Source organism: Streptomyces sp. NRRL S-340 (assembly GCF_000720185.1).
In the GTDB taxonomy this organism is placed as follows: Bacteria; Actinomycetota; Actinomycetes; order Streptomycetales; family Streptomycetaceae; genus Streptomyces.
The window spans coordinates 230687-287779 of record NZ_JOIY01000001.1 but is presented as its reverse complement, the minus strand read 5'-3'; the positions used below and the strand labels follow the sequence as shown (position 1 = coordinate 287779).

Sequence of the window (57093 nt, the reverse complement as noted above, 5' to 3'; positions counted from 1 at the left end):
GGGAGCGCCGAGCCGGCCGGCGCCGCTGGTGGTGGTGAGCAGCAGCGGGGCGGCCAGCGCGAAGGCGCGGCCCCGGTCGTCGAGGTTGTCGGCGTGGTTGTCGTGACTGACCAGGACCAGGTCGACGTCGGCGAGCCGGTCCTCGGTGAGAGCCGGCCCCTCGGTCTTGGTCAGGTAGCCGTACGGACCCGGGTCGTCGAACGTCGGGTCGGAGACGATGCGCAACCCTCCGAGGTCGAGGACGGTCGTGGGCCCGCCGACCACCAGGGCCGAGCCGTCGTGGCGGGGAAGAAGAGGGGAGGGCGACGCCATGCTGCTTCAGCTCCTTGGTCGGGGCAGGAAAGGGAGGGCGCTGGGGTGCCGGGTGACCCCGGGCCGCCCCGTCCCCCGCGATCAACGTTAGGGAGCCGGCCGGGCGCGGCAACCCCCCGGGGCCCCCCCGGCGGGGAGGGGGGGGGGGGGGGGGGGGGGGCTGAACGGCTCATGTGCTCGGCCTAAGAGGTGCGCTCGGCCGACCCTCGGCAACGGGAAAATGGGCGCATACATCGGTCTGGTACATGGACTACCCTTAGTACATGTCCATGAAGCGCACGAACGTCTACGCGGACCCCGAGGACCTGGCGATCATCAAGGAGGCCGCCAAGCGCCGAGGTATAAGCGAGGCCGAGATCATCCGCCAGGGCATCCACCTCGCGGCCATGGCGAACCGGGTCTGGGACGAGCCGCTGTTCTCCCGCACGTTCGAGGGGCCGGGGCGCACGCTGTCCAAGGCGGAGGTCCGCGACACGGTCGCCGAGGCCGCCCGGCGTGAGACCGGCTCGGACTCCGGATCCGCCGCGTGATCATCGTCATCGCCGATACGTCCGGCCTTCTGGCGGCCCTGGACTCGGCTCATCCGGAACACCAGGCGGCGAACGAGGCCATCATGGCGGCCGGCCTGCTGGTCATGTCCCCGCTCCTGCTGGCCGAACTGGATCACGTGGCGACGCGTGAGCTGGGCGGGGAGGCTGCCGTCAGCGCGGTCGACGACCTGCGGCGCTGGATGAGCCGGGGCCGTGTCGTCCTGCCGGAGATCACGGAGCAACACCTGGGCGCGGCCCAGTCCGTGCGCGTCCGCTACCGCGCGCTGGACCTCGACCTCGCCGACGCGGTGAACGTGGCGCTCGCCGCCGACTACGACACGGACGCGATCCTCACCCTCGACCGGCGAGACTTCCGGGCCGTACGCCCATTGGGCCGCTACAAGGCGTTTCGGGTACTCCCCGACGACCTCCCGCTCTGACGCGGGGACTCTGGCGGTCAAGTGCCCGCCACCACAAGGGCATTGTGCACTGCCCACGGCGAAGGCGTGCGGGCCGGTGTTCGCCATCACCCAGGACGCGAGGCTGCGAGCTCGCTTCCGGCTCAACTATGCGAAAACGCAGGTCAGCGCCACGCTGCGACGTGACAAGCGCGCCCCGTCAAGACGCGCGTGCCCTCTGCGTCCCCGATCTCGGGTCACCGAAGTACTCGCAAACGCAGCAACAGCGCTCCCATAAAACAAGCCCCAGGCCGCTGACCTGGGGCTTCAAGAAGAGCGGGTGACGAGAATCGAACTCGCGCTCTCAGCTTGGGAAGCGACGGCGCCTGTGCACCCCTATGGCTGCTGACCTGCGCTTTCATGCTTCTGCCCGCGTCTCGGAGGGGCGGCATCGCACCCCTGCTGACCGTGGTTGTCCGCTCTGAAGGGCACGCTTTGGGCACGGCGTCGCGAGAGGACGGAGTGTCGTGTCTACGGTGCCTTCTCTTCGTCCGGGAGCCGTCGACACGTAGTCCGACTGCGGCAACTCATTACGACTGCGCACGGATGCTGATCCGCTGCGCCTGGTTTGGTAGATCACAAAAAGCCTCTTTTGGGATGCAGCCTTCGATCTCCATGACGGGCAGCCTGGTAATCGGACTGGTGAACGCGGCACAGAGCCGTGACGAGGGATCTAGAGATTTACCCGCCCCTGGTAAAGACCTGATCCCTGATGGCAGGGAGCCTGGTGCCTAAAGGCGAGGAGGCAACCCGATGGGGTGGAGCGTCATGGGGTGGGGCACGGTCGTAGGGCTGTTCGTGATACGCCTGCTGCTGCGCCAGGTGCGAGGGCTCTTGGTGGACGTGGGCACTGTTATTCGTGCGTGGCGTGAGCTTCTCCATGTGGTGAGGGGCACAGGTCCTCCCACTGGTGGTGGTGTCAGATGCGGGACGCGGCGATCAGGCTGCGGACCGGCCCCCAAGGCCGAGCACCAGCGCAGGCTGGCCCAGTACATCGATGCCGAGGGGCGGCGGCAGATGAGCGCGTCGGGCGAGCGGAGGGTGCGCGAGGCGTGAACCGCCGCGCCATCGGAAGTGACGGGGCTGCGGCAAGGCGCGAGGCCCGGAAGCTCCGCACCCTGCTTGCCCGGGAAGGCGGGCATCACGTTCACCGCAATGCCAGACTCGCCGTGCTGGCGCCGGTGACGAGGCTTGCTCACCTTGCTGCTGCCGGGCGTTGCCCGTCCCTTTGAGGACGTCGTGGGCCCGGCTTCGGCACACTGCACGTGGCGCTGGCGCCCGCTTCCGCCGGTAAACAGTCCCGCTTCACCGCATGCTGGTAACTGAGGCCAGCCACGTCAGGATCGCTGCTTCGTCCGTCGCATCTGCGGACGGCCGTTGCCTTCTCGTCTCAACTCGTCCACAGCGCGTTCAGGTGGGAGAGAGTGGGGTTCTGGTCGGGCACCCTCGGCCGACCGTACCGAGACGGGAGACCTGTCATGCCTCGACGCCCCCTGAGTCGTCGTGAGTGGCTGACCCTGGTGGGGATCATCCTGGGTAGCCTCGTTTCAGCCATTGTCGGAGCGGCAGCCGATGAGAGCTTCAAAGCGTTGCTGTCCTGAAAAGACTGAATCGGATGCCCCTCCTACGCGGACATGCCTCCGGCTGTTCGGCGCAATGCCGCACACCGTTGCGAGTCTGCGAAGTTTTGGACAGCACGCGATCCCATAAGCAAGGATGCTTCGATGACCAGTCACAAGAGTGATTCGCGGCAAGGGAGCCAGCGACGAATTTCGCAACCCCTGGGCGTTACCCCAGCCCCGCTGCGGGACTTGAAGGGCTATGTCTACCAGTTGTACGTCGAGGCCGGGGCGCCGCAGACACACCGAATGGCGGCTGAAATCGGGATCGACGATAGTCTTCCCGGTAGTCCTTCGAGGACCATTGTCCATCGGATCATCGCCTCCAAGGAACTTCCGACAGGACAAGACGACGTCGTCTCAGTCGCCCTGCTGTTGGCCAGAAAAGCGGGTAGGGACCCGGGCGAAGTAGAAACCCGTGTACGGCGAATGTGGGTGGCCGCCCACCTTGCTCAGCCATTGGGCAGCCCTGTCAGGGAACTCGACCCCTTTGCGCTGGAGGTGCATCGCGCGATCAGTGTGTCGGGCGAGGAGCTCTCCATGCTGCCCGCCTATGTCTTGAGGGATCACGACATGACGCTAGGTACGCTTGTAGATCGGGCGGTTGGAGGCGAGAGCCTCATGGTCACGTTGGTTGGCGAATCCTCGACGGGTAAGACGCGTGCCTGTTGGGAGGCTTTGCGTCGGCTTCCCGGCGAATGGAGGGTTTGGCATCCATTCGATCCGACGCGCCCGGACGCCGCTCTACACCATCTCAGAGACGTTGGACCGCGGACGGTGATCTGGCTGAATGAGGCACAGCACTATCTTCTTGCCCCGGACGCCAGGACCGCTGAGGGCATCACTGCGGCGCTGCGCTCTGTGCTCACCGATCGGCACCGCAAACCGGTGTTGATCCTCGCCACCATCTGGCCGCGTTTTTGGGACCCCTTGACTACTCCCTCGGCCACAGGAGCCGAAGATCGCTTCGACCAACAGCGCAAGCTCCTCACCGAACTCGGCCAGTGCATCGTAGTACCCAAGGCGTTCACTGACAGTGACTTGCGCGAGGCACGCCGAAAGGCCCACGGTGATCCGCGGCTCGCTAGTGCCCTGGAAGGAGCGATCGACGGGGAGGTCACACAGTTCCTTGCCGGTGTTCCGGAACTCATGAGGCGCTATCAATGCGCGTCTCCTCCTGAGAAGGCGCTGATCCACGCTGCCATGGACTCTCGTCGGCTTGGGCATGGCCCCCTGCTCCCTCATTCGCTTCTGGTTGTAGCCGCCAAGGGCTATCTCCAGGACCAAGAGCTCGGCCTGCGAGGAGACAACTGGCTGGAGGAAGCCCTGGCGTACTGTGCCGCGCCGTGCCACGGAGTGCCTGGCCCGCTGACGCCGGTCCCTTTTGGTAGCGACGCACGGTTCGGAGGGACGTACCGACTTGCGGATTACCTGGAGCAACATGGTCGTATGGAGCGACGACTTATGTGTCCGCCAGCCTCCTTCTGGGAGGCGGCAATCCACCACTGCCTCGGCGCTGATGACAGCGTCGCGTTGGCGCGTGCGGCGCAGCGAAGGGGGCGACTTCGAGTCGCCGCGTCCTTGTACGGAAAGGCGTTGGCGGCCGGAAATACGGGAATTCGGAGAGAATTGGGTTGTCTCGCCGAAGGTGTTGGTGACGTCGCCAAGGCGAAAGAATTTTACGAGGCTGCATGGAGGGCTGATCAACGGGCGTACTGGGAGCTGGTACGGCTGCGTCAGCTCGCGGGCGAACCAGGCAAAGCCGAGGAGTTGGCCCACGTGGCCGCCAACCAAGGCGACAGTTCCGCACTGACCCGTCTGGCTCGGCTTCGTCAAGAGTTCGGTGACGAAGAGGGGGCACAGCGGCTGACGAGGAACGCCGCTGCGAGAGGAAACATCAGGTCGTATGCGGGTCTGGCCCGGTCCAGGGAAGAGGCGGGAGACAGCGGCGGCGCCGAGTCGCTCGCCTTTCTGGCCCTGGGCAGGACGGGCAGCACCTACGCACTGTCGGATCTGGTGGGGATGCGAGAGCAGGCCGGCGACGGCGAGGCTGCGGAGCGCCTGGTCCTGGCAGCGGCTTGTCGCGGCAAATTGCGTCCCGCTATCAGACTGGCCAATATGCGACGGCAATCCGGGGACAGAAAGGGCGCGGTACGTGTCTTCAGCCTGGCTGCCGATATGGGCAGCATTTTTGCCCGCACCGAGGTTGCTCGTCTGAAACGGAGATGGGGGGACAACGAAGGGGCGGAAGATGCTCTGCTTTCCGCTGTGCGACAGGGCAGTACGTTTGCCCTGACCGAGTTAGCCCGGCTGCGAGCGAAGGCCGGGGACAAGCAGGCCGCGCTTCGGCTGTATCGTACCGCGGCTGAGCAGGGTAGTACCGCTGCGCTGGCCCACCTCGCCCTGCTGAAGGAACAGGAGGGAGCCGGCGAGGAAGCCGAACGCATGGCATGCAGAGCTGCGGACGGGGGCAGCACCTTCGCGCTGCTGGAGTTGGCGTACAGGCGAGAGCAGACCAGTGACCGCCAAGGCGCTGAACGACTCGCACAGACCGCATATCATGCGGGAAATTCGGGTGCACTGGTCCTGTTGGCCCGCATACGTGAGAAGAGAGGCGATATGTCCGGGGCCGAAGTGCTGGTCCTCCAAGCGGCCGCCGCAGGTGACAGGCAGGTCCTCAATGAATTCGTGCTGCGTAGAGAAAGGAGCGGTGACAGTGAAGGAGCCGAACGTCTAGCGTGTACCGGAGATGGCCAGGTGTTGCTGCTGTTGGCTCGTTTGTGGGAGTCGGACGGTAGGAAGCCGGAGGCGGAGCGGCTCTATCGGCGCGCGGCCAATCTGGGGCGGACGGAGGCGCTGGGGGAGTTGGCTCGCCTGAAGCAGCAGGCCGGTGACCACGCGGCGGCGGAAGACCACGCCCGTGCTGCGGCTAGCGCAGGGCACGTGGAGGTGCTTGCGGACCTTGCGCGTATGTGTGCCGAGGAGGGACTTTCGGGCGACGCCGAGCGCTTGCTCAAAGTCGCAGTCGACTCGGGTTATGGCGGCGCCCTGGCTCACTGGGCAGAGCTGCGCAGTCAAGCGGATGCACAGTGGACGCGCCTTACGCGCTACGGTCTCACCGCGGGCGGAGATCTTTCGGAGCCCTGGAGCTTCGGGTCCTTGGGGGAAGCCTGACCCTGCCGTACGGACAAGACCTGAGCCGTGGCGTCTGCGGAACACCTGGCGCGAGTCGGAGCACATGGCCACGGCGATCGTCGCGGCCATGGCAGCTGCAGCGGGTGCCGTGCACGTACTGCCGTCGATCGGGGTGCCCGATGCTTCCGTCAGTGGTCGCTGGCGGCAGCGGTTCTCGCCGCGACGCTAGTGGCCGGCCGCGGGCGAGTCACACGGGTCATCGGACTGCCCCCTGCCTGGCGCAGTTCTCGCCCGATGTGGTCCACGTGGCTCTGGCGAATATCCACGGTGGTGGGCGCCAGGGCGAGTGGTAGGACCGGTGATCGTTGTGCTCGGGGGGGGCTCGCGTATCGTCCGTGGGGTGATTGATGCCACCGTGGCGGACCGGGGCGATATCGCCGAGAGCGTGCTCGGCGAATTGATCGATGTCTTCGGTCTCGGAGAGGTGCGGGAGCGCCGCTATCTCGCTGACGGGCTGATGAACGCGAACTGGAGGCTGGACACCCCAGCCGGGCAGTTCGCCTTGAAGCGGGTCACGGATGTCTCGCTGGAGCGGTTGCAGCGCAATCTGGGCGTGCTGGCCGCCCTCGGCGCCGACGGCGTCCCGGTGAGTGCTCCCGTTCCCACGGTCTCGGGGTCGCTGGTGGCGCAGGCCGGCGGTGGCGCCTGGTGCCTGTTTCCGTGGGTGGTCGGGGCCCATGTCCGGGGTGTTGATCTCGCCCTGCCCCAGGTGGGCGCACTGGGCGCGGAGCTGGGGCGTCTGCACCTGAGTCTGGGCAGGGCTTGCGGTCGAGGGCTGCTGCCCGGGGTTCCGGACACGATCACCGCGGACGTCACGTCGCCGGAGCGGGCGGTACGGAAGGCCGAGCGGCTTTCCGCAGCCGTACGCGACAAGGGCACGGACAGCGACTTCGACAAGGAAGTCACTGTCGCCTTGGAGCGCCGGCGGGCCCTCGTCTTCAAGCACGCCGATCAACGTCCGCGATCCGTGACGCCTGAGGGTGGTCACGAGTGGACGCACGGTGACGTGCAGTACCGCAATCTGCTCTGGGAAGGCGGGGAACTTGCCGCCGTCCTGGACTGGGACCGGGTCGCGGTGCGTCCGTACGCGGAAGAGGTTGCCCGGACGGCGCAGGTGCAGTTCGGGGTGGGCGGGGTGTTCGACCTCGCGCGGGTCTCGGCGTTCGTTGAGGGTTATCGGTCGGTGGTGCCGCTGGAGCCGTCTGCGCTGGTGGATGGTGTTCGTCGGCTGTGGTGGAAGCGGATGACGGACTTCTGGCAGCTGGAGTTCCACTACGACTGCGGTGACCTCTCCTTCGATGAGCTGTTCACCGCTGACGAGGCGCTTCTGCACTGGTGGACGGACCGGCTGGATCAGGTCGAGGACGCCTTCGCCGCGGGCTAGATGCCGAGGCGTTCGAGGTCCGGCAGGCGGGGGCGGGTGAAGGCGGTCGCACGTTGCCGGGCCTGTTCGCCCAGGGTGTGGTGGTCGGCGGTGCGGATGGCCTCCGCCCACCCTTCCGCGCCGGCCTCGGCGGGAAGCACGATGCCCGCGTTGCCTATGGCTTCGGGGATGCCGCCCCGGTCGGTGCCGATGCTCGGGGTCCCGTGCAGTGCGGCTTCGATGATCACGCGGGGGAAGGCGTCCTCCACCGTGGACGGCACGAGCAGGAGGCGGTGGCTGCGGTAGAGGGGGCTCATGTCGTAGACCCGCGGCACCCAGGTGACGTTGGGGTAGCCGGCGAACTCCTCCGCGGTGTTCCACCAGCCTTCCACCAGGGTGAAGCGCTGTTCGGGCATGCGGCGGATGAGCTGGTGCAGCAGCTCGGAGCCTTTCGCCGGGATGGGGTTGACCATGAGCACGGCCCTGGTCCGCTCGCTGCGGTGTTGCTCCGGCTTCGGTGGGGTGAAGGACGGATACAGGACGGACAGCCGGGTGCCATCGGTCCGGGGCGCCCGTCGGATGACGAACTCGGACACGGCCAGTCCATGGTGCGGACGACCGTCGAGGACGCCCAGTCCCGTCCTGGACACCGAGTGCAGAATGCCTGCGACGAGAGAGGTGGGCCGGGCTCGGGCGGCAATGTCGGCCGCACCTTCCTGGGAAGTGAACACCACGTCCGGCCGCACGTGGGACAGCATGCTCCGCAGGGCTGAGGTGATCCGCTGCTGCGGTACGGCTATGCAGTCCACTCCGTTCCACCTGTAGCGCAGACCCTCCTCGGTCTCCTCGTACTCGGTGTCGTTTGCGCCGAGGTAGGTCCGCATCTGGGTGACCTGTGGGGACTGGTCCCAGGGTGCTTGGTGGGAGCCGAGGTAGACGGTGTGCCATCCGATTGCCGAGAGTTCTTCGGCGAGGAGTTGCTGGGTGACCTCCGCTCCGCCGATGAGGAACGGAGGCGGGGTACGCCGCCAGACGAAGAGGGCTGTGGGCATCGGCCGGTCACCTGGTCCAGTACGTGACGAGGGCCTCCACCGCGTGCGCGACCGCGTCCGGGCCGGTGTCGGCGGGGATGACGGTCACCTCCCGTGACACGGGTGGCTGTGCTGCGGAGACGAAATAGTCCCGCGCGTGTGCCAGGAACGTCGGCTCGTGGAGGAAGTACCCGGACTCGGCCGCCGTGTGCCCGGCCGCCTTGCGGCGCAGGGCCAGCTCCTCGGCCGGCACGTCCAGGTAGAGGGTGTGGTGGGGGCGGAGGAACGGCAGCTCCTGGAGGCGGTCGCACAGGCGGTGGTGGACGGCGTAGCCGAACAGGGCGTCGAGCGCGTGGGCGTGGGCCAGGAGGGTGTCCACCGAGCGGTCCAGGAGGACGACGGGCTTGGCGCTGGCGAGCGCCCGGCGCACGCGAGTGCCTTCGATGCCCATGAACGTTTCGAACGCGGCGAGCTGTTCGGCGGCGGACGCGGTCCGGACGGGCGGGATGTCGGCGCGATGAGCGATGTGCTGGACGTAGCAGTCCGAGACGAAGGCCCGGTTCTCGATGCCGCGCGTGCGCAGGTGGTGAATCACGGTGGACTTGCCGGCGTACGAGGGCCTTCGAGCGCGATGATCTTCACGGCGACTCCGTCCGGTAGAAGCGCTCGGCAAAGGCTCCGGTGCGGCTCAGGAGGCTGGCCGCTGTCGTCCACGCGTGCCGGATCGGCCGGTACATCTTGCGGACCGGGTGCATCTGCGAGCCGTGCATGTGCAGCACCGTGACCTTGTCGAGCACGACGTCAGTGATGTCGGTCGCCTCGGCTACCAGGGCGTGGCCGATGCGTGCTTGGAAGAGGTGTTGGTCGCAGTTGGCCAGGGCGTAGGTGGGCCAGAAGGCGAGGTCTTCCCAGAACCAGCGGCATCCGAGTCGTACTGCTGCCGTGTGTACGAGGAGGTGGTCGGGGTGGCGGGTGACGGCTGCAGGGGCGAGGAGTTCGGCATCGGGGTGGGCTTCGTTGATCTCTCGGAGCTCGTCCGTGATCCGGTCCAGGCGTTGTGGATCGAAGGGTCGGTACGGGGGTGCTGCGTCCTGGTGGCCGAGGGCGATCCGATGGGCGGCGAAAGGGGCCAGCGCGGCGGCGCCTTCCCGGCTGCGCAGGTCGGATACGGCGGCTTCGGTGACGTAGGTGTCCTCCAGGGCCGGGTGGACGCTGGTGGAGCGGGTGAACACCGTGGCCACGGTGAGCGGCCGGGGATGGGCCAGGAAGGTGCCGGAGGCGGACAGGACGAAGTCGTCGTGGTGGGGTTCGATGGCGAGCACCGGGCGGCCGGTCGGGCGCCGTTTCTCGATGAAGTAGCGATCTCCGCTGTGTGGGGACCTGAGTGCGATCACCCGGTGGTCGTGAGCCCGGTGGCGCTCGGCCAGGTGCTCGGTCCACCGCTGGTGGGCGTGCATGAGGTCGTTGGGGAAGGTGTAGATCCCTTCCGCGTCCGGCACGGGCAGCGTCGTGGTCATGGTGGGCTCCGGGGTCATCGGACGGTGCTCTGGTACCAGTGGCGCCACATGCGAGGGGAGCTGAGCCGCAACCGTGCGGTGACGGGGTTCTGCCACCACAGCATCCGGAGGCTGGACCACTGGTCGTAGCGGCGGGTGGAGGGGCGTACGCGCAGCTCGTCGAGGATCACGACCGGGGCGTTCACGCTACGGCCGTGGGCCGCCAGCCGGTGGAAGAACTCCACGTCCTCGCTCATGAAAAGGTCGTCGCGGTATCCGCCGATCTCCTGGAAGGCGACCGCGGTGGCGAACTGGGCGACGCCTTGGGCGCCGCCGCGCGTGTCTCGGTAGTGGTCCCAGTACGCGCAGAGCAGCCGTGTGCCGAGCCGCTTGGGGGTGTACAGGGGCGGGATGGCGCCGCCGACAGCGCCGCCGTCCATGGCGGTGGCCGCGGCAGTGATCGCCTCCATGGGCAGGGCGACGTCGGCGTCCGTGAAGAACAGCCTGCGGCCGTGGGCGGCAGCCGCGCCAGCAAAGAGGAGGCCGACGAGCGCCCCACCGCGACCGTGGAGCAGGTCTTCGACCTCGCCGACGCCATGGGTCCCCGCTGGAGGCTCATGGTCCTGCTCGGCGCCTTCGCCTCCCTCCGCCCCGAGGAACTGGCCGAACTGCGCCGGCATAGCGTCGATCTCGACGAGTGCTCCCTGCGGATCACGCAAGCGGCACCGGAGTTGACGAACGGCAGGCGGGTCACCGGCGCCCCCAAGACCCGCGCGGGCAAGCGCACCGTGTACCTGCCCGACTTCCTGCTGCCGGAGCTGCGCCGGCACCTTCGGTGGTTCGCGGAGAAGGAGCCGGACGGCCTCCTTTTCGTAGGCGAGAAGGGCGCCCCGTTCCGCCGCTCGACCTTCGGCCGCAAGTGGCGCAAGGCCAGGACGAAGGCCGGCATGCCCGCCAACTTCCGCTTCTACGACCTCCGCCACACCGGCAACACCCTCGCCGCCGACACGGGCGCCAAGCTCAAGGACCTCATGGTCCGCGCCGGCCAGTCCTCGGAACGGGCCCAGCTGATCTACCAGCACTCGACGGTGAAGCATCAGCGGCGGCTGGCACGGGGGATCGATGCCGAGGTGCGGCAGCGAATGCGAGAGTCCGCTGCCGAACAGACGGGAGCCAAGGAGGCGTAAAGGCATCCTGATAGTCCCTGGGGTTCCGTGCGCCCCTTGTGCCCCCTTGATGGACGGCCATGAATGAGATCAGCTTCTCCCGCGTATGCGAACAGGGGGTTGTGGTCGGCGATGTACGGCCCAACAGGAGGGGGAGCGATGACGATCAAGTTGGTGCCCGTTTCGCCAGCGCAGGACGAGCTGATCGACAAGGCTATAGCCCTGGGTGATCGCTACACGAAGACGCTGGGGCTTCTCAAACCCCCGGCTTACCGGAAGGCAGCGGAAGAGGGCGGCCTTCTGGCTGCGGTTGAAGCCGATGAGGTGCTCGGCTACGCGCTGTTCGGACTGCCGAAGAGGAGCGCGCGTATTCGGCTCGCGCACCTGTGCGTGGCGGAGGAACAGCGCGGCCGGGGAATCGCCCGTCGGCTGGTGGAGGGCATCAAAGAGCGGTACCCACAGCGACTCGGGATCAAGGCAAAGTGCCGGCGGGATTACAACCTGAGCGGGATGTGGAGGAGCCTCGGCTTCGTCCCGGATGGCGAGGTGCGAGGGCGGGGCCGTGACGGCGAGATCCTTGACGGCTGGTGGCTGGACCTCGGCCATCCGGACCTGTTCACGGAGATGGAGAGCGACGCTCTCCTAGTGGTCACGGTTGATCACGGAGTCTTCGCCGATCTCCGTGGACTCGCTGATACGGCCGGCGCTGAGGAGTCCCGCGCGCTGGACGCCGGCTGGATGGCGGATCTCGTGGAGCTCGCTTACACGCCCCAGCTGGTCCATGAGATCAGGGACCTTCCGAATACCGCAGAACGGCAGCACCAACAAGCGGCGCTGACTGGCTTGCGCAAGCTCTCCCCGGACTCGGCGGCCGTGGCTGAGCGAAGCCGTGAACTGCTCCAGGCCGCTAGCAAAGCCATGCCCGCCTTGACCGTCGACGCTGAGCTTCGGCTCCGCCTGCGATACGTGGCCGAGACGTCCTGTGCCGGTCTGCAAGTCCTGGCCACCCGTGATCCACTGCTGTCCCGCCTGGGCGACGTGGCCTGGGAGGTGGCCCGCGTCCGAGTCGTCTCGCCCTCCACCGTGACGTTGCACGTGGACGAACTGCGGCAGGCACAGGTGTACCGACCGGCCGATCTGATGGGGACGGAGTTCCGGTCCGGAGAGGTGGCAACGGGTGCGGAGGATGAACTGGTCGCCTTCTTCCACCAGTCGGGTGGCGACGACGGATCGGCCTTCGCCGAACGGCTGCGGTCACTGAACGGAGGCTCGGTCGCCTGGCACCGCGAGCTGCTCCGGGACGGCCAGGGACGCCCGGTCGCCCTCTATGCGTGGGCACTGGACGGACGAACCCTCATCGTCCCCGTTCTCCGCACAGCCGGCCGCCCACTGGAACAGACTCTTGCCCGGCAGCTCCTCTTCCTGATCAAGCGACTCGGCCGGGACTGCGGTGCGGAGATCATCCGTATCAGCGATCCGCATCCCTCCGAGGCGGCCAGATCCGCAGCTGGCGACGACGGGTTCTTCGAGCATGACGGCAGGCTCGTCGCTCTCCTTGTGAACGTGTGCGGGACAGCAGCCGAGGTGGAGGCTGTGGCCGGCGGGCTCGCCCGCGAGCTGACTGTCGATACGACCTCGCTCCGTGCTGGCATGCCCGCCGAGGTGGCAGCCGTGGTGGAGCGTGCGTGGTGGCCGACGAAGATCATCGATTCGGAGCTGCCGTCCTTCCTGGTGCCCATCAAGCCGCGCTGGTCGACTGAGCTGTTCAACGTGCCTGCCATGCTCATGCCGCGCAGTGACGTCCTGGGCATCAGTAGAGAGCACGTCTATTACCGCTCCTCGGGCCGCCGCGGGGAGAGCATCCCGGCTCGCTTGCTCTGGTACGTCAGCGATGGCAACTCCCAAGGTGAAGGCCAGATGGTGGTGGGTAGTTCACGGCTCGACGAGGTGCTCATCGACACACCCGACGCCCTCTTCTCGAAATTCGAACACCTGGGCGTATACGGTCGGGGCGAGGTTCAAGAAGCCGCCGACGCCTCCGGTCGCGCCATGGCGCTGAGGTTCTCGGACACCGAGATCTTCCCGAAGCCCGTGACGCTGCGGCGATTGACCTCGCTGGCCAGGGGGCTGGGACTACCGTGGTCGTCGAACTTGTTGATCTCGCTGTCGAAGATCAATAGCGAGCTGTTCCAGGCGGTCTACCAAGAGGGGCACCGAACGACGTGAACGATCCGGAACGCGCGATGCTGCTGTCCGTCCACCCGCGCTTCGCCACCGCGATCCTGGCCGGCAGCAAGACGGTGGAGGTCCGCCGCCAGCGCGTCGCCGCGCCACCCGGAACCCCGGTTCTGCTGTATGCGACCGCGCCCACCATGGCTCTGGTGGGCATGGCGCGCATTGCATCGGTCCGTGTGGGCTCTCCCAAGGAGGTCTGGTCGGCGCATCGGACTCAGACGGGGATCACTCGTCGAGAGTACGACGCCTACATGGACGGTGCCACCCAGGCAAGCGGTCTGACCTTGGAGGATCCCGTGTCCTTCGACGAGCCGGTGTCCCTCAGCGCACTGCGTGCTGCGGGGGCCTTCCATCCGCCGCAGAGCTATCGCTACCTGCGAAGCGCTGATCTTCGTCAGGTGTCAGAGGCTGGCCCCGCAGTGGGCAGCGCGCTTCGGAAGGTGTTGCCGGACGCGGTCCACGCGTAGCGGGCCGGGGCTCCGAGCGGCTTAGTCCTCGGAGCCCGTGCGTTGGTTTAGCCGCCGAACGCGGCTTGGTACGCCGTCTGCCCCTGCTGCGCCAACACGGTGAGGCCGGCTGTCGTGGTCGTGATCGCGCCCAGCGCCTCCTGCACGCGCAGGTACGCGGCCCTGATGCGTCCGGGCTCCGGCTGCTCGGCAGAGGCGGCTTGCTCCAGCACCTCGGCGTCCTGGATGAGGGCTTCCTCGTGTTCCGGCGAGGCTTTGAGCGTTGGGGGCGAGCTGGCGTGCCAGGGCCGCGAACTCGGCGAGGGCGGAGGCGTCGAAGCCGAAGCTGTTGTTTTGCACCACGCTCTGCTGGGAGCCGGCCACGATGCCGGAGGATTGTTGAAGGTGTAGGTGCCGCCGACGCGCTGCTGGCGGCTCAGGCAGTCGCTCACGGTTCCTCCGGACAGTACGCAGTCAGTGCCCGAGCCGGTGACTGTGGCCTTGATCGAACTTGCGGCGCTCGGGTCCTCGGAGGCGCGGCGGACGAGCCCTCGCTGGTTGAGGTGCTCCAGCTCGCCGAGGATCTCGTCCACGGACAGGGATTCGCCCGCGAAGTACGAACCTGGTGCTTCAACGAAGGCCATGACCTCGACGACGTCTCGGCCGTGCCCCGTCTGGAACAGCCAGTGCAGCATGCCGTCGCAGGCATGGACGAAGCGTGCTACTGGGTCGGCCTGCAATGCTCTCAACCCGCAGCTCGGCAACGTCCGGGAGGTGGACGCCGGGCAGGGTGTCGATCAAGTCGGCTTGGGCGGCACGGATGGTGTGCGCGACCTGGGGGCCGGAACCAAGGGCGCGGCGGGCTGTCACGCGGTCATCGTACAGCTGGCGTCACAGCCGACCGCGCTCGATCCAGGCCACGTACCGACACGCGCTCCCACCTCACACAGAGAGCCGGTACCAGAGGCGGTACCGGCTCCCGGCGGCGTCGCGCTGCAACGCGAGGCCGTAAGGTCCCTGTTCGGCTTTGGTTGGAGTCAGCAGCAATCAGGGCAGGGCCCGCCCCAGTCGGTGCAAGCCCAAGTGCGCGGATCGTCGCAGTGCCTCGAATCTGACGCAAGCCCGATTGGGGCATGGATGCATCAACTCGTTCACTACCACGAGGGGCTGACGCCTTCTGCGGTCTTGGTTGCGACGGCGGACCCGCAGGTCACCGTTGCCCATGGGGCGGAACGCTGACTCTGCGTCGCAGTTTTCGCAGTCACGCATCTATAGATGCGTTGGGGCGCCCGTGCATCAAACCCCGCCGAAAGACCGGGGAGAGGGGCTTCCGGCCTCTTGAGGCTGCCACCATCTTGTCCACGCACCACGCTGCGGGCGGCTGCAACCGCCCCTGTGGTTCGCCTAGTTGGAGTCAGTAGCAGGTATCCGGCGGCCGCGGGTCGCCGGACCCGAACAGCAGGGAGACCCTTGTGCCCAAGCCCCGTTTCGCCGTTTCCTGTGTGGAGAGCGGCACCCCGCCCCAGCGGCGCCTCGGCGGTGCCGAGGCCGTCGTCATCATCGTGGTCATCACCATGGCCGCCGCCCTGGTCACCTTCGCCGGCATGGCGCTGCCCGTCGTGCTGCAGCTCCTTCTCGGCGCCGGTCTGATCGCCGTCCTCCTGGTCGCTTTGGTCACCGGGACGACCACCCGGGGCCTGCGCGCCGCTCTGCGCGCCCTGCTGGCCCCGGCTGCGTGAGGTGATGGTGCATGTGCCGTCCCGAGAGACCGCTCACCACGAGCAATAAGGCGCTGCGCGAGCTGCAGGAGTGGTTGCGCGAACAGCGGAGGCGCACCCGGCAGGGCTACCGGGCCCTGTCGGTGCGGGCCGGCTGCCACGCCACGACGCTGCAGCGGGCCGCGTCCGGGGAGATCGTTCCGAAGCTGCAGACCGTGCTGAACTACGCCCGGGCGTGCGACGCCTCACCCGAGGAAGCACGACTTCTGTGGAAGCGGGCCCGGTATGAGGCGACCCGCCTTACGCGGGCTGGCCGGGACCGGCCCGCTCCGCGTCCGGAGTTCGTCCGCGACTTCGTCGATCTGGGCGCGGCCCTGGTGGAGCTGTACCGGAAGGCTGGCTCGCCGCCGTATCGCACCATGGAGCAGCGAGCCGGCGGCTACGGCGCCCTGCCGCGCAGCAGTGCGCACCGCATCGTGAACAAGCAGGCGATGCCACACGGCCTTCAGCAGTTCCAGGCGTATCTGAGGGCCTGCGAGGTGCCGGAGCTGGAATGGCCGGACTGGGAGGCTGCCTGGACACGCGCGTGGCGGCACGAGAAGCAGGACGACCTCTCCACCCTGAGTACCGCCACTGCTCAGTATGTGCCCGGGTCAGCCACCGTGCGTGCCCTGGTGGCGCTGGGGGAGTACGCGGAGCCGCCCGGTTTGGATGAGCGGAGGTACATACGGAACCTCCGGGATCCCCATGGGGCCGACGGCCACATGTACGTGTCGAGCAACGGCATGCTCCAGCGAGTCGCGGTGGAAGTGAAACGTACGGATATGGCCCTGGACCGTAATCGGTGGCGGCCGAGGCAGTCACGCAACGTCCCCGAACGGCCCGAGCAGGGGCAGCTGGCCTTCACCCTCCCGGACCCGGAGCCGGAGCCCGGCGCGCTCTTCTGACAGATGGAGAGCAGTCCTTGCACAGAGAAGCCCCGGGGGAAGGTCTTCGGAGCTTCTCTGTGCGCCCTTCAGTGCCGACTGTCGCTGGAGGCGAGCAAGCTGGTGGCCTCGGCGAGGACGGCCGCGCCGGGCTTGAAGTATTTCCGGGCGCCGAACCTTGTTCAGGCATGGAACATGACCAGCGCCACACTGGATATCTCATGCGGCGTTCACCCTTCCCGCCCCGCGGTGCCTGTAGTGGGCAGAGTCGGGGCGCTGGGTTTCGGCCGGTCACGAATAGGAGTGCTGGTGGGTCCGGAGGTGTTGAATGCGGTGGGCGGGTCAGTGGCGGTCGTCCTGCTTGGCCTGATCTTGCGGCCCCGGAAGACGGCGAAGGCGTTCGCGCCGTGCCCGTACAGCAGGCTCACCTCGCTGGTGAGCCCCTGCTGGCGGCGACGGTCATGGCGTAGCCGAGGGAGAGGGCGCCGGAGCTGATGGCCTGCGGGCCGAATCACGCCGACAGGTGCCCGCCTGTTTTCGTGTCGCGCCAGGTGATCTCGACGCGGTGGTCCTCGCTGATCGCGGTGACCACGGCCCGGTAGCCGTTCGTCGGGGCCCTCGCCGCGGCGGGAGCGGTAGTCGTTCTGGCGCACGCGCACCAGGTCGCCCACGGCGAGGTTCAGGTCGGCGCCGCCGGACAGGGCGACCTGGACAGGAACACGGATGGGATGGGGTCTGCACAGGCTGCCCTGAACTGCTGATTTACGTACGCGATTTCGTGGGCATGACCCGTGATAGTGACGCAAACCACACGAAGTGTCTCGTCACTTGAGACGGCTGGACTTTTGAGTTGTCCTGAGCGGCCCATGTGCGTCGCAGGGTGACCGCTCTGCCTGACTTAGGGCACGCGGAGGGCACGCCAGCCTTGAATTGGACTAGACAGCAAACGAGGCCCAGGTCGCTGACCTGGGCCTTCTTTATGGAGCGGGTGACGAGAATCGAACTCGCGCTCTCAGCTTGGGAAGCTGATGTTCTACCATTAAACTACACCCGCGTAAGACGCCGACGGAGTCGGTGTCCAGTGCTCGCTCACTGTACCTCATCCCTGGCCCCCGGTGCTCGAGCCCCGGGGGCCAGGGATGTCTGCGGGGTGGGGAGGAGGGCTGTGGGGGGCCGGAGTTGGGCGTACGGTGGAGAGGGCGGGGAGGGTCCCGGCGGGGCCGGAGTGCCGCCTGGAGGGTCGTCTCTTTGATCCCGTAGTGTGGCTTTTGTCGTCAGGCGGCAGAAGGCCAGGCGGGGTTCTGGGGAAGGGACTTGAGGGCTTGATGGAGCGCACCGTCGTCCGTTGTGCCGAGGGGCACGTGTTCAGCACCGCTTCGTTCCCGATGCAGCAGGCCGAGCGGCTCGGCCCCGGTCGGCTCGTACGGTGTCCCCGGTGTGCCCGGCTCCGCAGTGCGGTGCCGGTGGTGCTGGAGAAGCGGTAGGTCCGCGAAGCGGCACAGGCGCGCGGGGTCCGTCCTGATTGTGGGGGCTCCGCGCGTCTTGCGTATCCTCGGGGCGTGCTTCTCTCAGACAAGGACATCCGGGCCGAGATCGACGCCGGCCGGGTGCGGATCGATCCGTACGACGAATCCATGGTGCAGCCGTCGAGCATCGACGTGCGGCTCGACCGCTACTTCCGGGTGTTCGAGAACCACCGCTACCCCCACATCGACCCCTCGGTCGAGCAGCCGGACCTCACCCGGCTCGTGGAACCGGAGGGGGAGGAGCCGTTCATCCTCCACCCCGGGGAGTTCGTCCTCGCCAGTACGTACGAGGTCATCAGCCTGCCCGACGACCTCGCCTCCCGGCTGGAGGGGAAGAGCTCGCTGGGGCGGCTCGGGCTCGTCACCCACTCCACCGCCGGGTTCATCGACCCCGGATTCTCCGGGCACGTGACGCTGGAGCTGTCGAATCTCGCCACCCTGCCGATCAAGCTGTGGCCCGGGATGAAGATCGGGCAGCTGTGCATGTTCCGGCTCACCTCGCCCGCCGAGGCCCCGTACGGCAGTGAACGCTACGGGTCCCGTTACCAGGGGCAGCGTGGGCCCACGGCCTCCCGCTCCTACCTCAACTTCCACCGGACCCAGGTCTGACCGAGGGGCACCACCACATGAGCGACGTACGAGAAAACCTCACCTACGAACTGTTCGGCACAGCCGTCCGCGAACTCGCGCAGACCATCGCCGACGACGGGTTCGAGCCGGACATAGTGCTGAGCATCGCGCGCGGCGGTGTCTTCGTCGCCGGCGGCCTCGCCTACGCCCTCGACTGCAAGAACATCCACCTGGTGAACGTCGAGTTCTACACCGGCGTGGGGACGACCCTCGAGATGCCCGTCATGCTCGCGCCCGTGCCCAACGTGATCGACTTCTCCGACAAGAAGGTCCTGATCACCGACGACGTGGCCGACACCGGCAAGACGCTGAAGCTGGTCCGCGACTTCTGCCTGGACACCGTCGCCGAGGTGCGCAGCGCGGTCGTCTATGAGAAGTCCCACTCGCTCGTGAAGTGCGAGTACGTCTGGAAGCGCACCGACGACTGGATCAACTTCCCGTGGAGTGTCCTGCCCCCGGTGCACAAGTCGGGCGAGGCGCCGAAGGAGAACAAGGAAGCGCTCTGACCCGCGGCCGCTTCGCGGCCGGTGCCCGTGCGAGAGCCCCCCGATGGTCGTCGGGGGGCTCTCGCACGTACGGGAGTTCCGGCGCCCGGGTCGATCCGCCTAGGAGGCGACGGCGTCCTCGATCGTCGCCCGGACCTCCAGGACGGTGTCGGTTCCGGTGATCTCGAGGAGCCGCCGCAGCTGCCGCGCCGGTGAGGCCACCCGCAAAGTGGTCGCCTGGTGGGTGCGCACCAGCAGGTTCAGCATCGAGGAGTCCGCGAAGGTGATGCCCGAGGCGTCCAGGACCACCTTCTGCCGTCTGGCGGCCGCGGCGCCCAGCGCGTTCGCCAGCGGGGTGATCGACTGCATGTCGTAGGCGCCGCGTGCGACGACGACCCACGCGCCGTCGCACTCACGCCCCATGACCTTCGGCCCGTCGGGCACGGCCGACCCTTCGCGTGGGCCGGCCCCGCCGGAGGGGGCGGGCCCGCCGAGTGGGCCGGTCCCGTCGGACGGGGCGGATCCGGCGAGCGGGGCGGGCGCCTGTTCGCCGGATCCGGCGGCCTCGCGTGTGCGCCCTGGCGTGACCGCGTTGTCCCCAGACACCCCTGTGCCCCTCCTGCATCCGCCGCCATACGTCTTCTGTTACGCGAAAAGTATGTCACGTATCTGGGGTCGGGCAAGCGTGTCCCCTAAAATGCGGGGCATGGTCGGAGTGCCCGAATCCCACACCGGATGGACGTTCATCACCAACCACGCGCGTGTCCTGGCAGCCATTGCCGACAATCCGAACGTCCGGATCCGCGACATCGCCGCGCATTGCCGGCTGACGGAACGCGCCGTCCAGCGGATCATCTCCGACCTGGAGCAGGACGGTTACCTGTCGCACACCCGCGAGGGGCGTACGAACACCTACCGCATCGAGGCGGACAAGGTGCTGCGCCACCCGGCGGAGGCCGGGCTCTCGGTCGCCTCCCTGCTCTCCCTGCTGGTGCAGGACGAGACCGACCGGGTCAGGAAGCCGGTCGCCCGGTAGCCGCGCCGGCGCGTCCGGCCGGGACACGCGGAAGGGCCCGGCTCGACGGCCGGGCCCCTGCGACGCGCGGTGCGTTCGCCTTCCCTAGAAAGTGCCCAGCTTCACGATCGACAGCAGGGCGATCAGCTGGATCGCCGAGGCGCCCAGTGCCTTCGGCCAGGGCAGGTCGTGGGAGCGGCTGACCATGAGGGTCAGCAGCGCGCCGCCGGCCACCCAGGTGGCCCAGCCCAGGATCTGGACGAAGCCGGCATCGCCGCCCAGGAACATGGCGAAGACCAGGCGCGGCGCGTCCGTGAGGGACATGATCAGCATGGACAGGCCGACCGTGGGCTGCCAGGCGCCGTCGCCGCCGAGCTGGCGGGCCAGGGTGTGGGTGACCACGCCCAGGACGAACGCGCTGATCACCATGGCCACGGCCGTGATCAGCACGATCGGGACCGCGTTGGAGAGGGTGGCGTGGATCGCGTCCTTGCGGGCGCCGTCGAAGCCGAAGACCGCCAGCAGACCGTAGAGGAACGTCACGACGAGGGCGGGGCCCCACATCGTGTAGTCGCGCATCTGGAGGAACGTCTGGTTCGGCGCGAGGACGATGCCGCGCAGCAGGTCCTTCCAGTGCAGGCGGGGGCCGATGGGACCGGCCGGGGCCGCGCCCGCGCGGTAGGTCTCGCCCTGCGAGTACGGGTCCTCGCCGATCGCGAAGGCCTGGGTGTGGCCCGGGTTGTCGGCCGCGTACCGGTCGGGGCCGCCCTGCGGGTGGGCGGCGCCGTCACCGAAGTACTCGGGCTCGCCGTGTCCGCCGTAGCCGCCGTCCGCCGCCTGGGGCCACTGGGCCGCTCCCGCCGGACCGGCCCCGTACTGCGGCCGGCCGGCCTGGGGACGCCCCTGCGGCGGCCGGCCCTGCGGCGGGCGGCCGTACTGCGGTTGCTGCTGCGGGTACGGCTGTGGCGCCGACGGGTAGCCGTGCGACGGCGCCCGGGGCGGCGTCTGCTGTCCGTACGGGGGTTGTTGGGGGCGCGCTTGCGGGGCACGGTTGTCCCGGCCGCCGCGTCCGATCCTGAATCCAGCCACGTCGTCGAACGTACCCGCTCCCGCTGGGTGACGTGCGGGCCCCGGGCGTCCCGGCCCGGCTTTGCGGCCGAGCTGTGACATCCCCTAGGGGAGGCGCCGGAGGGATCTCAGGGGCGGTCCGCGGGCCGTGCTCCCCGCGGGATTTCCAGCGTCTTGCGGCGTTCGGTGAGCGCATCGGGGGGTGCTCCCGGCGGTTGCGGCGGTCCGGGGGCAGGATGGATCCATGAGCGTAGTCAAGATCAACGTACTGACCGTGCCCGCCGAGCAGCGGGAGACGCTGGAGAAGCGGTTCGCCTCGCGGGCGCACGCCGTCGAGAACTCCGACGGGTTCGAGTGGTTCGAGCTGCTGCGTCCCGTCGAGGGGACCGACACGTACCTGGTGTACACCCGCTGGCGGGACGAGGCGGCGTTCCAGGCCTGGATGGAGGGGCCGATGAAGTCCGCCCACCGGGGCACCGGCGCCGGTGAGGGAGAGGGCGGGCAGCAGCCGAAGCCCGCGGCCACCGGCTCCACCCTGTGGTCCTTCGAGGTCGTGCAGCAGGCCGAGCCGAAGAACGCGTAGGCACCCACGACGCCCGGGCGCCCGGGAACGCGTGGGCCCTGGACCGCCCGGCGCCCACGAACGCCCGGGCGTCCGGGGACGAGCAGGGCCGCACACGAGCGGTGACACCCCCGTGTCCGATGACGACCCCGTGTCCGACGACCCCCGCGTACGACGACGCCCCCAGCTCCGTACGTACGGAGCTGGGGGCGTCGTCGTCAGGTGCGGGGCGCCGCGGCGGCTACTTCACCGGTTCCGGCTCCGGCGCGTTCTCGCTCTCCGACGCGCCCGCCGGGGGCTCCTCCGCCGGGGTCTTGACGGAGTCCAGCAGGAGCTGGGCGACGTCGACGACCTGGATCGACTCCTTGGCCGCGCCCTCGTTCTTCTTGCCGTTGACCGAGTCGGTCAGCATGACCAGGCAGAACGGGCAGGCCGTGGACACGATGTCCGGGTTGAGGGACAGGGCCTCGTCGACGCGCTCGTTGTTGATGCGCTTGCCGATCCGCTCCTCCATCCACATCCGCGCGCCGCCCGCGCCGCAGCAGAAGCCGCGCTCCTTGTGGCGGTGCATCTCCTCGTTCCGGAGACCGGGGACCTTGCCGATGATCTCGCGCGGGGGCGTGTAGATCTTGTTGTGGCGGCCCAGGTAGCAGGGGTCGTGGTAGGTGATGATGCCCTCGACCGGGGTGACCGGGACCAGCTTGCCCTCGTCGACGAGGTGCTGGAGCAGCTGGGTGTGGTGGATGACCTCGTAGTCGCCGCCGAGCTGCGGGTACTCGTTGCCGAGGGTGTTGAGGCAGTGCGGGCAGGTGGCGACGATCTTCTTCGCCGACTTCGGCTTCGCCGACTCGGGCGTGACCTTGCCGTCGTCGTCCATCTCCTCGCCGAAGGCGGCGTTGAGGGACATGACGTTCTCCATGCCCAGTTCCTGGAACAGCGGCTCGTTGCCGAGGCGGCGGGCCGAGTCACCGGTGCACTTCTCGTCGCCGCCCATGATCGCGAACTTCACGCCCGCGATGTGGAGGAGTTCGGCGAAGGCCTTCGTCGTCTTCTTGGCGCGGTCTTCCAGCGCGCCCGCGCAGCCGACCCAGTACAGGTACTCGACCTCGGAGAGGTCCTCGATGTCCTTGCCGACGACCGGAACCTCGAAGTCGACCTCCTTGGTCCACTCCAGGCGCTGCTTCTTCGCCAGGCCCCAGGGGTTGCCCTTCTTCTCCAGGTTCTTGAGCATCGTGCCCGCCTCGGACGGGAACGCGGACTCGATCATCACCTGGTAGCGGCGCATGTCGACGATGTGGTCGACGTGCTCGATGTCGACCGGGCACTGCTCGACGCAGGCGCCGCAGGTGGTGCAGGACCACAGGACGTCCGGGTCGATGACGCCGTTCTCCTCGGCCGTGCCGATCAGCGGGCGCCCGGCCTCCGCGAGGGCGGACGCCGGGACACCGGCGAGCTGCTCCTCGGACGCCTTCTCCTCGCCCTCCATGTTCTTGCCGCCGCCGGCCAGCAGGTAGGGGGCCTTGGCGTGCGCGTGGTCGCGCAGCGACATGATCAGCAGCTTGGGGGAGAGCGGCTTGCCGGTGTTCCAGGCCGGGCACTGCGACTGGCAGCGGCCGCACTCGGTGCAGGTGGAGAAGTCCAGCAGGCCCTTCCAGGAGAAGTGCTCGACCTGGGAGACGCCGAAGACGTCGTCGTCACCCGGGTCGGTGAAGTCGATCGCCTTGCCGCCGGAGGTCATCGGCTGGAGCGCGCCCAGCGCCGTGGAGCCGTCGGCCTCCCGCTTGAACCAGATGTTCGGGAACGCCAGGAAGCGGTGCCAGGCCACACCCATGTCGGTCTTCAGCGCGACCGTGATCATCCAGATGAAGGAGGTCGCGATCTTCAGGCCGGCGAAGAAGTAGGTGAGGTTCTGCAGCGTGGAGACGTCCATGCCGCGCAGCCAGGAGACCACCGGGTACGAGACGAAGAACGAGGCCTCGTAGCCGTCCACGTGGTGCTGGGCGCCCTCCAGGGCGTGCAGCATGAAGATGCAGACGCCGACGATGAGGATGACGGCCTCGACGAAGTACGCCTGGCCGAAGTTGGAGCCGGCGAAGCGGGACTTGCGGCCCGGCTTGTTCGGCTTGCTCAGCTGGCGGACGGCGATCAGGACGAGGATGCCGAGCGTCGTCATCGTGCCGAGGAACTCGACGAAGACGTTGTACGGCGCCCAGTCGCCGATGACCGGCAGGATCCAGTCGGCCTTGAAGAGCTGGCCGATCGCGTTGACGATCGTCAGCAGCAGGGAGAAGAAGCCCACCGCCACGAACCAGTGCGCCACGCCCACGATGCCCCAGCGGTTCATCCGGGTGTGGCCCAGGAACTCCTTGACCACGGTGGCGGTACGCTGCACGGGCTCGTCGGTCCGGGTACCGGCGGGTACGGGCTGGCCGAGCCGCATGTGGGCGTAGAGCTGCAGGACGGCGCGGCCGAACAGTGCCACGCCGACCACGATCAGGACCAGCGACACGATGATCGCGGCGAGTTGCATTGGGGCTCCTGTGAGGCGGCCTCGAAATTACTAAGCGGTAACTTATGCAGTCCGTCTGAGACTACCCTCATCCTCCTTCGCAATGTAGCCGGGCGTGGGGTGATCTGGGTCGCTGAGGGTTGCCTGAGAGGGGCCGGGGGCCCGGCTCCGGGGCATCCCTCCGCGGGGTGTCCGGGGTGGCCGTTCCGCCGGGCGGGGGCGGTTCCGTGCGGCCGGGGCCGGGGGTCCGGGCGGGGGCGGCGAGGGCTCCGGCAGGGATCCGCGCGGGGGCGGCGAGGGCCCCGGCAGGGATCCGATTCTGTTCTGATCGTGTTATTCACACCCGATCGACCGATATGCACCTAATTTAAGAACCGTGCTCTACGGGATCGCCACCGCCACCGCCGCCCTGTTCCTCGCCGCCGTGCTCTCGGCCCTGCTGCGGGTGCCCGCGCTGCGGCTCGGGCTGGTCGACCGGCGGCGGGTGCGGCCGGTGCCGCTGCTGGGCGGGGCCGCGGTGGTGGGCAGCACCTGCCTGGTCGCGGCGGCGGGCGGCTGGACGGGCGCGGCTCCGCTGAGCGACGGCGTGGGCAGGCTGCTGGCGGCGGGCGCCGGGGTCGCCGTGCTCGGGCTGGTCGCGGACGTGTGGCGGCTGAAGACGTGGCTGCTGCTGGTGGGGTCGGTCGTCGCGGCGGCGTTCGTGGTGCCCTACGACGAGACCGGGGTGCCCGCCGGGATCGCCGCCGTGGTCTGGATCGCCTGCGCCGCGGTCGCCTTCCGGGGGCTCGACCACGTCGACGGCCTGGCCGGCACGGTGGGCGTGCTCGTCGCGTTCGGCGCGGGCGTCTGCGCGGCGGCCGAGGTGATGGACGACCTGGCGGTGCTGCTGAGCGTGCTCGCCGCCGCCCTCACCGGCTTCCTCATGCACAACTGGCATCCCGCGCGGATCGCGTTCGGCGCCTGCGGCTCCCTGTTCACGGGGTTCGTGCTCGCCGCGTCCGCCGTACTGGTCCGTACGGGGTACGACGCCGGGTCGACGGCCGCCGTCCTGTTCGCGCTCACCGCCACGGCGACCGCCGACGCGGTGCTCGTCGTGCTCTCCCGGCGGCTGGCCGGGCGGTCGGTGGTGCGCCGGGGCCCCGACCACCTCGCCCACCGGCTGCGCAAGCTGGGTCTCACCCCGCCGGGCGCGACGGTCCTGCTCGGCACCGTCACCTTCGCCACCGTGCTCGTCGGCGTCCTGGTGCACACGGGGTGGCTCGCGCCGGTGAGTGCGCTGTGGACGGCCGGGGTGCTGCTGCCGGCCGTCCTCGGGCTGCTGCGCGTCCGGGTGTACGGCCCGCGCCGCCCGGCGGGGCATGCCGGGCACACCGGCCGGCACGGCGGCCACACCAGCCGTACCCGGACGTACGTCACCGGCACGCGGACCTCGCCGGCCCTCGCGGCCGCGCCGGCCGCGTCGCTCTCCCCGAGCGCGTCCGCCGGTGTCTGCGCCCCCCGGGCGCGGGCCGAGGCGGGCGCGGACGGGGGCGGCGGAAGGAAGAAGGGGAGCGCGGCCGCCGGCCGGAGCGGGGGTGCGCGCCGGAGCGGGCGTGCGGCGACGGGCGCGAAGGGGGCGGGCGCGGCCCTGGGAGCCCTTCGCGCCCTGGGCGGCGGTGTGCGGCGGCTGCCGCTGCGGGCACCCGGAGCCGATCCCGGGACCCGCGCCCCGTCGGCCGGCGTGCGCGGCCCCCGCACCGAGGCGCCGTTCGCCGGTGACCTGCGCGGCCCCCGCACCGAGGCGCCCTCCGCCGGCGGCCCGCGCCCCGCACCCCGCTCCCGGGGGCGGTACGAAGAGGGGTACGGGGAGGGGTACGGGGAGGAGTACGGAGCGGGGGCCGTGCCCGGGTTCGGATACGGGTACGGCCCCGAGGGAGCCCGGCGTTCCCCCTTCGGGTACCCCTCTCCTCCTCCTCAGCAGATGACATCACCGCAGGTCAGAGAGGCCTTGCGTGTAAGGGATGGATAAGAGTTGAGCCCGCTTGACTCAGGTCTGTTGACCCCGGCGCCGCCGTCGTGCACACTTGAGTCCGTTGCACTCAAGTCAGCTGGAGGAACTCACCATGGCACGTGCGGTCGGCATCGACCTGGGCACGACTAACTCCGTCGTCAGCGTTCTGGAGGGCGGCGAGCCCACCGTCATCACCAACGCAGAGGGCGCCAGGACCACGCCGTCCGTCGTCGCCTTCGCCAAGAACGGCGAGGTGCTGGTCGGCGAGGTGGCCAAGCGCCAGGCGGTCACCAACGTCGACAGGACCATCCGGTCGGTCAAGCGCCACATGGGCACCGACTGGAAGATCAACCTGGACGGCAAGGACTTCAACCCGCAGCAGATCAGCGCCTTCGTGCTGCAGAAGCTGAAGCGGGACGCCGAGGCCTACCTGGGCGAGAAGGTGACCGACGCGGTCATCACCGTCCCGGCGTACTTCAACGACGCCGAGCGCCAGGCCACCAAGGAGGCCGGTGAGATCGCCGGTCTGAACGTCCTGCGCATCGTCAACGAGCCGACCGCCGCCGCCCTGGCGTACGGCCTCGACAAGGACGACCAGACGATCCTCGTCTTCGACCTCGGTGGCGGCACGTTCGACGTCTCGCTGCTGGAGATCGGCGACGGCGTCGTCGAGGTGAAGGCCACCAACGGTGACAACCACCTCGGCGGTGACGACTGGGACCAGCGCGTCGTCGACTACCTGGTCAAGCAGTTCCAGTCCGGCCACGGCGTGGACCTGTCCAAGGACAAGATGGCCCTCCAGCGCCTGCGCGAGGCGGCGGAGAAGGCCAAGATCGAGCTGTCCTCGTCCACCGAGACCTCGATCAACCTGCCCTACATCACCGCGTCCGCCGAGGGCCCGCTGCACCTGGACGAGAAGCTCACCCGCGCCCAGTTCCAGCAGCTGACCGCGGACCTGCTGGAGCGCTGCAAGACGCCGTTCCACAACGTCATCAAGGACGCCGGCATCTCGATCAACGAGATCGACCACGTCGTCCTCGTCGGCGGCTCCACCCGTATGCCCGCCGTCGCCGAACTGGTCAAGGAGCTGACCGGCGGCAAGGAGGCCAACAAGGGTGTGAACCCGGACGAGGTCGTCGCCATCGGCGCCTCGCTCCAGGCCGGTGTCCTCAAGGGCGAGGTCAAGGACGTCCTGCTCCTCGACGTGACCCCGCTGTCCCTCGGCATCGAGACCAAGGGCGGCATCATGACCAAGCTGATCGAGCGCAACACCACGATCCCGACCAAGCGTTCGGAGATCTTCACGACGGCCGAGGACAACCAGCCGTCGGTGCAGATCCAGGTCTACCAGGGCGAGCGCGAGATCGCGGCGTACAACAAGAAGCTCGGCATGTTCGAGCTGACCGGTCTGCCGCCGGCGCCGCGCGGCGTCCCGCAGATCGAGGTGTCCTTCGACATCGACGCCAACGGCATCATGCACGTGACCGCCAAGGACCTGGGCACGGGCAAGGAGCAGAAGATGACCGTCACCGGCGGCTCCTCGCTGCCGAAGGACGAGGTCGACCGCATGCGCCAGGAGGCCGAGCAGTACGCGGAGGAGGACCACCGCCGCCGCGAGGCCGCCGAGACCCGCAACCAGGGCGAGCAGCTCGTCTACCAGACCGAGAAGTTCCTCAAGGACAACGAGGACAAGGTCCCGGGCGAGGTCAAGACCGAGGTCGAGGAGGCCGTCGCCGAGCTGAAGGAGAAGCTCAAGGGCGAGGACACCGCCGAGATCCGCACCGCCACGGAGAAGGTCGCCGCCGTCTCCCAGAAGCTCGGCCAGGCGATGTACGCCGACGCCCAGGGCGCTCAGGCCGCGGGCGGTGCCGGTGAGGCCGGTGCCTCCCAGGCGAAGGCCGACGACGACGTGGTGGACGCCGAGATCGTCGACGACGAGCGCAAGGACGGTGCCGCGTGACGGAGGAGACCCCGGGCTTCGACGAGCAGCAGCCCGACGTCCCCTCCGGCGCCACCTCCGACGACGCCGAGCCGAAGGCCGCCTCCTCCGCCAAGGAGGAGGGGGCGGCCCCGGCCGGGGACGCCGCTCAGTCGGCCGGTCTGACGGCCCAGCTGGACCAGGTGCGCACCGCGCTCGGCGAGCGCACGGCGGACCTCCAGCGGCTGCAGGCCGAGTACCAGAACTACCGGCGCCGGGTCGAGCGGGACCGGGTCGCGGTCAAGGAGATCGCCATCGCGAACCTCCTGACCGAGCTGCTGCCCGTGCTCGACGACATCGGGCGCGCGCGGGAACACGGCGAACTGGTGGGCGGTTTCAAGTCCGTCGCCGAGTCGCTGGAGACCGTGGCGGCCAAGATGGGGCTGCAGCAGTTCGGCAAGGAGGGCGAGCCCTTCGACCCGACGATCCACGAAGCCCTGATGCACAGTTACGCGCCGGACGTCACCGAGACGACCTGCGTGGCGATCCTGCAGCCCGGGTACCGGATCGGCGAGCGCACCATCCGCCCCGCGCGGGTGGCGGTGGCCGAGCCCCAGCCCGGCGCGCAGACGGTCAAGGCGGCCGACGAGTCCGGCAAGGACAAGGGCGCCGAGCAGGCCGACGACAAGGACAGCGGTGGCCCGGAGGAGGGCTGACGTAATAGGCATCGACGCAGGAGAGGAGGGACGTCGGGGATGAGCACCAAGGACTTCATCGAGAAGGACTTCTACAAGGTCCTCGGCGTCCCCAAGGACGCCACCGAGGCCGAGATCAAGAAGGCGTACCGCAAGCTCGCCCGCGAGTACCACCCGGACGCCAACAAGGGCAACGCCAAGGCCGAGGAGCGCTTCAAGGAGATCTCCGAGGCGAACGACGTCCTCGGCGACCCCAAGAAGCGCAAGGAGTACGACGACGCCCGCGCCCTGTTCGGGGGCGGCGGCTTCCGTCCCGGTCCCGGGGCGGGCGGCGGCTCGTTCAACTTCGACCTGGGCGACCTCTTCGGAGGGGGCGCCCAGGGGGGCGGCGCATCCGGCGGCTTCGGCGGCGGGATCGGTGACGTCTTCGGGGGCCTGTTCAACCGGGGCGGCGCCGGAGCGGGCACGCGGACGCAGCCGCGGCGCGGCCAGGACATCGAGTCCGAGGTCACGCTGAGCTTCACGGAGGCCATCGAGGGCGCCACGGTCCCGCTGCGGATGTCCTCGCAGGCGCCGTGCAAGGCCTGTTCGGGCACCGGCGACAAGAACGGCACGCCGCGGGTGTGCCCGACCTGTGTCGGCACCGGGCAGGTGGCGCGCGGCTCCGGCGGCGGTTTCTCGCTGACCGACCCGTGCCCCGACTGCAAGGGCCGCGGGCTGATCGCGGAGAACCCGTGCGAGGTCTGCGCCGGCTCCGGGCGTGCCAAGTCGTCCCGGACGATGCAGGTCCGCATCCCGGCCGGGGTCTCGGACGGGCAGCGGATCCGGCTGCGCGGCAAGGGCACCCCGGGCGAGCGCGGCGGTCCGGCGGGCGACCTGTACGTGGTGGTGCACGTCGGTGACCACCCGGTCTTCGGGCGCAAGGGCGACAACCTCACCGTCACCGTGCCGGTCACCTTCGACGAGGCCGCGCTCGGCGGCGAGGTGCGGGTGCCCACGCTCGGCGGGCCGCCGGTGACGCTCAAGCTGCCCCCGGGCACGCCCAACGGGCGGACCATGCGGGCCCGCGGCAAGGGCGCGGTCCGCAAGGACGGCACCCGCGGGGACCTGCTGGTCACCGTCGAGGTGAGTGTTCCCAAGGACGTGTCGGGGAAGGCTCGTGACGCGCTGGAGGCGTATCGCGAGGCGAGAGCGGGCGAGGACCCGCGGGCCGAGCTGTTCGAGGCCGCGAAGGGAGCATGAGGGAGATGGACGGCCGCCGCCGCAACCCGTACGAACTGACGGAAGACACACCGGTGTACGTCATCTCCGTGGCGGCGCAGCTGTCCGGACTGCACCCGCAGACGCTCCGTCAGTACGACCGGCTGGGCCTGGTGTCCCCGGACCGCACCGCGGGCCGGGGCCGCCGCTACTCGGCCCGCGACATCGAACTGCTCCGTCAGGTGCAGCAGTTGTCGCAGGACGAGGGCATCAACCTGGCAGGCATCAAGCGGATCATCGAACTGGAGAACCAGGTCGCCGCGCTGCAGTCCCGTGTCGCGGAGCTGCAGTCGGCCCTGGAGGGCGCCGCGGCCACGATGCGCCAGCGCGAGGCCGCCGTCCACGCCTCCTACCGCCGGGACCTCGTCCCGTACCAGGAGGTGCAGCAGACCAGCGCGCTGGTGGTGTGGCGGCCCAAACGGCAGCAGTCCCCGGACTGACGCCCGCCGCCACGGCGGACCGTCCCGCGCACGCGCCCGGCCGACGCGTGCGCTGCCCGGACACACGCACGGCTGAGAGGGGCCCGGAGCGATCCGGGCCCCTCTCGGCTCGTCAGCGGCGGGTGAGCCGCGGGCCGCACGGCGGCGGGCCGGAGCGTACGGCACGACGAGCGGCGGTGAGCCGGATGAGAGAGCGAAGAGAGACGAGAGACGTGCCGCCGGCCCGGCCGGTCCTGCGTTCCCCCGGCGGCTCGCGGCGTGTTCATCCTCCCTCTTCGTCCGTTCGTGACCGATCTTCACTTCGGCACCGCTTCGCCGCAGCGGTGGAGGGTCACCCGCCGCACTCGGGCCGCCCTGCGACGGCTCCCGGCTCCCCTCACCGCTCCCCACCGGCCGCCCGGACGGCCGCTGGAATCTTTGCCCTTCGATGGCCCGTCGATGGGCCGTTCCTGAACCGCCCTGCGGCGCACACCGGGTGGAGGGTCGGTAAAGGGTGTTTGGAGAAGATTCCGCAAGTGTCCGCAAAGCCGCCACACAGGAAGCGGAGCGTGGTGTTGTCATCTCGTTAAGTGGTTCCGCTTGACGCCGGTAGGGGCTGACGCGTTGGCTTTTCAGGCACCTGGGCCGCAATGCTGCGCCCACGTCCGGAAGGCACCAGAAGTGAGCACCTCGATGCGTCGTATCGCCATGGCCGTGGCCGCCACCACGCTGACCTTCCCGCTGGCCGCCTGCGGGGCGCTCGGGGGGTCGGGGAGCAGCAGCAAGGCGAGCCCGACCAAGGGCAACGACCTGACGGTGGGTCTGCTCCTGCCGGAGACGGCGAACACGCGCTACGACCGGTTCGACGCGCCCGCCGTCAAGGACAAGGTCGCCGAACTGACCCGCCGCCAGGGCAGGGTCGAGTACGCCAACGCGGGCGCCAGCGCGAGCAGGCAGGCGAGTCAGATGGAGAAGATGATCGGCGACAAGGTCGACGTCATCCTGCTCGACGCCGTCGACGCGCACCGGATCGCCGTCCAGGTGAAGAAGGCCAAGGCGGCCGGCATTCCGGTCATCGCCTACGACCGGCTCGCCGAGGGCCCCATCGACGCGTACATCTCCTTCGACAACGAACTGGTCGGCGAGGTGCAGGGCCGTTCGCTGCTGGAGGCGCTGGGTTCGCAGGCGTCCAGCTCGGCCCAGGTCGTCATGATCAACGGCTCGCCGACCGACCCGAACGCCAGGCAGTTCAAGGCGGGCGCACTCGCCCAGCTGAACGGCAAGGTGACGATCGCCAGGTCCTACGACATCAAGGACTGGAAGGCGGAGATAGCCCGCAGCCAGATGGCCAAGGCGATCAGCGCGCTCGGCAAGAACGGCGTCGCCGCCGTCTACTCCGCCAACGACGGCATGGCGGGCGGGGCCATCGAGGCGCTGAAGGCGGCGGGTGTGACCAAGCTGCCGCCGGTCACCGGCCAGGACGCCGAACTCGCCGCCGTGCAGCGGATCGTGAGCGGTGACCAGTACATGAGCGTGTACAAGCCCTACCCGACCGAGGCCGAGAACGCCGCCGAGATGGCGGTCGCCAAGGTCCAGGGCAAGGACATCCAGTTCGACTCGCTCACCCGCGACAAGGTCGACAGCCCGACCACGAAGAACATCCCGTCGCAGATGGTCTCCGTCGTCGCGATGACCAGGAGCAACATCAAGGACACGGTCATCGCCGACGGCATCTACAAGGTGTCCGACATCTGCACGGCCAAGTACAGCGCCGACTGCGCGGAGGCCGGCCTCAAGTAGCCGGGGGGCCACGGCGGCCGGGGGTCCCCCGTACGGGTCGGGCCGAGGCCGTGAGGCTGCCGCCGGCTTGGCGCACAGGGCGGGGCAAGGGCCGTACATACCGGGCGGGAACAGTGTTTTCCGGTGTCCGGGCCGTCGGGAGCCGTGTTGCACAGCCGGTCCGGGCCGCGCATAGTTGCGCTGCGGAACCACGCGGAAACCGGGGGTGTGATGGGCCATGGCCGGGCACGGGGCGCAGGAGCATCCTCACGGCGCCGACCGACTGTGCGAAGCCGGGGATCGGGTGTATTCCCGGGCCGTACGGCGCGGTCGGGTGCCGCGCGGCGACGCCGATCCGGTGCCCTGTCTGCTTGAACTGGCCCTGCTGCACCCGGACCCCGACGACATGGACTTCCTGGTGCCCACCGCGCCGCAGGAGGTCATGACGCGTCTGCTGCGCGGGATGTACGACGAGGTCAGCGAGAGCCACCGGCGGGTGGGTTCGGCGGTGGCGGCCTTCGAGCGGTACGCGGGCCTGGGCCGCCAGGTGCGGGTGCCCGCCGCCGGCGCCGAGGGCAGCGCCATCCGGGTCCTGGACGGCCTGAACCGCATCCAGGCGGCGATGGACGAGGCGACCCAGGTGTGCACGCGGGAGGTGCTGACCGTGCAGCCCGGCGGGATCCGCCGCGAGCACGAGCTGTCGGAGGGGCTGCCCCGGGCGCTGGCGCTGCGCGCCCGCGGGGTGCGCATGCGCGACCTGTACACGCACGTGGCCCGGCACGGCCAGGGCCTGCTCAACTACATGGAGCTGATGGGCGACGCGGCCGAGGCGCGCACGCTGGACGAGGTGATCGACCGGCTGATCCTCTTCGACCGCACGGTGGCCTTCATCCCCGCCAACGCCGACCACACGATGGCGCTGGAACTGCGCCACCCGGCGCTCGTGGAGTACCTGGTGACGGTCTTCGAGCGGCAGTGGCGGCTGGCGATCCCGCTCACCGCGCCGCTGCCGGACACCGGCATCGAGGGCATCTCCCACCGCGAGCAGTCGATCGCGGCGCTGCTGGCCGAGGGCCACCAGGACGCGGTGATCGCCGAGCGGCTGGGCATCAGCGTGCGCACCTGCCGCGCGCACATCGCCCGGCTGTCGGAGACGCTGGGCGCGGCCAGCCGTACGCAGCTGGGGGTGCGGATCGCGCAGGCGGGGCTGGACGGGCCGCCGCGCAGGGGCGGTGTCCCCGCGGCTCCCGGCCGGGGAGCCGCGGCCGCCCGGTGAGCTGCCCGGCTCCGCCCGCGGGGCTCAGGGCGCCTGCCGGCGAGGGGCGGGGCTCCGGGTGGCGGTCCGCGGGTTCAGGGCTCCTGCTTGAGGATGCCGGACTGGGCGATGAGGTAGCCGAGCTGGGCGCGGCTGCCGCTGCCCAGGGCGGTGGCCAGCTTGGCGATGTGGGCGCGGCAGGTGCGGACGTTCATGCCGAGGCGGCGGGCTATGGCCTCGTCCACGTGCCCCTCGACGAGGAGTTTGGCGATGGAGTGCTGGATCTCGGTGATGCCGTCGGGCGCGGTCTCGTAGGGTGTGCCGGCGCTCAGCGGGACGGCGCGGCTCCACATGAACTCGAAGACCTTGATCAGGTAGCGGACCAGGCCGGGGTGGCGCAGTTCCAGCGCGACCTGCTGGTCGTCCCTGGTGGGGATGAAGGCGACCGTCTCGTCGCAGACGATGAGGCGCTCCACCAGTTCGTCGATGGAGCGGTACTCCACCTTCCCGTCGGCGAGATGGGCGGCGTAGGCGAGCTTCTCCTGGCTGTACCGTGCGGTGTGCTGGTACAGGGTGCGGATCCGGACGCCGCGCTCGATCAGCGGGCGGTCGCGTTCCAGGCCGCGCAGTACGCTGCGCTCGGAGACCCGGTCGCTGGGCTGGACGGTGAGCATCTCGGTACGGCACTGGGCCGTGGCGAGGTTGAGCGCGGTGTTGATCCGCTCGCCGCCCTCCAGGACGGTGATCGAGTCGCCGCCGGAGGTGGACTGGGCGCTCAGGGCCATGAACGGCTCAAAGATGTCTGCGAGGTCGGTGGCCGCCCGGCGGCGTTCGGTGATCTCCCGCTCGATGGGGTTGAGCCGCTGGGCGAGGGCGAGGGCGGGAGAGACGGGACGCAGCCAGTCCGGGTCGTCCGGATCGGGATGGAGCAGGGCGAACTCCATCAGACAGGGTGCCGGTTCCACCTCCGTGCGGGCGATACGTCCCGCACGCAGGGCCGCCGCGTACAGGCGGCTGCCGTCCCCGCACAGCTCGCTCATCGCATGGGGATGTGTCGGATTTATGTGATTCGTACTCAAATCTCCACCCCCCAGGGTCCTGAACATGCAGGAACATGATGCACCGATTGTGTGGCCATGACGTGCCCGAATGAGCCATCGTCGTACGTGACGGGGGAAAAGGGGACCTTCAAGTGAGGACGAAGCCGATTATGGGTAACAGACTGCTTCGCTCGGTGCTTGTCGCCGCCTTCTCCGCCGTTGTGGCCCTCGGCGCGCTGAGTGGCATCCACGGTGCGAAGAGTGATGTTCAGGCGAACAGCACCTGGCCGGCCGTGGCCGTGAACTCCACCACCTCGGGCAATGGCACCGCTGCGACAGATGGAGCCGGGAGTTGATGTGACCACACCACCCGACGACCGTTCCTTCCGCCGTGAAATGGCCACCGCCTACCGCTCCGGCTGGCACTTCATCGACCTGGTCACCGCCATCCCCCACAGTGGTGACTCGCTGATGGTGACCGTCTTCGGAGAGCCGGTCGTCGTGACGCGGGACGAGGACGGTGACGTACGGGCGTACCGGTGCCTGCGACGTCCTCGGGGGGCGCCGCAGCCCGTACGGTGTGCCATCCGATACGGAATGATCTTCGTGAACCTGGACCAGCGGGACCACCGGCAGGTGGCGCCGGAGCCCGCCGACATCAGGACCATCTCAGCCACCCCCCGCAGTGCCTGACGCGATTCCCCCGTCGTAACAGATCGCTCAGGTGCTTCCCCCCGCAGCGGCGTCACCGTGACCTGAACACGGTGACGCCGCTGCAGTTTCAGGTGGATTTCCACGGATACCACCCTGTTTCTGCTCTGGCTGGAAAAGGCCCTTGTCCACGCCCCGGCCACGACCGCGCCCCCCGCGCGCTCCGCCCGCGCTCAGCCGCGGCCCAGCGCCCGGGTCAGTTCGATCTCGATCACCACGCGCAGCGGGTTCTCCCGCGGGGCGCGCCGGTAGCGCTCGGTGTAGCGGCGCTCCGCCTCCGCGACCCGCTCCGGCTCCGTGCGGACGCGGGCGCGTCCCTCCAGCGTGGCCCACCGCCGGCCGTCCACCTGGCACACCGCCACGGGCATTCCCTCCTCGCCGGCCGCCAGCACGTTCTTCGCCTTGGTGCTCGTCCTGCTCGTGATCACCCGCGCCAGCCGCGCCTCGGGGTCGTAGGTCACGCCGACCGGTACGACGTGCGGGGTGCCGTCGGGGCGCAGGGTGGTCAGTGTGCACACGTGCCGCTCCCGCCAGAAGCTGAGGTACGGCGCGTCGGGAGCCCCCGGGTCGAGGGTGTATCTGGTGGTGGCCATGGCAAGAATGTAGGCGCCGAACGGCCTTGAGTGGAATAGACTCAACTTTGTGTACGTTGACTGAGTCAGTAGTGGGAGACGTGGCAGACCGCTGAGGCGAGGACCGCTGACGCCAAGGAGGAGAGAAGCGACCGTGGACGCCGAGCTGACCAACAGGAGCCGGGACGCCATTCAGGCGGCCGGCAACCGGGCCGTGACCGGGGGACACCCGGACCTGACCCCCGCCCACCTGCTCCTCGCGCTGCTCGAGGGCCAGGACAACGAGAACATCATCGACCTGCTGTCGGCCGTCGACGCCGACCAGGCGTCCGTCCGCGCGGGCGCCGAGCGTGTCCTCGCGTCGCTGCCGAGTGTGACCGGTTCCACCGTGGCGCCGCCGCAGCCCAATCGCGAGCTGCTGGCGGTGATCGCGGACGCCCAGAACCGCGCGAGGGAGCTGGGCGACGACTTCCTGTCCACCGAGCACCTGCTCGTCGGCATCGCCGCGAAGGGCGGCGCCGCCGGCGAGGTGCTGACCGGGCAGGGTGCGAGTGCGAAGAAGCTGCAAGAGGCGTTCCAGAAGGCGAGGGGAGGGCGCCGGGTGACCACACCCGACCCCGAGGGCCAGTACAAGGCCCTGGAGAAGTTCGGCACCGACTTCACGGCCGCGGCGCGTGAGGGCAAGCTGGACCCGGTCATCGGCCGGGACCAGGAGATCCGCCGTGTCGTGCAGGTGCTGTCACGGCGTACGAAGAACAACCCGGTCCTCATCGGTGAGCCCGGCGTCGGCAAGACCGCCGTCGTCGAGGGGCTCGCCCAGCGGATCGTCAAGGGTGACGTGCCCGAGTCCCTCAAGGACAAGCGGCTGGTCGCCCTGGACCTCGGGGCGATGGTCGCGGGCGCCAAGTACCGCGGCGAGTTCGAGGAGCGGCTGAAGACCGTCCTCGCCGAGATCAAGGACTCCGACGGGCAGATCATCACCTTCATCGACGAGCTGCACACCGTCGTCGGCGCGGGCGCCGGCGGCGACTCCGCCATGGACGCGGGCAACATGCTCAAGCCGATGCTGGCCCGCGGCGAGCTGCGCATGGTCGGCGCCACCACGCTCGACGAGTACCGCGAGCGGATCGAGAAGGACCCGGCGCTGGAGCGACGCTTCCAGCAGGTTTTGGTCGCCGAGCCCAGCGTCGAGGACTCCATCGCGATCCTGCGCGGACTCAAGGGCCGCTACGAGGCCCACCACAAGGTGCAGATCAACGACTCCGCGCTGGTGGCCGCCGCGACCCTGTCCGACCGCTACATCACCTCCCGCTTCCTGCCCGACAAGGCCATCGACCTCGTCGACGAGGCGGCCTCCCGGCTCCGCATGGAGATCGACTCCTCGCCCGTCGAGATCGACGAGCTCCAGCGCGCCGTCGACCGGCTGCGCATGGAGGAGCTGGCCCTGGACAAGGAGACCGACGCGGCCTCGCGCGAGCGGCTGGAGAAGCTGCGCCGCGACCTCGCCGACAAGGAGGAGGAACTGCGCGGCCTGACCGCCCGCTGGGAGAAGGAGAAGCAGTCCCTCAACCGGGTCGGTGAGCTGAAGGAGAAGCTGGACGACCTGCGCGGCCAGGCCGAGCGCGCCCAGCGCGACGGCGACTTCGACACCGCCTCCAAGCTGCTGTACGCCGAGATCCCGGAGCTGGAGAAGGAGCTGGAGGCCGCCTCGCGCGCCGAGGAGGAGGCCGCCAAGGACACCATGGTCAAGGAGGAGGTCGGCCCCGACGACATCGCCGACGTCGTCGCCTCCTGGACCGGCATCCCGGCCGGCCGCCTGCTGGAGGGCGAGACGCAGAAGCTGCTGCGCATGGAGGACGAGATCGGCAGGCGGCTGATCGGGCAGGGCGAGGCGGTGCGCGCCGTCTCGGACGCGGTGCGCCGCAGCCGCGCCGGCATCGCAGACCCGGACCGGCCCACCGGCTCCTTCCTCTTCCTCGGCCCCACCGGCGTCGGCAAGACCGAGCTGGCCAAGGCGCTCGCCGACTTCCTCTTCGACGACGAGCGGGCGATGGTCCGCATCGACATGTCCGAGTACAGCGAGAAGCACAGCGTGGCCCGGCTGGTCGGCGCCCCGCCCGGATACGTCGGCTACGAGGAGGGCGGCCAGCTCACCGAGGCGGTCCGCCGCCGCCCGTACAGCGTCGTCCTGCTGGACGAGGTGGAGAAGGCGCACCCGGAGGTCTTCGACATCCTGCTCCAGGTGCTGGACGACGGCCGCCTCACGGACGGCCAGGGACGCACGGTCGACTTCCGCAACGCCATCCTGGTGCTGACCTCGAACCTGGGCAGCCAGTTCCTGGTCGACCCCGTCACGAGCGAGGCGGAGAAGAAGGAACAGGTCCTGGAGGTGGTCCGGGCCTCCTTCAAGCCGGAGTTCCTCAACCGCCTGGACGACCTGGTGGTCTTCTCCGCGCTCACCAAGGACGAGCTGAGCCGGATCGCGAAGCTCGCCATCGACCGCCTGGCCAAGCGGCTCGCGGAGCGGCGCCTGACCCTGGACGTCACCCCGGAGGCATTGGCGTGGCTGGCCGAGGAGGGCATGGACCCGGCCTACGGGGCCCGGCCGCTGCGCCGTCTGGTGCAGACCGCCATCGGTGAGCCGGAAGGCCCTGGTAGCTCCGCTACAAGGGCCTTCCGGCGCCTTGCGATCGCACGCACCGGACGCCGCGAGCTGACCGGACTCCCCTTTTGTTCGCAACTCTCAGACGGTGAACGCCGTGAAGGTGACGAGGGCCTGGTCCGGGCCCTCGTACTTCACGGTGACCTGGACGGCCGACGCACCGAAACCCGGGTCGGTGCGGCCGGGGACGCGGCCGGCGTAGTTCCCGTCGCCCTCGGTGAGACCGAGGTCCAGGCAGATGTCCGCGGAGTCCGGGACGCAGGAGGGCGTCCCGGACGGCGGCGCGTCCGGATAGGCGGCGCCCAGCCAGCCGCGCACGTCCTCGCGGGGCATCCGGAAGCGGGCCTCGTACTCGGTGTCGAGCCACGCCCGTACCGTGCACCGGGCGTCGCGGGCGCCCGCCGGCAGCTTCGCCCCGCCGAACGCGAGGGCCTCCGCGCACACCGCCTTGCGGGGCCTGCCGGGCTCGTCCCCGGGCGCCCCGCCCGCCACCTGCGCGACGAGGACGCGCAGGGCGGCCACGGCCGCCGCCACCGGCACCGCGAAGACCGCCGCGACCGGCCACCACAGACGCCCCGGCGCCCCGCCCCGGCCCGCCGCCCCGCCTGCCCGCCGCGCCATTTCGGCCCCCGTTCCCCGTACGGTGTCACCCCGTGGGCCGGATCATGTCAGCCCACGGCTGACAGGCCCCGCCGGGGCTTGCCACCCCCCTCCCCGCATGGGGGAGGATGGCAGGATCCGTACGAAGGGAAAAACACGGTGAGCATCGACCCGTCCTCGATTCCGAACTTCGGGGGCCAGCCCGAGCCGCAGCCCCAAGGACCGGCGGGCCCCGTCGTCCCGGATCAGGATCTCGTGAAGCAGCTCCTGGACCAGATGGAACTCAAGCACCTCGTCGACGAGGAGGGTGACCTCGTCGCGCCGTGGGAGCAGTTCCGCACGTACTTCATGTTCCGCGGCGAGGACGACCAGCAGGTCTTCTCGGTGCGGACGTTCTACGACCGGCCGCACCAGATCGACGAGAAGCCGCAGCTCCTGGAGTCCATCGACGACTGGAACCGGCGCACCCTGTGGCCCAAGGTCTACACGCACACCCACGACGACGGCACCGTCCGCCTCATCGGCGAGGCGCAGATGCTGATCGGCATGGGCGTGAGCATCGAGCACTTCGTCTCCTCGACGGTCAGCTGGGTGCGGGCCGCCCTGGAGTTCGACCGCTGGCTCATCGAGCAGCTCGGCCTGGAGGGTGAGGTCGACGAGGCCGGCAAGCCGGAGGACGGCGACGGCGAGGCGTGAGCCCCGCGGCGTCCCGCCCGCCTACAGCGGCGTGTGTGTGACCGCGAGCAGGTACGCGCCGTAAGCGAACGAGAGCCCGGCCAGGGCGCAGGCCACCACGGCCGCGTGCCAGGGCCGGGCTCTCGCCGTGCGCACCAGCGCCCGCGCGAGCGGCAGCAGCAGCGGGAAGGCGGGCAGCAGGAAGCGCGGCTTGCACTGGAAGAAGCCCGCGCCGCCGCAGGCCAGGGCCAGGAGGACGCCGCTGTAGGCCACCAGCGGCAGCGGCGCGCGGTCCAGGACGAGCAGCGCGTACAGCAGCAGGCCCGCGGCCACGACGGTCAGCGCGCCGAAGAACAGGAACGCCTCCTTGTGCAGCAGGAGGTGCTTGACGAAGCGCAGGGCGCCCAGCCCGAAGTCGAAGCGGGAGCCCCACAGCCGCTGCAGCCGGAGGTACCCGCGCAGCGGGTCGCCGGTGCGGTGTCCCGCCCACAGCACGTAGCCGGTCCAGCCCAGCGGGGCGAGCGCGGCGCCCGTCCACAGCCTGTGGGAAACGTGGGCGCGGGCCCGCCCCGCCGCCACGGCCGCGGCGGCGAGCACGGCCACCGCGACGGCCACCCCGTTGGGCCGGGCCAGTCCGGCGAGCGCGGCGAGCGCGCCCGCCCGCACCCAGTGCCCGGCGAGCACCGCGTACAGCGCCCAGGCGGCGCACGCCGTGAGCACCGGTTCGCTGTATCCCATGGACAGCACGACCGAGTGCGGCAGCAGTCCCCACAGCACGGCGAGCGCGGTGCCGACGGCGCGGCCGTGCAGGTGCGCGCCCACCGCGTAGATCCCGCCGGCCGCCACCGCGGCGGCCGACCACGCCACGACCAGCCCCGCTGCGCCCCCGCTCACCGGGAGCAGCAGGTGCACGGCGCGGACGAGCGCGGGGTAGAGCGGGAAGAACGCCAGGTCGTCGTGGACGACACCGGGCCGGGGACGTTCGACGTAGCCGTAGCCGTGGGCGGCGATCCGCAGGTACCACAGGGAGTCCCAGGACCGCCCGAGCAGTGCGAGGGGATGCCTCCCGTGCGTCCACGCGACCCCGGCGGCCACCGCCACCCCGGCGGCGCGCACCGCGGCGAACAGAGCGGCTGCCGTGACGGCAGGGCGCAGCAGGACCTTCCGCGCGGCGCCCGGCTCGGCGACGGGCGGGGACGGTGGCAGAGCACTGACACTGGTCACATGGTCATATTGCGGGACGCATCACCCGTACCTCGTGATGACCCGTCCCCCCGGCGGAAGACACCGCCCTTCGGCCGTACCCGGGCGGTCAGGCCGCCAGGACGCGCAGGCGGTCGGCGGCCTCCAGGAGGAGTTCGTCCTTCTTGCAGAAGGCGAAACGGACCTGGGTGCGGCCCGCGTGGGGGTCGTCGTAGAAGACGGAGCTGGGGACGGCGACCACGCCGCAGCGTTCGGGCAGGGCGCGGCAGAAGGCGTAGGCGTCCTTCTCGCCGAAGGGGGAGATGTCGGTGGTGATGAAGTACGTGCCCTGGGGCTGGTGGACCTGGAACCCGGCGGCGCGCAGGCCGTCGCCGAGCAGGTCCCGCTTGCGGCGCAGGTCGGCGCGCAGGCCGTCGAAGTAGGAGTCCGGCAGCCGCAGCGCCTCGGCGATCGCGTACTGGAACGGGCCCGCGCTGACGTACGTGAGGAACTGCTTGGCGCTGCGCACGGCGGTGACGAGCGGGGCGGCGGCCGTGACCCAGCCGACCTTCCAGCCGGTGAACGAGAACGTCTTGCCGCTGGAGGAGATGGAGACGGTGCGCTCACGCATGCCGGGCAGGGCCGCGAGCGGATGGTGGGCGCCGTCGTAGACCAGGTGTTCGTACACCTCGTCGGTGACCACCAGCAGGTCGCGTTCGACGGCCAGTTCGGCGACGGCCGTCAGCTCCTCGCGGGTGAGGACCGTGCCGGTCGGGTTGTGCGGGGTGTTGATCAGCAGCAGCCGGGTGCGGTCCGTCACGGCGGCGCGCAGTTCGTCGAGGTCCAGCCGGAAGGCGCCCTCGTGCGGGCGCAGTGTCACCGGCACCCGGCGGCCGCCCGCCATCGCGATGCAGGCCGCGTAGGAGTCGTAGTACGGCTCCAGCGCGACCACCTCGTCCCCGGGCTCCAGCAGGGCCAGCAGCGTGGCCGCGATGGCCTCGGTGGCGCCCGCCGTGACCAGCACCTCCGTGTCCGGGTCCCAGTCGAGGCCGTAGCGCCGCACCTGGTGGTCGGCGACGGCCGCGCGCAGCTCGGGGACGCCCGGACCCGGCGGGTACTGGTTGCCCCGTCCCTCGCGCAGCGCCCGCACGGCGGCCTCGCGGATCTCCTCGGGACCGTCGGTGTCGGGGAAGCCCTGCCCCAGGTTGATGGATCCGGTCGAGACGGCCAGGGCGGACATCTCGGCGAAGATCGTCGTCCCGAACTCGGCGAGCCGGCGATTGAGGAACGGGCGTGCGCTGGAGGTCATGCCGGACATCCTGCGCTCAAGCTCTGGAGTTCCTCAAGTGCGCTTTGGCCGGTGCGGTGGCCGGGCATCTCCCGGTCACGCAGCGAACGAGACGCCCACGGGGGGCCGTTTCGGGGGACTTCCGGGGGCTGCCCCGGGGGGATCGGAAGGAGCGTGACGCCATGGTTTCCGCAGTTCTCATGGCGCTGGTCGTGCTGGCGGTGGCCGGCTGTCTGGTCTCGGCCGTGCGCGCGAAGCGCGGGGGCGGGGGCGGGGTCCGGCTGTCCAAGCGCCGGCGCGTGCGGTCGTACAGCGCGGGCGGCGGGGGCGCCGGCTGGTGGGCGTCGTCGGACGCGGGCCCGTCGGACAGCGGCTCGTCGGGGCACCACTCGGGGGGTCACCACTCCTGCGGGGGGCACTCGTGCGGCGGCCACTCGTCGTGCGGCGGTGGTTCCTCGTGCGGGGGCGGCTCGTCCTGCGGCGGCGGGTGCGGGGGCGGCTGACGGGGGCGGCCGACGGCGGTGGTCCAGGGGGCCGGTCGACGGCAGCGGCCGACGGCGGTGGTCCAGGGAGTGGAGGACGGTCGCCGGGGACGGCCGACGGCGATGCTCCAGGGGGACGGTCCCCGGGGGGCGGCGACGGCGATGGTCCGAAGAGGACGGTCCGCGGGGGACGGCCGACGGGGGCGGGCTGCCGGAGGGGGAGGGGGCTGAGCCGGGGGAGGCAGCTCAAGGCAGCCCAACTTCCGTCCGCCCGGCGGGCGTACGGCTTCCGCGGTGGCCGGCGCCTGCCGGGCGCACGGTTACCCGAGGCGCGATGCGCGCGCCTTTTGCGCGCCGTGGCGTACGCCGTGGTTGAACAGTTGAGCAGGTAGGCCCTCTGAGGGATGGAAACCCTCCGATGTTGGGTAAAAACGCTGTGGCGGCGCCGCCGTTCATGATTCGCTCTACCTCGCCGACGCAGCCCCCAGGACATCCCGCTCACACCTCTTCCGGACTGGTTCTGAACTGGGTTCCGAACCGGGGTGACCGGACCGTCCTCCCCATGCCGACCGGGGTGCGCCGGGGTCCCCAGCCCTTCTCTCTTCTGCGTGCTAGCGGAGCCGATCCATGCTCACCACCCTGAACACCTCCTACACCGACACGAGCGCGGCGGACCTCGCCTGGGCCCTGGGGCGTGAGCCGCTGCCCGCCCTGGCCGTGCTCGACCTCGAAATGGCCGGGGTGAACCTCCAGTTGAGACTGCTCGGCGCCTCCCACCAGGTCCTTCTGGAGGAGGAGCGGGGTGCCTGCTCGGAGACGGTCGCCTGCATCGCCGGATCCAGCACCCCGCTCCCCCTGGGCGTCGCCAAGCGGGTCGGCGACTGGGAGTACGAGTTCGCGGCGCGCGTCGAGGAACTCACGCCCGGCTCGTTCGCGGGCCGCGCCCAGGAGTTGCTCGCCCTCGTCGCCGACCACCCGCACGGTCTCGCCGGTGTCTTCCCGGGCAGCCCGCACGCCTTCACCGCGATGCTGGCGCAGCGCCAGGACGGTCAGGTGCACTGGCGCACCTGGCACGCCTACCCGCAGGACGGCCAGTTGGTGGCGACCCGCACCCGGGTCGGGGCGCGCAGGCCGGCCCCGGTCGCGGTCAACTGAACGCGCCCGGGCCCCGGCGCGGTGGCAACTGCCGTTTCCACACGTGTGGGTGACGCTGTGTGCCACACCCGTGACGTAACGTCGCAGTCGTGATCGAATCGCCCACCCCGGTCCCACCAGGCCCGGCTCCGCCCTGCCCGGTCCCGCCTTCCCCGGCGCACTCCTGGAGCCGCCCCGCGCGGCTGCCCGTCCGGCCGGGCACCGGCCGGTTCCTCGTCCTCGCGGGCGTCTTCGTCTGCGCGGCCTGCGGCCTGGTGTACGAACTCGAACTGGTCGCCCTGGCCTCGTACCTGATCGGCGACTCGGTCACCCAGGCGTCCGTCGTGCTCTCCGTCATGGTGTTCGCCATGGGCATCGGATCGCTCGCCGCGAAGCGGCTGCGCCGCCACGCCGCCATCGGCTTCGGCGCCATCGAGGCGACCCTCGCCCTCGTCGGCGGCCTGAGCGCCATGGCCCTGTACGCCGTCTTCGCCTGGACCGGTGCCTGGGGCGGCCCGTGGGCGAACGGCCCGCGCTGCCTGCTGGTCGCCTTCTCGCTCGCGATAGGGCTGCTGATCGGCGCCGAGGTGCCGCTGCTGATGGAGCTGATCCAGCGGATCCGCCGTCAGGACGCGGGCGGCGCGGTCGCCGACCTGTTCGCCGCGGACTACGTCGGCGCGCTCGTCGGCGGCCTCGCCTTCCCCTTCCTCCTGCTCCCGCTGCTGGGCCAGTTGACGGGCGCGCTGCTCACCGGCGCGGTCAACGTGGTGGCCGGCGGCGGCCTCGTCCTCGGGCTGTTCCGCCGCGACCTGACCCGGCGCGCCCGCTGGCTGCTGCTCCTCGTCAACCTCGCCGTGCTCGGTGTACTGGCGTCGGCCGCCGTCATGGTCGGCGACTTCGAACGGGCCGCCCGGCACGCGGTGTACGGCGGCGACGTGCGGGTGGCGCTGCGGACCGGCGTCCAGGAGGTCGTCCTCACCGGCGGCACCGGCGGTCGCCCGCTGGACCTGTTCCTCGACGGGCGGCTGCGGGTCAGCGGCCAGGACGAGCGCCGCTACCACGAGGCGCTCGTCCACCCGGCGATGGCCGGACGGCACGCCCGCGTGCTGGTCCTCGGCGGCGGCGACGGCCTCGCCGCCCGCGAGGTGCTGCGCCACCGAGGCGTCCAGCGGGTGGACGTCGTCGAACTCGACCCGGCGGTCGGCCGCCTCGCCCGCACCGACCCGGCGCTGTCCGCGCTGAACGGCCATGTGTACGCCGACCGGCGCGTCCACGTGGCCACGGGCGACGCCTTCGGCTGGCTGCGCCGGGCCCCCGCGTCGGCGTACGACGTCGTGATCGAGGACCTGCCCGATCCCGGCATCACCGCGAGCACCAAGCTGTACGCACGGGAGTTCTACGACCTGGCGCGGCGCGCCCTGGCGCCCGGCGGGCGGCTGGCGGTGCACGCGGGGCCGTTCTCCGCGCGCCCGCGCGTGTTCTGGACGGTGGAGGCGACGGTGCGCGCGGCCGGGCTGCGGACGGTGCCCTACCGGGTGAGCGGCCGCGAGTGCGGCTTCGCCGCGGGACCCGACCGGACCACCGGGGCGGCCCGCGCGCCCCGCGACTGGGGTTTCGTGCTGGCCTCGCGCACATCACCCGCCCTGACCCTGGACCCACGGGCCCCGCGCCCGCGCACCCTCACCACGGGCACCCTCGCGGCGGACGCGCGCGCCGCGTCCCGCGCCCGCGTCCCCGGGCTGGCACCCTCGACGCTCGTCCACCCGCGCTACGCGAACTGAGGCAGCAACGTTCCTGCGGCCCGTCCGTGGAAGAGGGAGGAAGAAGGAAGGGGAGGAGAGGAGAACGTGCGTGCTGGGCGGCCCGTCCCGCTCTCCCCCCGGGAGAGGGACGGGCCGCCGTACCCCCAAGCGTCCCCCCGTAGGGCGGCCCCGGCCGGCCCGGCACGTCCCCCGTTGCCGTCTCGCCGGTCCGGCCCCCCGTGCCGCCGTCGCCGCACGAACCTATGGGCACCCACGGGACGGCGGAATCCCGCGGCAGGTGGATCCGCCCGTCAACCTGTGCGGTACGCACCCGCCGGTCTACAACTTCCGCGGTACGGCGCAGGGGTGACGCGAGGGGCCGGGGGGGCGGACTAGGCTCCGCCGATGCGGATCCACCCCCGCGCGGTCGACGGCCTGACGGCCCTGGTGCCGACGGCCGTCGCGTGTCTGCTCGGCGCCGAGGCCGCCACACAGGGGTGGCCCCCGCTCGACCCCCTCGCCTGGACCCTCGTCGCCCTCGCGAACCTGCCGCTCGCCCTGCGCGGCCGGGCCCCCGTCGCCGTCCTCCTCCTCGTCCACCTGAGCTGGATCGTCTACGTCTCCCTCGGCCACTGGCCGGTGGTGGACTCGCCCGCCGCGATGGTCGCCCTCTACACGGTGGCCGCCACCCGGCCCGCCCGCACCACCGCCGCCTGCGCGGCCCTGCTGGGCGGGACGTGGATCTACGCGGGAGCGGTCAGCGGTGCCGAGACGATGCTGTCGGTCATCGGCCAGGCGATCGGCTACCCGCTCGTCCTGTGGTGGTTCGGCCACGGCGCCCGCAGGACCGCCGAGCTGACCGTGCAGCTCCGCGCCGAACAGGCCCGGCGGGCCCGGCGCGAGGTCGCCCTGGAACGGGTGCGCATCGCACGCGAGCTGCACGACGTCATCGCCCACCACATGGCCGTCATCAACATCCAGGCGGGCCTGGCCCGGTTCGTCTTCGACACCGACGCCCGCACGGCGCGCGAGGCGCTCACCGTGATCGGCTCCGCGGGCGGCGAGGCCCTGGCCGAACTCAGGCGCATGCTCGGCCTGCTGCGTGCGGACGGGCTGGACGAGACGGACGAGACGGACGACACGAACGGACCGGGCGCCCTCGACGGTCCCGGCGGTGCGGGCGGACCGGACGGTGCGCCGGCGGGCCGCGCCGCCACCGAGCCGGCGCCCGGGCTCGACCGGCTGGAGGAGATGGTGGAGCGGGTCAGAGCCGGCGGCGTCCCCGTCGAACTGCGGGTGCGCGGCACCGCGAGACCCCTCTCGCCCGGCGTGCAGCTGTGCGTCTACCGGGTGGTCCAGGAAGCCCTGACCAACGTGCTGAAGCACGCCCGTGGCGCGGACGCCGTCGTCGAACTCGTCTACCTTCCGGGCGAACTGGACGTATCGGTCACCGACGACGGAGCGGTTCCGGCCAGATTCCCCGGCTCCACGGGCCATGGCTTGATCGGCATGCGCGAGCGCGCCAAGCTCTACGGGGGGACGATCGTCGTCGGCCCGCGACGCGAGGGGGGATTCGGCGTGCATCTGACCCTTCCGGCGCCGGCGCAGGACCAGGCCGCACGCCGGGGAGACGCCGTCTCGGAATGATCGACGTGCTGGTGGTGGACGATCAGTTCCTCGTGCGGAGCGGACTGGCCGCGCTGCTGCGCGCCGCCCCCGGAATGCGGGTGGTCGGGGAGGCCGCCGACGGGGCGGAGGCGGTGGCCCTGACCGCGAGCACCCGGCCGGACGTGATCCTCATGGACATCCGCATGCCCGGGATGACGGGCATCGAGGCGACCCGGCAGATCCTCGCCGAGGCCCCGGATCCCGCGCCGCGCATCCTGATCCTCACCACCTTCGACCTCGACGAGTACGTGTACGGGGCCCTGCGGGCCGGCGCGGCGGGTTTCCTGCTCAAGGACGCGGGCCCGGAGCGCCTGCTGGCGGCGGTGAACGCGGTGCACGGCGGTGACTCCCTGTTCGCACCCGTGGTCACCCGGCGGCTGGTCGAGGCGTTCACCGAGCGGCCGGACACCCCGGCCGCGCCCGCGGACTCCCCGGCCGCGCTGGGCGCGCTGACCTCCCGCGAGGTCGAGGTCCTCCGTCTGGTCGCCCGCGGCCTGACCAACGCCGAGGCCGCCGACCGCCTCTTCATCAGCGAGGCCACGGTCAAGACCCACCTCAACCGCACGATGACCAAGCTCAGCCTGGCCAGCCGCGCCCAGGCGGTGGTCCTGGCCTACGAGACGGGGCTGGTCCGCCCGGGAGGCGAGAGCTGACCGGGACGGAGGAGACCCACGGGAGGCGAGAGCCGGCGGGGGCGCGGGACGTCCGGGGGAGGCGGGAGCCGGCGGGGGCGGGAGACGCCCGGGGAGGGTAATCCGGCGCGCTACTGGGTAGTCTCGGCTGACATGGAGCACGAGGTGTTCGTTCCGGTTCCGGCCCGGCGGCTGCGGGCGGCGCTCGCCGACCCCGCGCAGGTGGCCCGGGCGGTCCCCGGGCTCCAGCAGGAGGCGGGTGCCGATCCCGTCGCCGGACGCCTGAAGATCCGCGTCGGCAGCCACTCCATCACCTACCGCGGCGCCCTGCGCGTCCTGGCCCGCGACGACGGCGGGTACGCCGTCGAGGGCGAGGCGGCCGAGTCCCGCGGCACCGGCTCGGTGAAACTCGCGCTCACCCTCCGCCTGCGGGACACCGACGAGGGCGCGGCCCTCACCTTCGGCGGCACCGCCTCGGCCGGCGGCCGGGTCGCCGAGCTGGACCCGCAGGCCGTACGGACCGCGGTGACGCGGCTGCTGAACCGCTTCGCGGAGAACCTGGCGGCCGGCGCCGCCGAGACCGCCCAGTCGCTCGCCACGGAGGACTTCGCCCCCCTGGCGTCGGGTGATTTCGAGGCCGCGCCCGACGCGGACGACACCCCGGCCCCGCCGCCCGGCCCCGCCGAGGCCCCGGCCGTCCCTCCCACCGACGACGCCCCGCCCTCCGCCCCGGGCGAGCAGCGCCCCGCCGACCCGTCCGAGCACGTCTCGGTCTTCGACACCGAGATCCCGCCCTCCTCCCTCGATCCGCTCGCCGACGACGACGCGGACGAGAAGGCGGCCGGGAACGCGGCCGGGGAAGGCGGGACCGGAACCACGGGCCTCCCGGCCGAGCCCGCCGACCTGCCCGCCGAACCAGCCGACCTGCCCGCCGAGCCCGCCGACGTGCCCGCCGAGCCCGCCGACCCGCCGGCCGAGGCCGCGCACGCCCGGCGGACGATGATCGGCCGCAGCGCGGAGGAGGTCGACCACGCGCCGCCCCGCGGCCGCTACGCCCCCGTGCCCGCCCCGCTCACCGTCTCCGCGGGGCCCACGCTGCGCTGGGCGGCCCCCGCCGCCGCACTGGTCGTGGCGTCGGCGATCGTCGTGGGCCGGGCCCTGCGCCGCCGCCGCTGAGCGCGCCCGCGCTCCCCACGACCGCGGGACGACCTGGGGCGGAGCACGGCCCGGGAAGGGCTCGCCCCCTTGATCGGCCCAGTAGCCTCGTTCCGTGAGCGACGAAGACATCACGCTGACCGCGGGCGACGCGGAAGCGACCGTACGGCCGGGCCACGGCGGCCGCATCGGGGGACTGCGGGTGGGCGGGCTCGAACTGCTCCGCCAGGGTGACCGGTTCGGCTGTTTCCCGATGGTCCCCTGGTGCGGCCGGATCCGCGAGGGCAGGTTCCGTGACGGCGCCGCGGTCCACCAGATGCCGCTCAACTCCCCGCCGCACGCCATCCACGGCACCGCCCGCGACGGCGCCTGGCGCACCGCCCGCACCTCGGCGGGCGAGGCCGTGATGACGTACGACCTCGTCGACCCCTGGCCCTACCCCGGCCGGGTCACCCAGGTGGTCGCCCTGACCGAGGACGCCCTGACGCTGTCGATGTCCGTGGAGACGTACGACTCCTCCTTCCCGGCGCAGATCGGCTGGCACCCCTGGTTCCACCGCAACCTGGGCGGGCAGGACGTGCGGCTCGCGTTCGAGCCCGGCTGGCAGGAGGAGCGCGGCGACGACCACCTGCCCACCGGCCGCCGCGTCGACCCGCGCCCGGGACCCTGGGACGACTGCTTCGGCATGCCGGGCGGCGTCGACGTCACCCTCACCTGGCCGGGGCAGCTGGAGCTGAAGGTGACCAGCCCCGAGGAGTGGGTCGTCGTCTACGACGAGCAGGAGAGCGCGGTGTGCGTGGAGCCGCAGACCGGGCCGCCCGACGGCCTCAACACCCACCCGCGCCTGGTCACGCCGCTGGAACCGCTGGAGGCCACGACCACCTGGACCTGGCGCCGCCCTTAAGCTGACTGCCATGAGCGACGTTCGCGGCGAGCTGCTGCAGCAGATCAAGGACAAGGCCGTGGTGCACGGCAAGGTGACCCTGTCGTCGGGCAAGGAAGCCGACTACTACGTCGACCTCCGCCGCATCACCCTCGACGGTGTGGCCGCCCCGCTGGTCGGTCAGGTCATGCTCGACCTGACCGCGGACCTGGACTACGAGGCGGTCGGCGGCCTCACCCTGGGCGCCGACCCGGTGGCCACCGCGATGCTGCACGCGTCCGCCGCGCGCGGGAAGACGCTCGACGCGTTCGTGGTGCGCAAGGCGGGCAAGGCGCACGGTCTGCAGCGCCGTGTCGAGGGCACCGAGGTCGCGGGCCGCCGGGTGCTCGCCGTCGAGGACACCTCCACCACCGGCGGCTCGGTGCTGACCGCCGTGGAGGCGCTGCGGGAGGCCGGCGCGGAGGTCGTCGCGGTCGCCACGATCGTCGACCGGGCCACGGGCGCGGCCGAGGCGATCGCCGAGCGGGCGGGCGTGCCGTACGTGTTCGCGTACTCGAAGGACGACCTGGGACTGGACTGATCCGGGGCGGGGTGCGGGCCGCGCGACCCGGTCATCCACAGGCTGGACAGGGTGTCCGAAGCATCGGGCTCCGTCTGCGAAGATGGGGCCGACGATGACGTCACTCCCTAGGTCAGGGCCGTAAGCACGCAGAACGCACCCCGCACATACAAGGAGCGGACAGATGCCCATCGCAACCCCCGAGGTCTACAACGAGATGCTCGACCGGGCGAAGGCAGGCAAGTTCGCCTACCCGGCCATCAACGTGACGTCCTCGCAGACCCTGAACGCGGCGCTGCGCGGCTTCGCCGAGGCGGAGAGCGACGGCATCGTCCAGATCTCCACGGGTGGTGCCGAGTTCCTCGGCGGCCAGTACAGCAAGGACATGGTCACCGGTGCCGTGGCCCTGGCCGAGTACGCGCACATCATCGCCGAGAAGTACCCGGTCAACATCGCGCTGCACACCGACCACTGCCCCAAGGACAAGCTCGACGGGTACGTGCGCCCGCTGCTCGCGCTCTCCAGGAAGCGCGTCGAGGCCGGCCTGAACCCGCTGTTCCAGTCCCACATGTGGGACGGCTCCGCGGAGACCCTCGCCGACAACCTCCGGATCGCGCAGGAGCTGCTGGAGCAGGCCCGCGCCGCCAAGATCGTCCTCGAGGTCGAGATCACCCCGACCGGCGGCGAGGAGGACGGCGTCTCCCACGAGATCAACGACTCCCTGTACACCACCGTCGAGGACGCGATCCGCACCGCCGAGGCGCTGGGCCTGGGCGACAAGGGCCGCTACCTGCTGGCCGCCTCCTTCGGCAACGTGCACGGCGTGTACAAGCCGGGCAACGTCGTCCTCCGCCCCGACCTGCTGAAGGACCTCAACGAGGGCGTCGCGGAGAAGTACGGCCGCCCGGCCGGCAGCCAGCCGTTCGACTTCGTCTTCCACGGCGGCTCCGGCTCCACGGAGGAGGAGATCCGCACCGCCCTGGAGAACGGGGTGGTCAAGATGAACATCGACACCGACACGCAGTACGCCTTCACGCGTCCGGTCGTCGACCACATGTTCAAGAACTACGACGGTGTCCTGAAGGTCGACGGCGAGGTCGGCTCCAAGAAGACCTACGACCCGCGCACCTGGGGCAAGCTGGCCGAGGCCGGCATGGCCGCGCGCGTGGTGGAGGCCTGCGGCAACCTGCGCTCGACGGGCACCAGGATCAAGTAGCGGCCGCGGACGCACGAGGGCCCGGCATCCCGCCCAGGGGTGCCGGGCCCTCGCACGTCCGCTCCCGGCATGGCGCAGACTGGTGCCCATGGCCATTCACGAGAACCTCCTCGGGGGACCGCCCCCGACCCACCTGCCCGACGACCCGGGGCCGCGCGAGCTGCTGGCCGGCGGCGCCTCCGCCACCGACGTCGCCGCGAAGTACCCGGCGTCCTCGCTGGCCTGGGCCCTGCTGGCCGACGAGGCGTACGAGCGGGGCGGCGTCGTGGAGTCGTACGCCTACGCCCGTACGGGCTACCACCGCGGTCTGGACGCCCTGCGCCGCAGCGGCTGGAAGGGCCACGGCCCGGTGCCCTGGGAGCACGAGCCCAACCGCGGCTTCCTGCGCGCCCTGCACGCCCTCGCCCGCGCCGCCCGCGCGATCGGCGAGAAGGAGGAGTACGAGCGCTGCTCGGAGTTCCTGAAGGACTCCTCGCCGACGGCGGCCGAGGTGCTGGGCTGATCCGTGGCACGTCCTGGCCCGTCTGTCGTGCGCAGGCGGGCCTTGCGGTTTCCTGGGAACATTGCGGAGGATGCCGTCGGGGACCGGGGCCCCGTGCCGGTAACGGCAGGGCGGACCGCTACCCGGAGTACATGCAGGAGACAGCGATGTCCCACCAGGCTCAACGGACGCCCAGTCCCGCCGAGGCAGCTGAGCCCGAGACCCCGCATCTCGACTTCGAAGGCACGACACCGTACGAGGACTACGTCAAGGCGGACGTGCTCACCCACCTCCAGCACACCCTCTCCGACGACCCCGGAGAGATGGTCTTCCTGGTCACCACCCAGGTCATGGAGCTGTGGTTCACCGTCATCGTCCACGAGTGGGAGACGGCGGCCCGTGCGCTGCGCGCCGACGACGTCCCCACCGCCAGGGCCGCGCTCAAGCGGTCCGTCCGGGAGCTGGAGGCGCTGAACGCCTCCTGGAAGCCGCTCGGGCAGCTCACGCCCGCCCAGTTCAACAGCTACCGGGGCGCCCTCGGCGAGGGCTCCGGCTTCCAGTCGGCGATGTACCGCCGCATGGAGTTCCTGCTCGGTGAGAAGTCAGCGTCGATGCTCGTCCCGCACCGCGGCGCGCCCCGCGTCCACGCCGAACTGGAGAAGGCGCTGCACGAGCCGAGCCTCTACGACGAGGTCCTGCGGCTGCTGGCCCGGCGCGGGCACCCCGTCCCGGACACCGTCCTGCGGCGCGACGTGTCGCTGCGCCACGAGCCCTCGCGGGAGGTGGAGGCCGTCTGGACGGCGCTGTACGAGGGCGACCCGGACGACGAACTCGCCCGGCTCGGCGAGGCGCTGACGGACGTGGCCGAGCTGGTGTGGCGATGGCGCAACGACCACCTGGTCGCGACCCGGCGCGCGATGGGCGCCAAGTCCGGCACGGGCGGCTCCGCCGGTGTGGCCTGGCTGGAGAAGCGGGCGCAGAAGAACGTGTTCCCCGAGCTGTGGACGGCGCGGTCGCATGTCTGAACTCCTGAGCAGGGCGGAGGCGCTGGACGCCGCCGACGAGCTGGGCGCGCTGCGCGACCGGTTCGTCCTGGACGAGGTGGTCTACCTCGACGGGAACTCGCTGGGCGCGCTCCCGGCGCACGTTCCGGACCGGGTCGCGGACGTGGTGCGCCGCCAGTGGGGTGAGCTGCGCATCCGCTCCTGGGACGAGAGCGGCTGGTGGACCGCGCCCGAACGGATCGGCGACCGGATCGCCCCGCTGGTCGGCGCGGCGCCCGGGCAGATCGTGGTGGGCGACTCGACCAGCGTCAACGTCTTCAAGGCGCTGGTGGCGGCGGTGCGGATGGCCCGTGAGGCGGGCGGTGCGCCGGCCGGTGGCCCGCGCGAGGAGATCCTCGTCGACGCGACGACCTTCCCCACGGACGGGTACATCGCGGCCTCCGCCGCCCGGATGACCGGCTGCACCCTGCGCCCGGTCGCGCCCGGGGACGTGCCCGCAGCGCTGTCCGGGCGCACCGCCGCGGTGCTGCTCAACCACGTCGACTACCGCACCGGCCGCCTGCACGACCTGCCGTACCTGACGGCGGCGGTGCACGCGGCGGGGGCGTACGCCGTGTGGGACCTGTGCCACAGCGCGGGCGCCCTGCCGGTCGGGCTGGACGAGCACGGCGTCGGCCTGGCGGTCGGCTGCACGTACAAGTACCTCAACGGAGGCCCGGGGTCACCGGCGTTCCTGTACGTCCGCCGAGACCTTCAGGACCGTTTCGACTCCCCGCTGCCCGGCTGGAACTCGCACGCCGAGCCCTTCGGGATGCGCCCGGAGTACGAGCCGGCGCGCGGCGCGCTGCGGGGCCGGGTCGGCACTCCGGACATCCTGTCCCTGCTCGCCCTGGAGGCGTCCCTGGAGGTCTGGGACGGAGTGCCGATCGAGGCGGTGCGGGCCAAGTCGCTGACGCTGACGGACTTCTTCCTGGAGTGCGTCGCCGCGTACGTGCCCGCAGGACGCGTGGAATCGGTGACTCCGGCGGCGCACGGGCAGCGGGGCAGCCAGGTGGCCCTGCGGTGCGCCGACGCCGGGACCGTGATGAAGCGGCTGATCGAACGCGGTGTGGTGGGCGACTTCCGCCACCCCGACGTCCTGCGCTTCGGCTTCACACCGCTCTACGTCGGGTTCGGTGACGCGGAACGGGCGGCGCGGGTGCTGGCGGCGGTGCTGGGCGAGGTGTAGACGGCCGGTGCGGCCCGGGGCGGGGCGTGCCGGTGCCTGCGCCCCCGGGCTCGGGGGCCGCCGGGTCCCCGGGCCGCCGTGCCCCCGGGTGCTGCGGCCGGGGTGTCGGGTTCCTGAACGTCCGGTCTCCGGGCCGGCGTGTCTCCGGGCCGCGGGGTGCTGCGGCCGGGGTGTCGGGTCCCCGGGCCGTCCGGCCTCACCGAGCGTGACATCCGCGTGTCGGCGCACGTCACCGGCCTGGTACCGTCCCGGCCAACGGCCGGACCCGCTCCTGATCGGTCCCGTCCGTCGTCTTCGTTCCGATCCGCCAATTCCGTTCCGTCGCTGAGAGGTTGGAGCATGCCGGACGCCGCCGCATCCCGCGCTGCCGCAGAACCGGAGAACACCGCCGGCGGTGGCGCCGCCGCGCGTGCCGCGGCGGAGGAGGAGGCCGTCCTGTCGCACCCGGCCGTCGACCCGGACAGCACCGCCGCGTACGGCGACCACCCCGACCAGGTGATCGACTTCTACGCCCCGCGCGCGACCTCGGCAAAGGCCGGGGGAGCGGCGGATCCCGGTTCCGTCCCGCTCGTCGTGGTGCTGCACGGCGGCGCCTGGCGGGCGCCGTACGACCGCCGTCACATCACCCCCTTCGCGGCCTTCCTCGCGCGCCGGGGCTTCGCCGTGGCCAACGTGGAGTACCGGCGCGGCGCCCCGCCGGCCGCGTCAGCCTCGTCCGCCGGGGCCGGGGGGCAGGAGGGCGGGGCGCTGGTGGCGGGCCGCTGGCCGGACACCTTCGACGACGTGGCGGCGGCGCTCGACGCGCTGCCCGCGCTGGCACGGGAGGCACTGCCGCAGGCGGACGCACGCCGCACCGTGCTCACCGGTCACTCGGCGGGCGGCCAGCTGGCCCTGTGGGCGGCGGCGCGGCACGTCCTGCCCGCCGGCGCCCCCTGGCGCACCGACCGCCCGGCGCTGCTGCGCGGCGTGGTCGCCCTCGCCCCGATCGCCGACTTCGAGGTCGCCGGGAAGCTGAACGTGTGCGGTCAGGCGGCACTGCAACTGCTCGGCGGGCCGGAGGAGTTCGCCACGCGCCGGGCGTACGCGGACCCTTCGCTGCTGCTGCCCACCGGTATCGCGACGACCGTGGTGCAGGGGCGTGCGGACGTGGACGTGCCGCACGTCGTGGCGGAGGCGTACACGGAGGCGGCGGCGAAGGCCGGCGAGGTGGTGGGCCTGACCCTGCTGGAGGAGGTCGGCCACTTCCCGCTGATCGACCCGGCGGCGGACGCGTGTGCGGTGGTGGTGGAGGAGATCGCCCAACTGGCCTGGTGAGCCGGGGAGATGAGGCCGCGTCACCGGTGCCGGTGACCCCCCGGTCCGGGCGGGGGCGGCCCCTGCGCGGGCGGGAGGGCTCCTGCGCGGGCGGGGGCCCCGGTCCGTCCGCGACTGCCGGGCCCGGCGCACCGTGACAGCGTCCGGTGGCGCGGGTCCCGGTCATACCCGTAGTACCTGAGAGCTACGGCCCGGAACAGCTCTGCGGCGGGACGCGAACGACGTCCCCGGATCCGTACTTTCCCTTCCATGCGAGCCCGGCGGACGGGCGCGGCGGAGGGGGATGCGGGTCATGGGGTCCGAACGGACGAAGGGCGCGACGGGAGCACGTCCCGAGGCGGCAGCACGCCCCGACAGGGGAGGACGCCCCGACAGGGGAGCACGCCCCGACAGGGGAGCACGTCCCGAGGCGGCAGCTCGCCCCGACAGGGAAGCACGTCCCGGGACGGGAGCACGCCGCGAGACGGCAGCACGCCCCGAGACGGGAGTACGCCGCGAGACGGCAGCACGCCCCGGCACGGCAGCGCGTCCCGGGGCAGGGCGCCGTCCCGCCCGCAGCTGGCGCCGGGCCTTCCTCGCGCTGCTCGTCATCGCGGCGGTGGTGGTGCCGCTGTCGGCGGCGGCCCGCCCCGGCATCCCCGCCCCGGCCCCGGCCGCCCTCGCCGCCCCGACGCGGGCGACACTGGCCACGGCCTACGCGGCCAACCGGGCCGACGCCGCACAGGCGGCCCGCATGGCCGCCGCGCACGGTGACGCGCACCGTGCGGCCGAGGACCGGCAACTGGCGGCCCCGTCCAGCCAGTTGCTCGGCTTCGACGGGCGCGGCCCCGGCCGGGTCACCGAGGTGCTCGGCGACCTGGCGCACGCGGACCGCGTGGCGGTCCTCGTCCCCGGCTCCGACACCTCCCTCGACACCTACGGCCGCTTCCGGGCGGGCGCGCTGGCCCTGTACCGCGAACTGACCCGCCAGGCCCCGCGGACCGCGCACCCGGCGGTCGTCGCCTGGCTCGGCTACGAGACGCCGGGCACCGTCAGCACCACCGTCCTCACCACCGGGCGCGCCGAGCGGGCGGCCCCGGAGCTGCGGCGGCTGGTGCGCGACCTGCGGGCCGTGGTGGGCGCGCCGGGCCGGCCACCGCGTCTCGCGCTGGTGTGCCACTCCTACGGTTCGGTCGTCTGCGGCCGCGCCGCCGCCGGCCTGGAGGTCAGCGACATCGCCCTGATCGGCAGCCCCGGCACGGGTGCCGCGTCCGTGGCCG

Annotated in this window: 48 protein-coding genes, 1 tRNA gene and 2 pseudogenes (2 of these 51 only partly in view); 37 read left to right on the top strand and 14 right to left on the bottom strand. The window is 71.0% G+C overall.

All coding sequences use genetic code 11. The features are described from left to right. A protein-coding gene (locus IG64_RS01205) for an MBL fold metallo-hydrolase (protein ID WP_037850858.1) crosses the window boundary here: on the bottom strand, window positions 1-312 show its 5' portion. It extends 498 nt beyond the left edge of the window; only the first 312 of its 810 coding nucleotides appear in the window; the start codon lies at window positions 310-312; its stop codon lies beyond the left edge, outside the window. A gap of 263 nt (window positions 313-575) precedes the next feature. Here IG64_RS01205 and IG64_RS01200 point away from each other — a divergent pair, with 263 nt between their 5' ends. The 4 genes from IG64_RS01200 to IG64_RS01180 all read left to right on the top strand — a co-directional run bounded on the left by IG64_RS01200 (window position 576) and on the right by IG64_RS01180 (window position 7498). Beyond that, complete coding sequence (locus tag IG64_RS01200) at window positions 576-842, top strand: CopG family transcriptional regulator (RefSeq protein WP_037850854.1); 267 nt, start codon at window positions 576-578, stop codon at window positions 840-842. Next, window positions 839-1282, top strand: coding sequence for a PIN domain-containing protein (locus IG64_RS01195; RefSeq protein WP_037850852.1), 444 nt, complete (start codon window positions 839-841; stop codon window positions 1280-1282). Before IG64_RS01200 ends, IG64_RS01195 begins: the two co-directional genes overlap by 4 nt. Window positions 1283-3024: 1742 nt before the next feature. Next, window positions 3025-6093 (top strand): tetratricopeptide repeat protein, encoded by a 3069-nt coding sequence (locus IG64_RS39975; RefSeq protein WP_158771436.1) that lies wholly within the window; start codon window positions 3025-3027, stop codon window positions 6091-6093. 361 nt (window positions 6094-6454) lie between these two features. Next, complete coding sequence (locus tag IG64_RS01180; RefSeq protein WP_199811477.1) at window positions 6455-7498, top strand: phosphotransferase; 1044 nt, start codon at window positions 6455-6457, stop codon at window positions 7496-7498. On the opposite strand, the gene IG64_RS01175 is transcribed toward IG64_RS01180, so the two are convergent. The 4 genes from IG64_RS01175 to IG64_RS39970 are packed head-to-tail and all read right to left on the bottom strand — an operon-like array spanning window position 7495 to window position 10474. After that, complete coding sequence (locus IG64_RS01175) at window positions 7495-8529, bottom strand: glycosyltransferase (RefSeq protein ID WP_037850842.1); 1035 nt, start codon at window positions 8527-8529, stop codon at window positions 7495-7497. The genes IG64_RS01180 and IG64_RS01175 overlap by 4 nt on opposite strands. A gap of 7 nt (window positions 8530-8536) precedes the next feature. Further along, window positions 8537-9103 (bottom strand): hypothetical protein, encoded by a 567-nt coding sequence (locus tag IG64_RS01170; protein ID WP_234438339.1) that lies wholly within the window; start codon window positions 9101-9103, stop codon window positions 8537-8539. A gap of 43 nt (window positions 9104-9146) precedes the next feature. Next, window positions 9147-10025, bottom strand: a complete 879-nt coding sequence (locus IG64_RS01165) for a PIG-L deacetylase family protein (RefSeq protein ID WP_199811476.1) — start codon at window positions 10023-10025, stop codon at window positions 9147-9149. Window positions 10026-10039: 14 nt separating this feature from the next. Next, window positions 10040-10474, bottom strand: coding sequence for a hypothetical protein (locus IG64_RS39970; protein WP_234438338.1), 435 nt, complete (start codon window positions 10472-10474; stop codon window positions 10040-10042). Between the two features lie 57 nt (window positions 10475-10531). Here IG64_RS39970 and IG64_RS01155 point away from each other — a divergent pair. From IG64_RS01155 to IG64_RS01145, 3 genes and pseudogenes are all read left to right on the top strand, one after another. Then, window positions 10532-11191, top strand: a pseudogene (locus tag IG64_RS01155) (tyrosine-type recombinase/integrase); the annotation flags it as partial. Window positions 11192-11329: 138 nt separating this feature from the next. After that, window positions 11330-13396 (top strand): GNAT family N-acetyltransferase, encoded by a 2067-nt coding sequence (locus IG64_RS01150; RefSeq protein ID WP_051812206.1) that lies wholly within the window; start codon window positions 11330-11332, stop codon window positions 13394-13396. Next, a complete protein-coding gene (locus tag IG64_RS01145) occupies window positions 13393-13872 on the top strand; it encodes an ASCH domain-containing protein (protein ID WP_232985486.1) in 480 nt (159 codons plus the stop codon). The genes IG64_RS01150 and IG64_RS01145 overlap by 4 nt, the downstream gene beginning before the upstream one ends. 47 nt (window positions 13873-13919) lie before the next feature. Here the strand turns inward: IG64_RS01145 and IG64_RS01140 are convergent, their stop codons facing one another. Next, window positions 13920-14546 carry a hypothetical protein gene (locus IG64_RS01140; protein ID WP_158771434.1) on the bottom strand — a complete coding sequence of 209 codons (627 nt, stop codon included), beginning with the start codon at window positions 14544-14546 and terminating at the stop codon, window positions 13920-13922. Window positions 14547-15323: 777 nt separating this feature from the next. On the opposite strand from IG64_RS01140, the gene IG64_RS01135 reads away from it, so the two are divergent. Next, on the top strand, window positions 15324-15590 hold the full coding sequence (locus IG64_RS01135) for a hypothetical protein (protein WP_037850836.1): 267 nt from the start codon (window positions 15324-15326) through the stop codon (window positions 15588-15590). 11 nt (window positions 15591-15601) lie between these two features. Continuing rightward, complete coding sequence (locus tag IG64_RS37390; RefSeq protein ID WP_051812199.1) at window positions 15602-16516, top strand: helix-turn-helix domain-containing protein; 915 nt, start codon at window positions 15602-15604, stop codon at window positions 16514-16516. A 959-nt stretch (window positions 16517-17475) separates the two neighbouring features. On the opposite strand, the gene IG64_RS01125 is transcribed toward IG64_RS37390, so the two are convergent. Then, window positions 17476-17549: transfer RNA gene (locus IG64_RS01125), tRNA-Gly, on the bottom strand. 505 nt (window positions 17550-18054) lie between these two features. Between IG64_RS01125 and dcd the strand changes: the two genes are divergently transcribed. Together dcd and IG64_RS01115 are read left to right on the top strand one after the other, a co-directional pair. Then, complete coding sequence (gene dcd / locus IG64_RS01120) at window positions 18055-18630, top strand: dCTP deaminase (RefSeq protein ID WP_037850835.1); 576 nt, start codon at window positions 18055-18057, stop codon at window positions 18628-18630. A 17-nt stretch (window positions 18631-18647) separates the two neighbouring features. Next, window positions 18648-19157 carry a phosphoribosyltransferase gene (locus IG64_RS01115; RefSeq protein WP_037850832.1) on the top strand — a complete coding sequence of 170 codons (510 nt, stop codon included), beginning with the start codon at window positions 18648-18650 and terminating at the stop codon, window positions 19155-19157. Between the two features lie 99 nt (window positions 19158-19256). Here IG64_RS01115 and IG64_RS01110 read toward each other — a convergent pair whose 3' ends face one another. Beyond that, complete coding sequence (locus tag IG64_RS01110) at window positions 19257-19580, bottom strand: STAS domain-containing protein (protein ID WP_037850969.1); 324 nt, start codon at window positions 19578-19580, stop codon at window positions 19257-19259. 262 nt (window positions 19581-19842) lie between these two features. Here IG64_RS01110 and IG64_RS01105 point away from each other — a divergent pair, with 262 nt between their 5' ends. After that, window positions 19843-20172, top strand: coding sequence for a helix-turn-helix transcriptional regulator (locus tag IG64_RS01105; RefSeq protein WP_037850966.1), 330 nt, complete (start codon window positions 19843-19845; stop codon window positions 20170-20172). Between the two features lie 84 nt (window positions 20173-20256). Here IG64_RS01105 and IG64_RS01100 read toward each other — a convergent pair whose 3' ends face one another. Beyond that, window positions 20257-21321 (bottom strand): Yip1 family protein, encoded by a 1065-nt coding sequence (locus tag IG64_RS01100; protein ID WP_037850830.1) that lies wholly within the window; start codon window positions 21319-21321, stop codon window positions 20257-20259. A gap of 142 nt (window positions 21322-21463) precedes the next feature. On the opposite strand from IG64_RS01100, the gene IG64_RS01095 reads away from it, so the two are divergent. Beyond that, window positions 21464-21802 (top strand): antibiotic biosynthesis monooxygenase family protein, encoded by a 339-nt coding sequence (locus IG64_RS01095; protein WP_037850828.1) that lies wholly within the window; start codon window positions 21464-21466, stop codon window positions 21800-21802. A 220-nt stretch (window positions 21803-22022) separates the two neighbouring features. Here IG64_RS01095 and IG64_RS01090 read toward each other — a convergent pair whose 3' ends face one another. Beyond that, complete coding sequence (locus tag IG64_RS01090) at window positions 22023-24311, bottom strand: (Fe-S)-binding protein (RefSeq protein ID WP_037850824.1); 2289 nt, start codon at window positions 24309-24311, stop codon at window positions 22023-22025. 355 nt (window positions 24312-24666) lie between these two features. On the opposite strand from IG64_RS01090, the gene IG64_RS43160 reads away from it, so the two are divergent. The 7 genes from IG64_RS43160 (at window position 24667) to IG64_RS01055 (ending at window position 33627) form a co-directional block, all read left to right on the top strand. Next, window positions 24667-26298 carry an MraY family glycosyltransferase gene (locus IG64_RS43160; RefSeq protein WP_037850821.1) on the top strand — a complete coding sequence of 544 codons (1632 nt, stop codon included), beginning with the start codon at window positions 24667-24669 and terminating at the stop codon, window positions 26296-26298. 94 nt (window positions 26299-26392) lie between these two features. Further along, window positions 26393-28240 (top strand): molecular chaperone DnaK, encoded by a 1848-nt coding sequence (gene dnaK / locus IG64_RS01080; protein WP_037850817.1) that lies wholly within the window; start codon window positions 26393-26395, stop codon window positions 28238-28240. Beyond that, a complete protein-coding gene (gene grpE, locus IG64_RS01075) occupies window positions 28237-28914 on the top strand; it encodes a nucleotide exchange factor GrpE (protein WP_037850814.1) in 678 nt (225 codons plus the stop codon). Before dnaK ends, grpE begins: the two co-directional genes overlap by 4 nt. Before the next feature lie 39 nt (window positions 28915-28953). Then, the gene (gene dnaJ, locus IG64_RS01070) at window positions 28954-30135 is read left to right on the top strand and encodes a molecular chaperone DnaJ (RefSeq protein WP_037850811.1); all 1182 of its coding nucleotides are present in this window, start codon (window positions 28954-28956) and stop codon (window positions 30133-30135) included. Window positions 30136-30140: 5 nt separating this feature from the next. After that, on the top strand, window positions 30141-30593 hold the full coding sequence (locus IG64_RS01065; RefSeq protein ID WP_037850809.1) for a heat shock protein transcriptional repressor HspR: 453 nt from the start codon (window positions 30141-30143) through the stop codon (window positions 30591-30593). A gap of 672 nt (window positions 30594-31265) precedes the next feature. Next, a complete protein-coding gene (locus tag IG64_RS01060; protein ID WP_107474118.1) occupies window positions 31266-32372 on the top strand; it encodes a sugar ABC transporter substrate-binding protein in 1107 nt (368 codons plus the stop codon). Between the two features lie 217 nt (window positions 32373-32589). After that, the gene (locus IG64_RS01055) at window positions 32590-33627 is read left to right on the top strand and encodes a helix-turn-helix domain-containing protein (protein WP_037850805.1); all 1038 of its coding nucleotides are present in this window, start codon (window positions 32590-32592) and stop codon (window positions 33625-33627) included. 74 nt (window positions 33628-33701) lie between these two features. On the opposite strand, the gene IG64_RS01050 is transcribed toward IG64_RS01055, so the two are convergent. Further along, on the bottom strand, window positions 33702-34646 hold the full coding sequence (locus IG64_RS01050) for a hypothetical protein (protein ID WP_051812196.1): 945 nt from the start codon (window positions 34644-34646) through the stop codon (window positions 33702-33704). A gap of 357 nt (window positions 34647-35003) precedes the next feature. Between IG64_RS01050 and IG64_RS01045 the strand changes: the two genes are divergently transcribed. Then, window positions 35004-35339: a hypothetical protein gene (locus tag IG64_RS01045; RefSeq protein WP_026252727.1), complete on the top strand. Its 336-nt coding sequence runs from the start codon at window positions 35004-35006 to the stop codon at window positions 35337-35339. Between the two features lie 191 nt (window positions 35340-35530). Here IG64_RS01045 and IG64_RS01040 read toward each other — a convergent pair whose 3' ends face one another. Further along, window positions 35531-35950 carry a pyridoxamine 5'-phosphate oxidase family protein gene (locus IG64_RS01040; protein ID WP_037850798.1) on the bottom strand — a complete coding sequence of 140 codons (420 nt, stop codon included), beginning with the start codon at window positions 35948-35950 and terminating at the stop codon, window positions 35531-35533. 133 nt (window positions 35951-36083) lie between these two features. On the opposite strand from IG64_RS01040, the pseudogene clpB reads away from it, so the two are divergent. Both clpB and IG64_RS42775 read left to right on the top strand, forming a co-directional pair. Continuing rightward, window positions 36084-38570 (top strand): annotated as a pseudogene (gene clpB / locus IG64_RS01035) (ATP-dependent chaperone ClpB); the annotation flags it as partial. Continuing rightward, window positions 38550-39887: a YbjN domain-containing protein gene (locus IG64_RS42775; protein WP_267883392.1), complete on the top strand. Its 1338-nt coding sequence runs from the start codon at window positions 38550-38552 to the stop codon at window positions 39885-39887. The pseudogene clpB and the gene IG64_RS42775, both read left to right, overlap by 21 nt. A 21-nt stretch (window positions 39888-39908) precedes the next feature. Here the strand turns inward: IG64_RS42775 and IG64_RS01030 are convergent, their stop codons facing one another. After that, window positions 39909-41090 carry a membrane protein gene (locus IG64_RS01030; protein ID WP_037850795.1) on the bottom strand — a complete coding sequence of 394 codons (1182 nt, stop codon included), beginning with the start codon at window positions 41088-41090 and terminating at the stop codon, window positions 39909-39911. Window positions 41091-41178: 88 nt separating this feature from the next. Then, on the bottom strand, window positions 41179-42366 hold the full coding sequence (locus tag IG64_RS01025; protein WP_037850792.1) for a pyridoxal phosphate-dependent aminotransferase: 1188 nt from the start codon (window positions 42364-42366) through the stop codon (window positions 41179-41181). 152 nt (window positions 42367-42518) lie between these two features. Between IG64_RS01025 and IG64_RS01020 the strand changes: the two genes are divergently transcribed. The 14 genes from IG64_RS01020 to IG64_RS00955 form a co-directional block, all read left to right on the top strand. Next, window positions 42519-42839, top strand: a complete 321-nt coding sequence (locus IG64_RS01020) for a hypothetical protein (RefSeq protein ID WP_037850789.1) — start codon at window positions 42519-42521, stop codon at window positions 42837-42839. A gap of 606 nt (window positions 42840-43445) precedes the next feature. Next, window positions 43446-43973 carry a DUF2617 family protein gene (locus IG64_RS01015; RefSeq protein ID WP_037850786.1) on the top strand — a complete coding sequence of 176 codons (528 nt, stop codon included), beginning with the start codon at window positions 43446-43448 and terminating at the stop codon, window positions 43971-43973. Between the two features lie 89 nt (window positions 43974-44062). Then, a complete protein-coding gene (locus tag IG64_RS01010) occupies window positions 44063-45733 on the top strand; it encodes a polyamine aminopropyltransferase (RefSeq protein ID WP_037850784.1) in 1671 nt (556 codons plus the stop codon). A gap of 366 nt (window positions 45734-46099) precedes the next feature. After that, on the top strand, window positions 46100-47341 hold the full coding sequence (locus IG64_RS01005) for a sensor histidine kinase (protein ID WP_037850782.1): 1242 nt from the start codon (window positions 46100-46102) through the stop codon (window positions 47339-47341). Next, window positions 47338-48015 (top strand): response regulator transcription factor, encoded by a 678-nt coding sequence (locus IG64_RS01000; RefSeq protein ID WP_037850780.1) that lies wholly within the window; start codon window positions 47338-47340, stop codon window positions 48013-48015. The genes IG64_RS01005 and IG64_RS01000 overlap by 4 nt, the downstream gene beginning before the upstream one ends. A 132-nt stretch (window positions 48016-48147) precedes the next feature. Beyond that, window positions 48148-49170 (top strand): SRPBCC domain-containing protein, encoded by a 1023-nt coding sequence (locus IG64_RS00995; protein ID WP_037850777.1) that lies wholly within the window; start codon window positions 48148-48150, stop codon window positions 49168-49170. Between the two features lie 94 nt (window positions 49171-49264). After that, complete coding sequence (locus IG64_RS00990; RefSeq protein ID WP_037850775.1) at window positions 49265-50053, top strand: aldose epimerase; 789 nt, start codon at window positions 49265-49267, stop codon at window positions 50051-50053. Between the two features lie 10 nt (window positions 50054-50063). Further along, window positions 50064-50612, top strand: a complete 549-nt coding sequence (gene pyrE / locus IG64_RS00985) for an orotate phosphoribosyltransferase (RefSeq protein ID WP_037850772.1) — start codon at window positions 50064-50066, stop codon at window positions 50610-50612. Between the two features lie 163 nt (window positions 50613-50775). Then, complete coding sequence (fbaA, locus tag IG64_RS00980) at window positions 50776-51807, top strand: class II fructose-bisphosphate aldolase (RefSeq protein WP_037850770.1); 1032 nt, start codon at window positions 50776-50778, stop codon at window positions 51805-51807. A gap of 88 nt (window positions 51808-51895) precedes the next feature. Then, window positions 51896-52309, top strand: a complete 414-nt coding sequence (locus IG64_RS00975; RefSeq protein WP_037850768.1) for a DUF3151 domain-containing protein — start codon at window positions 51896-51898, stop codon at window positions 52307-52309. A gap of 146 nt (window positions 52310-52455) precedes the next feature. After that, window positions 52456-53313: a tryptophan 2,3-dioxygenase family protein gene (locus IG64_RS00970; RefSeq protein WP_037850766.1), complete on the top strand. Its 858-nt coding sequence runs from the start codon at window positions 52456-52458 to the stop codon at window positions 53311-53313. Beyond that, window positions 53306-54520 carry a kynureninase gene (gene kynU, locus IG64_RS00965; RefSeq protein WP_037850763.1) on the top strand — a complete coding sequence of 405 codons (1215 nt, stop codon included), beginning with the start codon at window positions 53306-53308 and terminating at the stop codon, window positions 54518-54520. The genes IG64_RS00970 and kynU overlap by 8 nt, the downstream gene beginning before the upstream one ends. A gap of 339 nt (window positions 54521-54859) precedes the next feature. Next, window positions 54860-55834 (top strand): alpha/beta hydrolase family protein, encoded by a 975-nt coding sequence (locus tag IG64_RS00960; RefSeq protein WP_037850761.1) that lies wholly within the window; start codon window positions 54860-54862, stop codon window positions 55832-55834. 604 nt (window positions 55835-56438) lie between these two features. Next, a protein-coding gene (locus IG64_RS00955) for an alpha/beta hydrolase (protein WP_037850962.1) crosses the window boundary here: on the top strand, window positions 56439-57093 show its 5' portion. Its footprint extends 248 nt past the window's final position; the window shows 655 of its 903 coding nt (coding positions 1-655); it begins with the start codon at window positions 56439-56441; its stop codon lies beyond the right edge, outside the window.

Excerpts from the sequence above, each read along its gene's own strand:
- IG64_RS01140 (WP_158771434.1), bottom strand. The coding sequence starts at position 14,546 with ATGCTGCACTGGCTGTTCCAGACGGGGCACGGCCGAGACGTCGTCGAG.
- dnaK (WP_037850817.1), top strand. The coding sequence starts at position 26,393 with ATGGCACGTGCGGTCGGCATCGACCTGGGCACGACTAACTCCGTCGTC.
- kynU (WP_037850763.1), top strand. The coding sequence starts at position 53,306 with ATGTCTGAACTCCTGAGCAGGGCGGAGGCGCTGGACGCCGCCGACGAG.
- IG64_RS01095 (WP_037850828.1), top strand. The coding sequence starts at position 21,464 with ATGAGCGTAGTCAAGATCAACGTACTGACCGTGCCCGCCGAGCAGCGG.
- IG64_RS01050 (WP_051812196.1), bottom strand. The coding sequence starts at position 34,646 with ATGAGCGAGCTGTGCGGGGACGGCAGCCGCCTGTACGCGGCGGCCCTG.
- IG64_RS01000 (WP_037850780.1), top strand. The coding sequence starts at position 47,338 with ATGATCGACGTGCTGGTGGTGGACGATCAGTTCCTCGTGCGGAGCGGA.
- IG64_RS01175 (WP_037850842.1), bottom strand. The coding sequence starts at position 8,529 with ATGCCCACAGCCCTCTTCGTCTGGCGGCGTACCCCGCCTCCGTTCCTC.
- IG64_RS01025 (WP_037850792.1), bottom strand. The coding sequence starts at position 42,366 with ATGTCCGGCATGACCTCCAGCGCACGCCCGTTCCTCAATCGCCGGCTC.
- IG64_RS01100 (WP_037850830.1), bottom strand. The coding sequence starts at position 21,321 with ATGTCACAGCTCGGCCGCAAAGCCGGGCCGGGACGCCCGGGGCCCGCA.
- IG64_RS00995 (WP_037850777.1), top strand. The coding sequence starts at position 48,148 with ATGGAGCACGAGGTGTTCGTTCCGGTTCCGGCCCGGCGGCTGCGGGCG.
- IG64_RS01015 (WP_037850786.1), top strand. The coding sequence starts at position 43,446 with ATGCTCACCACCCTGAACACCTCCTACACCGACACGAGCGCGGCGGAC.
- IG64_RS01090 (WP_037850824.1), bottom strand. The coding sequence starts at position 24,311 with ATGCAACTCGCCGCGATCATCGTGTCGCTGGTCCTGATCGTGGTCGGC.
- IG64_RS01065 (WP_037850809.1), top strand. The coding sequence starts at position 30,141 with ATGGACGGCCGCCGCCGCAACCCGTACGAACTGACGGAAGACACACCG.
- IG64_RS39970 (WP_234438338.1), bottom strand. The coding sequence starts at position 10,474 with ATGGAGGCGATCACTGCCGCGGCCACCGCCATGGACGGCGGCGCTGTC.
- IG64_RS01005 (WP_037850782.1), top strand. The coding sequence starts at position 46,100 with ATGCGGATCCACCCCCGCGCGGTCGACGGCCTGACGGCCCTGGTGCCG.
- pyrE (WP_037850772.1), top strand. The coding sequence starts at position 50,064 with ATGAGCGACGTTCGCGGCGAGCTGCTGCAGCAGATCAAGGACAAGGCC.
- IG64_RS00970 (WP_037850766.1), top strand. The coding sequence starts at position 52,456 with ATGTCCCACCAGGCTCAACGGACGCCCAGTCCCGCCGAGGCAGCTGAG.
- IG64_RS01060 (WP_107474118.1), top strand. The coding sequence starts at position 31,266 with ATGCGTCGTATCGCCATGGCCGTGGCCGCCACCACGCTGACCTTCCCG.
- fbaA (WP_037850770.1), top strand. The coding sequence starts at position 50,776 with ATGCCCATCGCAACCCCCGAGGTCTACAACGAGATGCTCGACCGGGCG.
- IG64_RS01200 (WP_037850854.1), top strand. The coding sequence starts at position 576 with ATGTCCATGAAGCGCACGAACGTCTACGCGGACCCCGAGGACCTGGCG.
- IG64_RS00975 (WP_037850768.1), top strand. The coding sequence starts at position 51,896 with ATGGCCATTCACGAGAACCTCCTCGGGGGACCGCCCCCGACCCACCTG.
- IG64_RS01020 (WP_037850789.1), top strand. The coding sequence starts at position 42,519 with ATGGTTTCCGCAGTTCTCATGGCGCTGGTCGTGCTGGCGGTGGCCGGC.
- IG64_RS39975 (WP_158771436.1), top strand. The coding sequence starts at position 3,025 with ATGACCAGTCACAAGAGTGATTCGCGGCAAGGGAGCCAGCGACGAATT.
- IG64_RS00960 (WP_037850761.1), top strand. The coding sequence starts at position 54,860 with ATGCCGGACGCCGCCGCATCCCGCGCTGCCGCAGAACCGGAGAACACC.
- IG64_RS37390 (WP_051812199.1), top strand. The coding sequence starts at position 15,602 with ATGTGCCGTCCCGAGAGACCGCTCACCACGAGCAATAAGGCGCTGCGC.
- IG64_RS01115 (WP_037850832.1), top strand. The coding sequence starts at position 18,648 with ATGAGCGACGTACGAGAAAACCTCACCTACGAACTGTTCGGCACAGCC.
- dnaJ (WP_037850811.1), top strand. The coding sequence starts at position 28,954 with ATGAGCACCAAGGACTTCATCGAGAAGGACTTCTACAAGGTCCTCGGC.
- IG64_RS01040 (WP_037850798.1), bottom strand. The coding sequence starts at position 35,950 with ATGGCCACCACCAGATACACCCTCGACCCGGGGGCTCCCGACGCGCCG.
- IG64_RS01055 (WP_037850805.1), top strand. The coding sequence starts at position 32,590 with ATGGCCGGGCACGGGGCGCAGGAGCATCCTCACGGCGCCGACCGACTG.
- IG64_RS01165 (WP_199811476.1), bottom strand. The coding sequence starts at position 10,025 with ATGACCACGACGCTGCCCGTGCCGGACGCGGAAGGGATCTACACCTTC.
- IG64_RS01105 (WP_037850966.1), top strand. The coding sequence starts at position 19,843 with ATGGTCGGAGTGCCCGAATCCCACACCGGATGGACGTTCATCACCAAC.
- IG64_RS01150 (WP_051812206.1), top strand. The coding sequence starts at position 11,330 with ATGACGATCAAGTTGGTGCCCGTTTCGCCAGCGCAGGACGAGCTGATC.